This window comes from Pseudomonas sp. B8(2017), assembly GCF_002113575.1.
GTDB classification, from domain to species: domain Bacteria; phylum Pseudomonadota; class Gammaproteobacteria; order Pseudomonadales; family Pseudomonadaceae; genus Aquipseudomonas; species Aquipseudomonas putida_Z.
In genome coordinates, this window is the sequence record NZ_NEIO01000018.1 from 1 (window position 1) to 56,189 (window position 56,189).

Below are 56,189 nucleotides of genomic sequence, written 5' to 3' on the forward strand. Positions count from 1 at the left end.
TCGCAAACTCAACGTTAGCCAAGAACCACGATGACCATCCTCTTTCGCCCGCAGGGCGCCTTCGGCTGGTTCAGTTACACCACTTCCCGGGACACGATCCTACCCGTTCGCCTTGCTGACTTGCGTGCCAAGGCAATGCGCTGCAAAGAGATGCCTCGATAATGAAACAAGCCAAGAACTTCGCCGTGCATGCTGGGTGGAAGGTGATCATTGCTGATTTGGGAGTAGCGCCTGGGGACCTGCTGGCCTTGGCCGAGCTACCGGCTGATCTATTCAGCCGCAAGGACTCCGTGCTCTCGCCACCTGAGTATTTTCGACTTTTCGAAAGCCTTGAGCAGCTGGTCGGAGAGTCGCATCTACCACTGCGACTCGGTGGTGCCGTTTCAGTCGAAGCCTTCGATCCGGCTCTTTTTGCTTGCCTGTGCAGCCCGGACTTCAACGTAGCGCTTACCCGACTTGCCGAGTACAAGCGTCTGTGTGGTCCCTTGGCACTGGATGTAGTCTTCCACGACGCTTACACCGAGGTTTTTATCGAGTGCTATGGATACGACCGTCCGCTCCCGCGCAGCCTCCTTGCGATGGAACTGGTTTTCCTTACCCACCTGGCGCGCCTCGCCACAAGGCAAACGATCACCCCGCTGGAGGCAGAGCTGGTTGCGCTGCCCGAACCAGCAAAACCGTGCGAAGAGTTCCTGGGATGTATCTTGCGACAAGGCAACTGCAATCGTATTCGCTTCGCAAAAGAAGATGCTGCGCGCCCTTTCCTTACCGAGAACGTTGCCATGTGGCAATTCTTCGAGCCGGAACTCCGGACGCGGCTTTCAAAGCTCGAAGCCGGCGCCACCACCCAAGAACGAGTACATAGCGCGCTGCTCGATATGCTGCCGAGCGGGCGGAGCAGCATCCATGATGTCTCCAGTCGTCTGGCGATGAGCAAGCGCTCACTCCAGCGTCATCTTGCAGACGAGGCGCTGAACTATCAGGAGATACTCAATGACACGCGTCAGGGCCTGGCTTGCCATTACCTGTCTCGCTCAACCCTGTCCCCCGGGGAAATTGCGTTCCTGATCGGGTTCATGGATGCCAATTCTTTCCTGCGCGCCTTCAAAGCCTGGACAGGCATGACACCGGGCGAGTACCGGAGGCAGCACAGCCACCAAACGTGAGTGCTGAATGGCAGCTTTGGCGTCAGAAGCGCTCATCACCGATCGCCGGCAAGATCAGCTCCCTTACGAACGAAGCCCCGGACAAGCGCAACAGCGCGTCGACCATGGTGACCACATCATGCACCGGTACCTGGCGCCGCTCGCCTCGTGCTGCGGCTTGCGCCAATGGCGTGCTCAGGGAGTCGTCGGTATTCAGGTAACCCAGGTGAAGCACGGTCACCGCCAGGTTGTCATCCCTGAAGCCTTCGCGTAGTGCATCAGCCATGCCGTTGAGGGCGAACTTGGAGGCACCGAACGCCACCTCCGGGCGCCCGCTCTGGCGAAGGGCCGAGGTCGAACCGGTAAGGATCAACTGCGGCCGGGGCGCACCCAGCAACTTCGGCACCAGCCGCTTGAGCAGAAGCAGCGTGGCGGTGATGTTCACCTCGACCAGCCTGGCGATCGATTCGTCGCTGTCGTCGAGGAATGCGTAGTGCTCGCTGAAGGCGTGTTCTTCCCAGATGCCGACGTTGCAGATCAGGACATCCAGATCGGCAGGTGTTCGATCCGCGATCTGTGCGACAGCTGCCGTTGGCTTGGCAAGGTCGGCATCTATCCACTGCAGATCGATGCCCGAGGCAAGGGCCAGGTCGACCGGCTGTTTGCGGGATACGCCGATCAGCGTGTCCCCTGGCTTGCCGAGCCCTTCGAGCAAGGCACGGCCCAACCCCCTGCTTGCGCCTACGATCATCGTCTTCATCTGTTGCTCCTTCCTGGCATCCTGCAAATATCCATCGACCGATCAACCCCACCGGACATTGAGTACGACGAAGTGCAGCAGGACCCAGACCATCAGCAGCAGATGGGTCAGTTGCAACCCTTCCTGACGGATCCAGTAGCCGAACCATATCCCGCCCAGCAGCATGGCGAGCAGGAACCCGAGCGTTGCGCTCAAGGCCAGGTTCAACCAGGGCAGTGAAGCCTCCAGGCCGGCGCCAAGCACCAGTTCATAGCACCCGACCCAGGCCGTGAGGGCGGCGGCTGCCTGTATCAGCACGATGATCGACAAGGCCAGGCGATGGAGGGAGGGAGAGGTCATCGCTCGCCCCAGCAGTGGGAGGCTGATTGCGGGCGGTTGGGCCAGCGGCGCCATCGACATGGTCGCCCCGATCGCCCCAGCCGAACTGGCAAAGGCATGCAGGTTGTTGATCAGGCTGATACTCAGCCACAGGCTCAAGCCGATGCAGCAGGTGATCTGGAAAATCAGCAGTGAGGTCGGAGTGTCCATTCCTGGTCCTTTGTGAGTTCGTTTCCGGAAGCAGCGAGAGTCCGGACGACACTCTAGAACCTAAACTTAACCTGAGGTCAATACCGTCGGGATCCGAATAACCGGTCGAGGTCATCGAGCCACTGAACATTGAACTCACAGACTCGGACCGCCATTCGGACAGTTCCGTCAGCATGACGGGTCAGTCCGTAAAGAAGTACTTGCCTTTGACTTTCCTGGGGGTGACGAAGGCGAAGTCCGGAAAGATTTTTCCTCGGACGTACCAGACAAAAGCCAACATAACAATACTGATAACCAATGAGACAGTGGTTGTTGCCGGATTGGATGCAAACCCAGCAAGTGTCTTTGGGAATTGGGGTAGCGCAAGGAGTATGTACGCGTTGTAGGCAACGACGCGATGGTTGTAGAAACCCCAGACCCACAGCAAGGGGATCAAGATCATTGAGATACTCACAATCCATTTGGCCGCTGGCCCGATCCCGGCGCCTTGAGTCATTCCCAGAATAAATCCAATCAAAGCCTGAACAAGCATGATTGTAATGAGAATATTGACCTTGCGATCATGCTCGTCACAGCGAACTGGATCTGCATACGAGGCGATAAAGTAGGCAAGTTGACTGTCTTTCACACCTTGCCCTGAGAGTTGTGAAAACACTTCCGACTTTGCAATGTTGGCGTCGAGTAATTCGCGAACTTTTTCCTGAACCTCTTTCTTGCTCAAGGCTGATTGTGAAACGCTTTCTGATTGAGTCAACCTGACCGGTTTCCTGGCAGGTTTCCTGACAGAGCTCCTGACAGAAGACCTCAGAATAGCGACAGCCCCAATAGAGGCTAGCGCGCCCAAGACGGTGACAAGGTAGAAGGCTCCACCTAGTGAGAGAGACCCAGGCTTGACCCTGCCCGGCTTTGCTGGATCGACAAGAACCTCGATCACTTTTCCCTCCCTGAATGTTGCAATTGATCTTTCAACCGACTCCAGGCTGCTCCTGCAGGGCCGATTTGATGTTTCGAGAGGATACGTATATTGCTGTCCGTCCAACTCGAAGGTCACATTTACCAGAGCGCAATAGGTCGTACCCTTACTGTGCACCTCCTCGGAAATGGAGGCAGTAGCGACAGTGGCGTTCAATTTCCACCAAGTCTTCGTCTCATCTACTTCCTTGTACAAATTAAGAGACGCGAGCAGGCAGAGCAAGGCAAAGATAAATAAAACAACGAACAGGACCGCCCTTAGCAAAAAGGTCTTCATAAGGCTCCTTGACCAACGTCAAATGGCGGCCGGTCGGAAGATGACACCTTGGCAGCAAGTCCCCCTGAGGTTAGTCCATGAATACTCGTATGCAATGCTACTTCCCGCACTTCCGCTCTTGGCCAAGCTCTGCCGCTTACCACCGCGACTTTGATTCGATAACCTCGACAAACCCCTCTGACCTGCAAGGCGGCTCGAACGCAGCCGCAACTGCCTCGATGCTCTCCCGCGGCACTTGATGATCCGCGCGACGCAACGCATTGCGTGCCAGCGCCTGCTCCACCGAGGCACGAACCCAGACCGCCGAGACCGGCACGCCAATGCGCGCGGCCAACGCCAGGATTGGCGCACGATGCACCCGCCGCGGCAGTGCTGCATCGAAATACAGGCAACCGTTATCATCCCCTGCCCCACGATGCTGCTCGATCCAGGTGGTTTTCCCCGCAGCTTGCATGCCGACGACCAACAGCAATCGCGCTTTCGGGCCACTGCGCGTTAGCGCAGCCTCCAGCGCCAGCAGGGTGAGCCGCCAAGCGTCGGCGTTGCGCGATTGGCTGAACACGCGCCCACCGAGCGTTTCAAGGTAATGGTCTGGATTGAACACTCGGGTATCGGCTGGAGGGGCAGACGACCAACGATAGCCAGTCAGCGGCCACGATTGCCCTGCCAGTTCAATGGACCGTACAGACGCCTCCCGGCCACCGCAGCGTCGGTAGAAGTGCCGATTCGGGTTATCCGTCAGCACCCAGGCGAGCAAACCTTGCCGGCCCGGCGCTTGAAGCTGCATCGCCACGGCCAGCAGCAGCTGCCGCCCAACGCCCTGCCCTTGCCAATGCGGCAGCAGATAAAGACCATAGAGCTCGTTAGCCTCCCCGAACGCCGGGCTTCGGTTCGGCCCCCCCGAGCAGAAGCCGACGATCTCGCCCGCTACCTTGGCCACGTGGTAGCTCACGCCACTGACAGCGAACAGGGCCTGATGCCGTTGTTGCTGAGCCTCGATGGTCAATCCGGCCAGAAATGCATCCGGCAGGATGCCCTGAAACGTTGTCTGCCAGGCCTTCACCGTCACGGCCGCAATGCCTGCCAGGTCCTCAGGGGCTGCCGGAGCAATGAGCAAGTCCATGTGCGCTCTCCTTTGATTCGCCATTTGTTCGTGCCATTTGGCCTGAAGCACGCAGAGCGAAAAAGCCTCGTCAGGGTTCGAGCATCAAGCCAAAGCGGGTTATCGCAAGTGGCTCACTGTTCTCTTCAAAGACGCGCTGGCTTGCAGCCTGCGCAGTGAAACCATGCTTGAGGTAAAAGCGTGTGGCGCGCTCGTTGCCATTGAGTACCCATGCGCAGACCTGCTGATACCCATTACTCCTTATCGCATGCAAGGCCTCTGCCCAAAGCGCCGTACCTATGCCACGCGCCCAGAAGGCCGGGGCCAGGTAGATCGCCATCAGTTCGGCAGTGCACTGCGCAGCGTCCAGATCGCGGCTAGGGCCGAAGGAAACCCAGCCAACCACCTGCCTATTCAATACGGCTACGCGAATGGAAGGATTGCCAGACTCGATTGCCTGCCTCAGGAAACCCACACGGCGTTCCACACTGCTGTCCAGGGCGCTCAGGTAACGGCTCGACAACAGACCTCCATAGGCGCTCTGCCAACTGCGGATGTGAAGGACGGCAATGGCAGCGGCATCAGCGCTGACGGGCTTGCGAACAAGGAGCTTGGGTAGCAGGCTGACGGGTTCCAAGTGATCAGACCTCAAAAGTATTCAACACAGTTACTGCACCTGCCATGCCACCAGGCATGCAACGATCAACTGCCGCTTTCAGCGGGTAGCCCTCAGGCTTGACCTGTACAGCAGCAACGCAAACTGTCTGAACACTGTCCCCAAGCCGACAGCATTCGCACTGAGCGCTATTTGCCCAATATAGATAGTCCGCTCCACCTTCCTCATCCCTGGTAGAGCGAAACATGTAAATGACCACGGGGCTCGATACCGGCCCGGTGATTGTTCAGCACCTTACCAATTGTGCGTATAGCTGGCAGTCAACACAGTGCCGGGTGCCGGCAAGTGGCTGGTGTTGTTGTTATTGCGCAGCAATTGGCTGTAGAGCGGGTAGTAGTCGCGGTTGAACAGGTTCTGGATGCCGACGCTCACCTTGTCGTCAGTGGAGATCTGGTACTGGCTGACCAGGTCGACTGTCGTATAGCTGCTCACCTGATGTCGACCAAAGCTGTCCACGCCATCGAGCCTGTAGTCCTTGGCGTCGAAGAACGTGGCTTGCAAGCGGTTGCTCCAATCCAGGGTCGGCTTGTATTGCACGTAGGCGGTCAGCTTCAGCGGCGGAACGCGATAGCCGGTCATGTCTTGCCAGCCTTTGCCGTCCGGTTTTTCTCGCCCGCGCATCCAGGTCGCACTCCCCCCTGCGCCCCACACCGCATCGTCCGATAGCCAATCGGCACTGGCTTCAGCGCCGTAGATGCGCTCCTTGGTGCGGGTCAGAATCAGGCCATTGTTGAAACTTTGCACATCCCCCAGCTTGGAGGTGGTGTAGAACAGCGCCAAGGTGCCGAGGGTGTTGCTGCCCAGCTCTCCTCGCCAGCCAAGCTCATAGTTGTTGGTCTTGACCGGCTCCAGGTTCGATGCGTCGATGTCGAAACCACGGCGCGCATTGCGCAGCTGAATGCCCACATCGGGCAATTGGAAGCCTTGGCTGAAGGAGGCGTAGATTTCCTGGCCGAGTACCGGTGAGTAGACGATGCCCAGGTTCGACAGAACCGCATCGTAATGAATGTCGCCACCCTTCACCGCCACCGGGGAGGCAGCCGTGGATTCAGACAACGGAACGAAGTCATCGAACTCGGCGGTGGAGTATTCGTAGCGCAGGCCGCCGTCGATAGACCAATGCTCGTCGAAGCGATGCTGCAGCTGGGCGAACGCTCCGGCGCTTCGCGTCCTCAGCGGGGGCATGTAGGTGAGCTTGCCGGTCTTGTCGAATACCAGGCCGCCACTGGCGTCATAAGCCGCCGGGTCGAAGACGTCGAGCGGCATGTCGCTGCGCTCCTGGTTATAGTCGCCACCCCACACCAGCTCGGTACTGCCGCTGTCGCCAAGTGGCGTGCGCAGGGTCAGGCGGCTGCCGAAGACTTCACTGTTCTGCATGATCTGGTCGATGTTGCCGCCGCGGGTGGCAACGGCCCGGGCGTCGAACGGGGTGAAGCGGGTGAAGTAGTCCCGGTAGTACATCTGGGCAGAAAGCCGGCTTCCGAGAATGTCGAGATTCTCGTACTCCAGGTTCACCAGGGTGTTGCGAATACGGTTCTGCTCGTCGAGGTCCAGGCCCTTGATCGCATTGGCCGGCACAGAGCCTGCGGGGAGTTTCGCGACGCTTGGGTCTGTAGCGTAGTCTGTGTCCTGGCGGGCGTCGTAGTGGCTGACTGCAAGCTGGATTCGCTGGTTCTCGTCGATGTGCAGCCCCAGCTTGCCGCCAATGTTGTAGATGTTCGAATCGAACAGGTCGCCTTGACTGGGCTCCGGGGCGATCCGGTCGCCATGCGCATCGTACGAGGCACCAATGTGGCGGGTACCGAAGTCGAACGAGTAGTCCACCGCGCCCTGAGAGCCTGCGAAATACTGCTGGAACTGGCCCCCCAGGCCATCGCTGCCCAGGCGGGTGAGCGGCGAGGTGGCGCTCAGGCTGGTTTCGGCACGGTTTTCGCCACCTGCAGGCCGTGTGGTGATGGAGATGATGCCCCCCGTGGCGCCGCTGCCGTAGATGGCGCTGCTGCCACGGATGACTTCGACCCGTTCGATCAGTGCCGGGTCGATGTTGGCCAGGTTGCGCGAAGAGTCGCGGTTGGTATTGAGCGGCACCCCGTCGACCATGACCAGCATGCTGCGCCCGCGCAGGGTCTGGCCATACTCGGTGACAGTGCGGCTGGAGTCGGACATGCCCGGAATCGCCTTGGCGAGTACCGTGGCCAGGCTCTCTGAACCCTGGCGCAGCTCCTGCAGTTGTTCATGCTCCAGAACGGTGGATTGCCGCGTTGCGGAAACCAGGCTGCTGCTGGTGCGCGAGGCGGTGATTTCCATCTGCGCCATTTCCACGGGCACGCTGTGGGGTGCGGGGCTGGATGCAGGGGCACCCTGCGCGACGATGACGAACGTGCGCTCATCCTTGGCCTGTACCTGCAAGCCACTGTCCTTGAGCAGCGTTCGAAGTGCTTCCTCAGGTGTGAACCGCCCTTTCACCGCAGGCACGTTTCGGCCTGCACCGAGATCGCTGGCAAAGATGATCTGCACCGAAGACTGCTGTGCGAGCGCGTTGATGGCCTCGCCCAGCGGCGCGGCGGGGAGATCGACGTTCACCTTTTCCCGGCCCTGGGCCGACATTGCGATGAGCAGGCTACTGGCGAGCAATGACAGGCGTAGTTGGCGACTGCGGAGGGGAAAATGCACTTCTCGAGTTCCTTTTTATGGTTGGGCTTTTCCAGTAGCCGCCATGGGGATCGAGAAACCCTACCTGCGCCTGAGAATTATTTTCTTGTCGATTTGGGTTGAATCCGGACGCTGCCACCCCCTTCTCGCAGCACGGCGACGGGCAGGATGCTTGGCAGCAGATCCAGTAGCAGGTCGACATTGTGCGCCTCGAACACCCCTGTCACCTTGAGTGCGGCCAGGCTTGGGTCGCTCAGCTCGATGGGGGCCTTGCGATAGAGGCGCAGCAACGACACCGCTTCATCCAGCGGCGTCTGCTCGAACACGATGCGATCATCTTTCCATGCCATCGCCCTTGAGGCGTCGGCCTTCGCAACCGGCATCAGTTGCCCGCCAATCGAGTCGACCTGTTGCCCTGGCCTGAGGGTGACAGGCGCTTGTGCTGCAACCGCCGCGGTGACGTCCACGCGCCCACGGGCCAAGGACACACGCACCGCGTCGTTATCCAGGCGGCGAACATTGAACAGCGTACCGAGCACCTCGACTTTCGCCAGGCCAGCGGACACCACGAAGGGGCGGTACACGGCCGAGGACACATCGAAAAGCGCCTGCCCTGCGCGCAGGTCGACTTCGCGGCTGAGCAGACGCCAACTGATATCGACATGCGTGCCACTGTCGAGCAGCAGCTTGCTTCCATCGCTCAGCAGCACAGCGCGCCGCTCACCAATGGCGGTAGCGAAACGCTCGCTCTTGTAGGCGGGGTTAAGCCAGGCCAGGGCTGCAAAGGCGATCGCAAGCGCCAGCGTGATACCTGCCGACTTTACCGCTTTCGAGGGCGCAGGCCTGGACGGCGGCATGGGGAACAGCTGCTTGAGCTCTTCACGATGTCGCCCCAGAGCCTCGTCCAGTGGCGCCTGTTCGGGCTGCTTGGTCATGGATTCACCTCATCGCGCCCAAGCCGTTGCCTGCACGCCGCCAACCCCAGGCGCAGGTGCTTTTCCACTGTCTTGATGGAAATACCGAGGCGAGCGGCTACTTCTGCCTGGGGGATTTCGTGAATCTTGTGCATGACGAAAACAGCCTGACAGCGAGGTGGGAGGTCTGTGATAGCGTCGACGAGCAGTTGAAACTCGCGCTCGCTGTCATACCTGGTCATCGGGGTGGCTGCCGGGCAGGCCACCTCAGGCAGCTCGGAGATAGCCTCTACCCAGGCGCCTCGGCGGCGATCGCTACGATAGCGACTCACAGCGGTGTCATGGGAGATTTTTCGTAGCAAGGCCAGTGGGGTTCGGACGTCGTCTTTCTCACCGCGCTCAAGCAACTGCACGCACACGTCATGCACTACATCGCGCGCCATGCTTCTGTCGCCGAAGCGTCGGCGAATGTGGTCCACCAGATCGTCATAGTGACGTACCAATGTAGACAGCAGCGTCGGTTTGGCGGGATCGAACGACACGATGCATCCTGGATAAGAGGTAGGCCCCGAAACAAGACACAAGTGTAAATGAGAAATAATTGCGAATAAACAAGCTACGGCGTCGAGCCATGCTAAATCGCAGGAAGGTGAGGAATGGTCAGCCCGTTGGCAATGGCACTGGCTTCAAGCTTTGCACGCTCCGCGTCCAGAAGAACATAGGCGGCTTGCAGCGTGGTGATCTTCGCTTGAATGTCGGCCATCTTGCTGGTTACCAACATCGCGCCCTGCGCGCAATCGATCGTATTACCCCGCTTGGCCGCAAGGATGTCGCCGATCTCGGCGAGCGAAAAACCGCCGCTCTGGGCACTTTGAATAAAGGCCAGATCAACAACGGTCTGGTCGCTGTAGCTGCGGTAGTTGTTGGCTTGGCGGTGGGCCACGATAAGCCCGAGTTGCTCGTAATAACGCAATGTATGGCGGCCGACGCCACTCCGGCGCTCCAACTCTCCAACATTCACAGTAAAAATTCCTTGACTGTAGAGTACGCTCTACACCTTAGCCTGCGCCAATCATCCAGACAAGGATTCAGATATGAGCGTGGAATGCTTCGTTACCGGCGGCAGTGGGTTTGTCGGCCAACACCTACTGGCCCGCCTTACTGCGACAGGGCACAAGACCTGGGTGCTCATGCGCAACCCTGAAAATATCGAACGCCTCAAAGCGCAAGTAAGCCAACTGGGAGGTAACCCTGCATATATAAATGCAGTTGAAGGAGACATCAGCAGGGATGGACTTGGACTCAGCGAAACAGACAGGCAATGCGTAGCTTCAGTCGCTGTGGTCTTCCACCTCGCGGCGCAGTTTACCTGGGGCCTGACAATGGAGCAGGCCCGCGCAGTCAATGTACAAGGTGCGCTGAGAGTCGCCAGGCTCGCGGCGAGCCAGCGTATCCGCTTGCTGATGGTGGGCGGCTATATGCTGCAGAACCTTACTCATCTTTCAAGTATCGGGGTTGATCACGAGCGCCCTGAAAACACCAATTGGCCCGCAGTCTACGGTCGTGTGGGTGGCTACGAAGGCAGCAAGCTGGAGTCCCATTTTGCAGTCATCCGCTACATGCAGGAGGCAGGCGCGGATTACACGATCGTTCATCCTGCTACGGTGTGTGGCCATAGCGAGAGCGGGCATATCCCTCAAGGGCAACCTCTGGCCGACCTCATTCGAAACCTGGCACTGGGCCGGTTCAAGGCTGTCCCTGGTTCCGCCAGGCACTGGTTGCCATTGGTCAGCGTCGATTACCTGGTAAATATGATGACCTGCGTGGCGTTCGACCCGTCGATGGCCAACCGGCAGGTCCTTGCGCTGTATGAGCACACCCCGAACCTGCAGGGTATGCTCGAGCAATTGGCACAAACGCTGGATATCAAGGCACCCCGCCGCCATGTACCCATAGGGTTGCTGAAGTGGCTATTGGCGATTCCCGGCCTGGCCGCCCGATTCTCGATCAGCGCCGAGTCATTGAACTTCATCCAGACGCAGCGCTTCGACATGAGTGACAGCCAGAAACTGGAACGAAAGTATCATTTGGCACATCCCGACATGGCGCGAACTTTGGAAAAGACCGTGCGCTACGTCCAGGGTTACTTGCCCTCTCGTCATGTTCACACTTCTGCAAAACCTGGCGGAAGATAACAAACGGGTTCTGACAGAGCGCGTAATTCTGTCGAACACTCCAGCAACTTCGGTGTTATATTATTGCGCATGAACCGGATGGTTACTTCCTGACCGTCTGGTTAGTTAAAGCGTGTCGACGCTCAACTTGGTCTTTAGGGAAAAAGGCGTGTGAATTGACGTGAAGCGTGACATCCACCTCGTTGTGCTACTGCTATCGGTCATCGGTTGCTCTCTCGCATCGTTAACGCTGTGGAAGGTCATGGCTTCTCGCGAGCGCGCCCTGGAAGACGTCAATGTCCATGGCCTGAACCTGACCCAGGCACTGTCCACCTATTCGGAGGGTATCGTCCGGCAGAGCTCGATGCTGCTGCTCGGGCTGGTCGAGCGCCTGGAAACCGAGGGCGCCGGGCCTGCGCAGATCGAACGTCTGGATCAACTGGTCAAGCGCCAGCAACCATTGATGCCGCCGATGAGCGGCATCATGATCTACGCCAGGGACGGACGCTGGCTGATGTCGTCCAACCAGCCGACACCCGTCGGTGCCAACAGCAGCGATCGGGCCTTTTTCATCCACCACCGTGACGACCCATCCCGCGACCCCTTCATCGGCCTGCCAATCCGTAGCCGCGTCAACCAGGAATGGGTGATCACCATCAGCCGGCGGTTCAACGATGACCACGGCGAGTTCGCCGGCGTTGTCGCCATGACGCTTGGCGTGGAGAACTTCCTGCAGCTTTTCGGCAAACTGGATGTCGGCCATGACGGTGCCATCGGGCTGGCCTACACCGACGGTTCCATGCTGGTGCGCTACCCGTTTCGGGAACAGGACATGGGTCGCAACTTTTCGAAGTCGCCCATCTTTACCAAGTATCTCGTCGACCAGTCAGCAGGCACTGCATCGTTCACCTCCAGCCTGGACGGCGTGGAGCGCCTCTATGCGTTTCGCAAGAGCGACAAGCTACCTTTGGTGACAACGGTCGCGCTGGGCAAGCAGGAGGCACTCTCGGCCTGGCGGCTCGAAGCGCTGCTGTCAACGCTGGTGGTCGCTGTGCTGCTGGCACTGACCGGGGCCATTGGCTGGCTGTTGATTCGCGCCATGAGCCGGCGAAATGCGGTCGAAAGCGAGCTTCGACTGACCCAGCAACGGCTACTCGACAGCAACCAGCAGCTCGAGAGCCTGGCGATGCACGATGCGCTTACGGGGCTTGCCAACCGGCGCTGCTTTGACGAAGCGCTGACTCAGGAAATCCGCACGGCCCATCGCAATGGCACCACGCTGGCTTTGCTGATGATCGACATCGATCATTTCAAACCCTACAACGACACCTACGGGCATCCGGCGGGCGATGCCTGCCTGCAGCAGATAGCCTCCTTGCTCTCCTCCTGCATTCGACGCCCTCGCGACCTGCTGGCACGCTACGGGGGTGAGGAAATGGCGGTAATCCTGCCCGAGACCGACAACGATGGAGCGGCCGTCGTCGGCAGGCTGATGCTCGAGCGCCTGGCCTTGCAAGCCATCCCTCACAACGGCAGCCCATTCGGACACATAACCGCCAGTATCGGCATCGCCTGCTCCGATGGTACGGCCCTGGACAGCGCGCCATCACTGATTGAGCGCGCCGACCGGGCGCTCTATATCGCCAAGCAGGCCGGCCGCAATCGCCTGCATGTCGACCGGGCGAAGACATAAAGCCAAATAACAAGGAATGTATAAATGCAATCTCATTTCAGCAAAGGCTTGCTCTTTGCACTCTGCGCCGCTGCACTGAATGCAACGATCGGTGTACTCAGCAAGGTATTGATGAACAGTGGATTCAGCTCCAGCAGCATCGCCCTGATAAAAACAGTCCTCGGCTGCCTGTTGCTGTCAGCACTGCTACTGTTCCTCAAGCGGCCACTGCATACGGCCAAATGGTTCCATGCCGCCGTTTGCGCCTTTCTCGGCATTTTTGTGCTGTTCCACTTTGAGACTTCGGCCTATAGCCATTACGCCGCGGCAGGCGTCGTGGTGATCCTGATGGCAAGCGCCTCCATTTCTTCGATATTACTGGGACGGATAGTCCTCAAGGATCCAATCACCGCCAATGCGACAGTAGGCGCCGGTTTGACCATAGCTGGTATTGCCGTGATTTTTGGAGCCGACCTGGAACAAGGCTTCACGCTGCAAGGCGCAATGCTCGCTGCGACTGGGGGCTGCGGCTACGGTGCATTTTCAGTTGCCATGAAGCGCATGGGCGTTTCCGGGGGGCTGCATTTCACTCGGCAACTATTGTTTTTCGGCAGTCTCTACCTGCTGATGCCAGCTGCAACCGATGGGTTCATCATTGGTGAACTGTCGCCGGGAGCGGTCCTGGCATTGCTGGCGCTGGCTGCGTTGCCGACTATCCTCGGCTTCTTCTGTACCACCAAGGCCATCGAGTACCTGAAACCCTCGCAAGTCCAGGCGCTGGAGCTGACCGAGCCGCTGTTTGCCGCACTGCTGGCGTTCGTGGTGCTCAATGAAGTACCGCGGGACACGTTGTACCTGGGGGCCGGGCTGATTCTCTTCGGCCTGTGCTTCTCCAATGAGCTGATCCGACTGGGCAAGAAAGCGCCACAGCCGTCCAAAGCATGAAACGCGTGCGAGCAAGCACCTCGAGGCATGCATGCTCGCACGGCCGCATTACCAGATCGCAATATCGTAGGTCAGGTAGATCCGGTTGCTGTCGCGCCCTCGGGAAAAGTCAGAGCGGTAGACGTAGTTGCGAAGTTTCACACCCAGACCTTTCACAGGCCCGGATTGCACCACATAGGCAAGCTCCACGTCACGCTCCCACTCGCTGAGCCCGGCATCAGCCGAGCGACCGTTGTCCCCGCTCAGGTAGCGCGCCATGAAGGTCAGCCCGGGGACACTGGCCGCAGCAAAGTTGTAGGCATAGCTGGCCATCCAGGTTTTCTCTTCCTCCTCGATGAACTTGCCGATGCCAACGTTACTGAACGAGTAGACCGTCGCGCCGCTGATGTATGGCAGCCCTGCCTCGCCGTCGAGCACCTGGTAACCGGCACCGACAGTGTGCCCGGAGTGGGTATAGGACAGCTGCCCACTGAACATGTCATTGTCTATCTGACCACCATGAGCGGCCCCGCTGTCGCGGCTCTTGAAATAGCGCAAGTCGGTGGTCAATACACCGCCGGCCAACGGCAGGTCGTGGACCAGACCTAGGTAGTCCTGGCGATAGAAGTGTTCGAGCTGGCCGTGGAAATAGCTCAAGCGCAGCTGCTTGCTGGCGGCATATTCGGCCCCGGCAAAGCTGAAATCGCCAGACTCGCTGCCACCATAACCATCCAGGAACAGACCGGTGCTGTCCGAGGAGTCCCGCTGCTTGAAGCGGTCCAGGTGGCCGGCGGTCAGGGTCAGGCCATCGACATCGGTACTGGTCAGCTGCGTACCCTGGTAGGTCTGCGGCAACAATCGCGCATCGTTGTACACCAGCACCGGTGTCTTGGGCAGCAAGGTGCCATGCTTGACGATGGTCTGCCCCAGTCGCGCCTTGGCCGTCACACCGGCACTGGCGAACTCGTCCGCGGCACGGCCATCGTCATGCACCGGCAGCAAGCCGGTACCGCTGCGCCCGCGGCCCGAATCGAGCCGTACGCCTACAAGCCCCAGGGCATCGAGCCCCAGCCCCAGCGGGCCTTGGGTGAACCCTGATTGGTAGTCGAGCAGAAAACCCTGTGCCCATTCCACACGCTCGCTCTTTGCAGTTGCAGCAGCGCGGGCGCTCATGCCTTGTTCGTCGCGGAAGTTTTCGTTGAAGTAAACGTTGCGCAGCTGCAGCTTGAGCTTGCCGTCGTCGATGAATCCGGCGGCGCCGGCCACAGGCAGCCAGCCGCAGAGCAGGCCACAGGTGGCCCCACGGAAAACAGTTCGGGACATTTTCGATACTCTGTTGTTGTTCTTGGATGAGGTGGGCGCCAGCAGCGCCCGAGGCAGATCAGACGAAGAAGGACAAGGCACCCGTGACCAAGGCCAGTGCGGTGATGACCAGTGATGTCAGCACCGCCCATTTCACGGTGGCCTTCTGGAAGTCGCCGATGTCGCGATCGACCATGCCCACCAGCAGCAAGGTCGAGGCCACCAGCGGGCTCATCAGGTGCACCGGCTGCCCCAGCACCGAGGCGCGGGCGATTTCAACCGGGTCGATGCCGTAGGCGGCCGCAGCGTTGGCAAGGATCGGCACCACGCCAAAGTAGTAAGCGTCGTTGGACAGTACGAAGGTCAGCGGCATGCTGGTCAGCGCCACCACCAGCGGGAACCAGTGGCTCCAAGCCTCGGGAATCCAGTCGACCAGGGTCTGCGCCAGTGCATCGACCATCTTGGTGCCCGAGAAGATCCCCGCGAAGATGCCTGCGGCGAATACCAGCAGTACCACTGTCATGGCATTGCCAGAATGGGCGAGGATGCGCTCTTTCTGCAGATCCAGCTGCGGGTAGTTGATCATCAGCGCCGCGACGAAACCGATCATGAACAACAGTGCGGAATGCATCACACCCATCACCAGCGCTGCCATGACGGCAATCACCAGCATCAGGTTCACATACGCCAGGCGTGGGCGCTTATGTGGGCTCTCGCCGAGGATTTCCTTGATGTAGCAGTTGCCGCCACCCGACTCCAGGGCGATGTTGCCGATGCGTCGGCGCTCGGCACGGCCCAGCAGGAAGGCGGTGAACACCACCCAGGCCGCACCGCCGATCACGGTCGGCAGCATCGGGATGAAGTACTCGGTCGCATCCAGCCCGAGCGCGGCAATGGCCCGGGTGGCCGGCCCACCCCAAGGGCTCATGCCACTCATGATGCTCAGCGACAGCATGGATACCGTGGCCAGGATCATCGGGTTCATGCCGATGCGCTTGTACAGCGGCAGCATGGCCGCGCAGGTAATCATGTAGGTGGTGGTGCCGTCACCGTCGAGCGCCACCAGCAGCGACAGCAGCGCGGTACCGATGGCGATCTTGACCGGGTCGCCATTGACGCGCTTGAGGATCTTGCGGATCAGCGGGTCGAACAGGCCGGCATCGATCATCAGGCCGAAGAACAGGATGGCGAACAGCAACAGCGCTGCCGAGGGCGCCACCATTTTCAAGCCATCGAGCATCATCTTGCCCAGTTCGGGGGCGAAGCCACCGATCACAGCGAAGACAATGGGTACCACGGTGAGCGCAACGATTGGCGACAGGCGTTTGCTCATGATCAGGTAGGTGAAGGTCACCACCATGATCAGGCCCAGGAGTGCGAGCATGGTCTTTTCTCTTGTTTTTATTCTATTGCGGCCATCGGCAAGGCAGACGGCCCCCTACCCCACTCGGCATCGCCGGGATGCTGAGTGGGATTTTAAGTCAACAATGGGAGATGGAAGAGGATTTCAGCTGTGATGCCGAGGCTCGGCAGACCAGTCGGCCTGCGCAATATCCGCCTCGTCCGGTGCAGCCGGAATGCCGTTCAGGCGGCGCAGCAAGGTTTCCCGTTCACAGGCATTCTCCGACAGCGAGATGACCACGGTGGCCACGGCGTTGCTGGCCAGGCTGGTCAGGGCACGCGCCTCGGACATGAAGCGATCGATGCCGATCAGCAAGGCAAGCCCTGCCAACGGGATGTCGTGAATGACGGTCAAGGTCGAAGCGAGTGCAACGAAGCCACTACCGGTCACACCCGCTGCGCCTTTTGACGACAACAGCATGATCGCCAGCATCGTCACCGTCTGGCCCAGGCTCAGGTCGATGTTGCAGGCTTGAGCGATGAAGACTGCCGCCAACGACAGGTAGATGGCTGTACCGTCGAGGTTGAAGGAGTAACCGGTTGGCAATACCAACCCGACCACGCCTTTCTTGCAGCCCAATTTCTCCAGTTTCTCCAGCATGCGTGGCAGCACGGGCTCGGTGGACGAGGTGCCGAGCACCACCAGAAACTCCTCGCGGAAATAGCGCAGCAGCTTCCACAGGCTGAAGCCGTGAGCACGGCAGATACCACCGAGCACCACCAGCACGAAGAACGCACAGGCGATGTAGAGCGTACCGACCAGCTTGGCCAGTGCCCCCAGGGACGTCACGCCGTACTGCCCGACGGTAAAGGCCAGCGCACCGAAGGCGCCGACCGGGGCGAAGCGCATCAGGTAGCCAAAGATGCGAAACACCATGGTCGAGGCAGATTCCAGCACATCGAGTACCGGCTTGCCCTTCTCGCCCATGGACGACAGGGCAAAACCGCTGAGCACCGCGATGAACAGCACCGGCAACACTTCGCCCTTGTTGAACGCCCCGATGAAGGTGTCGGGAATGATGTGCATGAAGAAGTCGACCACGCTGAGCTTTGCGGCAGACGCGGCGTACTGGCCGAGCCCCGCGGTGCTTAGCGTGGCAGGGTCGATGTTCATGCCGACACCTGGGCGGAACAGGTAAACCGCTGCCAGGCCGATCATCAGGCTGATGACGGTCAATACCAGGAACAGCAGCAAGGTCTTGCTCATCAAACGCCCGAGGGAGCGCTTGTCGGTCATCCCGGCGATACCGGTGACGATGGTGCAGAAGACCACCGGCGCGATCATCATCTTGATCAGCTTGATGAACGCATCACCCAGGGGCTTGAGCGCAACGGCCTGTTGCGCCCAGAAGTGACCGACCACCACGCCCAGCAGGACGGCGCAGAGGATCTGGAAGTACAGCGATTTGGCGAGTCTCATGAGGCATCACCCATTGTTGAAATTGTGCGGATGCGCTTGTTGCGAATGTACAGGTCTGGACTACCGCCTGGGCCTACCCCGCCAACCTGCGGAATGTAGGCGCGTAAACGAAGCCTGAGAACAGCCGCCGGGCGGTTCGCACCACAGAGGCCTGAATCGTCTTGCCATCCGCGCCGCTGCGTGACAGCGCGACATCGATACCGCCGCTTGGGTGTTCCAGGCGTACCTCGGCCAGTTGCTCGGCGCCCTCGCCCAGCAGTTCGCCGATCACCGTACCCGGGCTGACGCAGGCAGTCGCCAGCCCTATCGCTCCGGTGATGGCCAAGGCGCGGTGGCAGTTGTGCGGCATGAAGTAGCGGACCTGCAACGTGCCGTCATAACGGGGCTTGGACACCAGAACAGGCTTGGGAATGACCATACCGCTGACATCACCCAGGCCCATGGCCTTGCCGGCCTTCAGGCGCAACGCCTCGAGGCGCTCGAGCAGTTCGCCGTTGGCGTCGAGTTCGGCCGGGGATTCCGAGCCGGTGACGCCCAGCTGGCTGGCCTCCACCACCATCATCGGCATGGCCATGTCGATGCAGGTGACCGCAACGCCGTCGATCACATCCTTGGCCTTGCCGGTCGGGAACAGCTTGCCGGTCTTGCTGCCGACCGCGTCGAGGAAGGTCAGGTGCACCGGAGCGGCAGTGCCCGGTACGCCATCGATCGCCGTGCGGCCTTCATAGCGCACGATGCCGCCGGGGGTTTCCACCAGCGAATTGACGAAAGTGCCGGTGTTGAGGTTGCGAATACGCACCAGCGTCTTGCCGTCCTGACCTTTGACAAGACCTTGCTCGATGGCGAACGGGCCAACGGCGCACAGCATGTTGCCGCAGTTGGGCGCGGTATCGACCCGGCGCTGGGCGACCATGACCTGCACGAACAGGTAGTCGACGTCGGCGTCGGCATGCAGCGAGGGGCTGACAATCGCTACCTTGCTGGTCTGCGGGCTACCGCCACCGATGCCGTCGATTTCCAGTTCATGCCCGGCACCCATCAGGTTGATCAGCAATTCGTCGCGTTCGACCACATTGGCAGGAAGGTCCCATGCATGGAAAAAGGGGCCCTTGGAGGTGCCACCGCGCATGAGTACGCAAGGAATTCGTTGCATGATTTCGCACTCTTGTTGATCAATGGACATCATTGATGCTGTGGACAAAAGATTGACAGGGATGGATAAATCAATCAAATGCAAATATCGTAGCTATTATTGCGATCCAAGCATCAATTCAGAACTGACTGCCAAGAGCGATCCGAGATGGAATATGAGCTGCAAGACATACGATCTTTCGTGAAAATCGCCGAACTCGGCAGCTTCCACGAAGCCGCAGAAGCGTTGCACCTGTCGCAGCCCGCCTTGAGCCGGCGGATCAAGAAGCTCGAGGAAGGCTTGGGCACTTCGTTGCTGGAACGCACTACTCGTCGCGTCAGCCTGACCAGCGTCGGGCGTGACTTCCTGCCCAAGGCCAGGCGCCTGCTGGATGACTTCGAAGACTCGATCCTGAGCATTCGCGAACTCGCAGAACGACAGACCGGTCAGGTAACCCTCGCCTGTATTCCGACTGCAGCGTTCTATTTCCTGCCGTCGGTGATCCGTGACTACAACGAGCAATACCCCAAGATCCGCATTCGTCTGCTGGATCTCAGTGCCAACGACGGGCTCGAAGCCGTGCTGCGGGGTGAAGCCGATTTCGGCATCAACATGATGAGCGGCCAGCACCCGGACATCGAGTTCGTCTCCCTGGTACAGGAACATTTCGTCCTGGCCTGCCGCAGGGACCACAAGCTGGCGAACCGTGAGGCCGTCACCTGGACAGAACTGGCCGACTACCGCCTGATCGGCGTAGGCCGGCTTAGCGGTAACCGGATGCTGCTGGACCATGCCCTGTCCGGGCTCAACCTGCGGCCCAAGTGGTTCTACGAGGTTCAGCACCTGTCCACCTCGCTGGGCATGGTCGAGGCCGGGCTGGGCGTATCGGCCATGCCTAGCCTGGCCATGCCCAGCGCCGACCACCCGACGCTGGTCAGCGTGCCGCTGATCGAACCCCAGGTAACCCGTACCCTTGGTTTGGTCTACCGCAGAGGGGCGTCGCTGTCGCCGGCAGCGGAGAAGTTCGTGTCGATCCTGCTGGACAAGTGGCCCAACCGTTGAACGAAATGCCTTGCTTCCGGCTCGGCACGGCGCAGGGGAAATACAGGCTGAGTTCATGGTTCACTCCCCGCCCAGGCCCAGCTTGTTGGGCCGGCGCTTCTCGATTGCAAACTTGAGCAGTGCCGCGCTGCGGAACAGGCCATGGGCAAACTTGCCATAGGGCAGCGTGATGAACAGCGCCATCACCGTCCCCAGGTGAAGCGCCAGCACGATCGCCATCGCTGCGGTATCACGCAGGCCCAGCAAGGCAAGGCCTGTGGCGCTGACCAACAGCAGAAGCAGAATGAAGGCCCGGTCCATGGGGCGCTGGGCCACATCGCCCTGCTCCGGCGCCCTGCGCAGGTTCAGCGCCAGCAACCCGGCAGGCCCGACAATCAAGCCAATTCCGCCCAGGGTTCCGAGCAACACCGGTGCACTCAGCAGCGGGTACGGCGCCTGCTGGCCCAGCAGATAGTGATACCCGGTGGCGACCACCGTGGCGGCAAAGCACAGCATGAAGCCGTAGAAGGTGAAGTGATGGAAGCGACGGCGCCAGAGCGTGTAGCGATCATCGGCGTTGTTGCAACCTTGGCCGTGCCCGCCGTCCAGGTATTTCAGGGTCAACGCCGCGCTTGATGCCTCAAGCACAGCCCCTTTTGCCGGTTGCGCCAGCGCCTCGGCAGGCGAGACCGAACGCCAGAAGCGACGTACCGCCACCGCCAGAGCCAAGCCTGCAGCGACAAAGACGCTACCGAACATCAGCGCCAGGGTGTTGTGCGGGAAGACCGCATAGAAATTCCCAGCCAACCGCCCGGGCAGCAGCGTGCCGTTGACGAACAAGGTCAGCAGCAGGAACAGCGACAAGGCTGCGGCCAATGCACTGGCGACATAGGTGCCGTTGTGCCTGTACAGCCGCCCGAAGAGGGCCGGCCAGGCGTACTCGGCGTATGTCTGCCCGCGCACCTTGGCCATCGCCTGGGGCACGTTCACCGCGAATTCGTGGGGCTGCGCGTACTGGCAGGCATGCAGGCAGGCGCCGCAGTTGTGGCACAGGTTGGCCAGGTAATGGATATCTGCCTTGCCGAACTCCAGCCTGCGGGTCATCGCCGGGAAAACGGCGCAAAAGCCCTCGCAGTAACGGCAGGCATTGCAGATCCGCATTTGCCGGTCCACTTCCTGCTCCTCGACGTTCAACACCGGGATCAGTTCGAGGGCCGGCCCGGCGGTGTCAGGCTGGCGTGGCTCAGGCAGTTGCGCAGTCATGGCTCTTCTCTTTTTCTGGATGTTCGTAACCCGCCGCCGCAGCAGCGCTGGTTCCGGCGATACGGCCGAAGGCGGTGCCGATGGACATGCCGACGCCTGCGGTGTAGCCCTTGCCCAGTACATTGCCCGCCATCATTTCACCGGCAACGAACAGGTTCGGGCTGGGACGCCCGTCGAAATGGACGGCGGCGGTTTCATCGGTGCGCAGCCCCAGGTAGGTGAAAGTCACGCCAGGGCGCAGCGGGTAGCCGTAGTAGGGGGGCGTATCGATCGGGCGCGCCCAGTGGCTTTTCACCGGTTCCAGGCCAACGGTGTGACAGTCGTCCAGCCGGGTGTGGTCGAAAGTGCCCACCTGGCAGGCTCGGTTGTAGGCATGCACGGTTTCGAGGAAGGCCTGCACAGGCAAACCGAGCAGGCCGGCCAACGCCTCCAGGCTATCGGCGGTGGCGCCCGGGAAAACCGGTGGCATGAAGCGCCCGAGGGCTTTCTGGTCGATGATAGAGAACCCCACCTGCCCAGGCTGATGCGCCACCAGGCGCCCCCAGATGGCATAGCGCTTGGGCCAGAAATCCTCGCCTTCATCGTAGAAGCGCTGGCCATCGCGGTTGACCACCACGCCCAGCGACACACAATCGATGCGCGTGCAGATGCCGCCGTCGTACAACGGCGCACGAGCATCGATCGCCACCATGTGCGCCTGGGTCGGGTCGCCAATCGTGTCGGCGCCCTGTTCGATCATGCGGCGCAACAGCACACCGTCATTGAAACGCGTACCACGGATAAGGAAGTTGTCCGAAGGCCACTCCCCTCGCTCGTTCTGCCCCCACGCCTCGCGCAACCATTGGCGGTTGGACTCGAAACCACCGGCGGCAAGCACACAGGTACGCGCCTCGATGCGCTCGGCAGGCAGGTGCCGCCCCTGAACCTCGCGCGCAGGCACATGGGCCGCAACGAAGCGTCCGTCCTGCAGTTCTATGTCGGCTACGGGGGTGTCGTAGCGTATCTGTACGCCAAGGTTTTCGGCGCTGCGAAAATAGGCATTGACCAGCGCCTTGCCGCCGCCCATGAAGAAGGCGTTGGTCCGTGCGGTGTGCAGCGCACCTGACAATGAGGGCTGGAAATGCACGCCATGCCGGCGCATCCACCCACGGCAGCTGGAGGATGCGCGAATCACCAGGCGCGCAAGCTTTTCGTTGGTCTGGCCACCTGTGACCTTCAGCAGGTCCTGCCAGAACTCCTCTTCCGGGTACGCCTCGAGCAGTACGTCCTGGGGGCCATCATGCATGCACCGCAGGTTACGCGTGTGTTGTGAGTTGCCACCACGCCAGGCGCGGGGTGCGGCCTCGAGCAGCAGCACGCTGGCTCCGGCCTCTCGCGCCATCAGCGCGGCACAGAGGGCGGCATTGCCCCCTCCGATGACTAGCACATCGATCATTTCGCCTCCAGATCACGAAGAGCCGAATGTTCGGCTGCTCCTCGTGACCGGGGACTTTAATGAGCGCCCGCAGACCGCGAAACGCGATGGTCGGGGGGAGGCATTCAGTTTTTCTAAAGGGGCTGGATGAGCGTACCCAGAATCCGGGTCAAAGCAGCCGGGCCCCAGGCCATCGGCCCTGTTCCACCAGATCCCGAGCGACTTCCTGCAGTACGATCCGCGTTGCCAACGCTGCCGGCGAGAGCTCGTCATCGGTCAGGCTGACAATGACATTGCGACGCTGCGCCTGTGCTTCATCGATGGCAAACACGCGCAAGCCCGCCTGATGCGCCCGGGCCACCGTCGCGCCGGGCTGGATGGTGGCGGCATGGCCCGCACACACGCAATCCATCAACAGCGACAAACCATCGACTTCCATGACGATGCTGGCCTCCAGCCCTGCCCGCTCGAAAATCGAGCGCAACGTCGTTCGCAGACCGTGTTGCGTGCTTGGCATAACCAACGGCAGCGTCGCGATCTGTTGCAACGTGAGCGACTCGCCCCAGCCGTCCTTGACCAGTGGCGCGGGAACCAGCACGAACAGCCGCTCCGTCAGAAGCGCCCGTACCTCCAGCCGCGGCCCCGTCTCTGCCTGGAACAGCACCGCCAGGTCGAGGTGCCGGGCATTGAGTTGGTTCATCAGATAGCCAGACAGCATTTCCACCAGGTGCAACCGGATGTCGGGATAGCGTTCGCGCATCCTGTCGATCAACGCCAAGCCAAGGATCGATGCAGTGGTCGGTGCCAGCCCCACGCTGGCATAGCCGCTCATGCGACCACTTTGTGCCGCCAGGACAGCATGCTCCGCCTGACGAAGCGCCAGGCGCGCATGGTATTCGAAGGCCAGTCCGGCCGCGGTCGGCGCTACGCCGGTGCTCGAACGCGTCAAAAGCCGGGTACTCACCTCGCTCTCCAGCTTCGACAGTTGCTGGCTCAGTGCGGAGGCGCCGACCCCGAGCTCGACCGCCGCCCGGCCAAGACTGCCGTACTCCAGAACACTCAGGAAATAGCGAAGCTGACGTAACTCCATACAGATCTCTTCAACGATGGGGGCAGGCCTGGAGCATGTTAAACGTATTTGCACAGCGTGGGCGGTCAAGCCTTGATCGACAGGACGCTACGGTGGAACGGACTGGCCCGCCCTCATGGAACTGCATATAGCTGGATGATTGAGCAGGGACTCTGTGGGAGCGGGCGTGCCCGCGAACACCGGCGCAGCCGGTGCCAACCACCGCGTTGAATTCTTCGCGGGCACGCCCGCTCCCACAGAGGCCACGTCGCGCTTGCGAATTGAGTTCTCTGCGCGACAGCGCAGCCCAAAGGGCTGGGCGATCTCCTGCAAGGCCTTCTTTTCGTCTGCAGGAATCAATCTGACAGGCCTTGCAATACATGCGAAAAATCGTATATTTGAAAAACCATATATATCAAGCATGAAAAGCAAACACCGAGAACTGCCATGACTGACTCGCTGACCCCGACCCAGGTCTTCAAATGCCTCGCCGACGAGAACCGCATTCGGATGATGCTGCTGATCGCTCGCGAGGAAGAGCTGTGCGTCTGTGAACTGATCTGCGCCCTGGAAGAAAGCCAACCCAAGGTTTCTCGCCACCTCGCACAACTGCGCACCTGCGGCCTGCTTGAAGACCGCAGGCAGGGCCAATGGGTTTACTACCGCCTGCATCCAGAGCTGCCCGCCTGGGTACGCGATGTCCTGGTAACCACGCTGGAAGCCAATCGCGAATGGTTGAGCACCAGCGCCAAACGACTGGACACCATGGGTGACCGCCCACAGCGTGTCGCTACCTGCTGCTGACCACTGCCAAGTTGCGCGACCGCGCCGACTACCTCGTCGACCGCTACTCCGAGCGCCAGGAGTCGGCCGAGGAACTGTCCAGGCGTGTCAATCAACGATCCATCTGAAGTCACAATTCGGGAACAAGACCATGGCAATCAAAGTAGGCATCAATGGGTTTGGCCGTATCGGTCGCCTGGCGCTGCGCGCGTCCTGGGGCTGGCCGGAATTCGAATTCGTCCAGATCAATGACCCGGCCGGCGACGCCGAGACCCACGCCCACCTGATCAACTTCGATTCGGTCCACGGCCGCTGGCAGCGTGAAGCCGGGGCAGAAGGCGACTCGGTGGTGATCGAGGGCAAGCGCATCAAGGTCACCGCGAACAAGACGATCGCGGACACCGACTGGTCGGGCTGCGACCTGGTCATCGAGGCCAGCGGCAAGATGAAGTCGGTAGCGGTGCTCCAGGCCTATCTGGATCAGGGCGTCAAACGCGTGGTGGTCTGCGCTCCGGTGAAGGAGAAAGGCGCGCTGAACGTGGTGATGGGCGTCAACCAGCACCTGTTCGACCCGGCGCAACACCGTATCGTCACCGCCGCTTCCTGCACCACCAATTGCCTGGCCCCGGTGGTCAAGGTAATTCACGAGCACCTGGGCATCCGTCACGGCTCGATCACCACCATCCACGACCTGACCAATACCCAGAGCATCCTCGATACACCACACAAGGACCTGCGTCGTGCCCGTGCCTCAGGCATGAGCCTGATCCCGACCACCACAGGCTCGGCCACCGCAATCGCCGAGATCTTCCCTGAGCTGCGCGGCAAGCTGAATGGTCACGCTGTGCGTGTACCGCTGGCCAACGCCTCGCTCACCGACTGCGTGTTCGAGGTGGAGCGCGAGACGACGGTTGACGAGGTCAATGCGCTGCTGAAAGCCGCTGCCGAAGGGCCGCTCAAGGACATCCTGGGCTACGAAGAACGCCCTCTGGTGTCCATCGACTACCGCACCGATCCACGGTCTTCGATCATCGACGCGCTGTCCACCATGGTGGTCAATGGCACCCAGGTGAAGATCTACGCCTGGTACGACAACGAGTGGGGCTACGCCAACCGTGCAGCTGAACTGGCACGCTTGGTCGGCGCAGCGGAGTAACCGGCGATCATGAAGGCGTTGTCAGCCCTGCCTGCACAAGTGCGTCAGTACCTGCTGGTTACCGGCAACTACTGGGCCTTCACTCTCACCGACGGCGCATTGCGCATGTTGGTGGTACTGCACTTCCATTCACTGGGCTACACGCCGCTGCAGATTGCGGCGCTGTTCCTGTTCTACGAAGTGTTCGGCGTGATCACCAACCTGGTGGGCGGCTACCTCGGCGCCCGTCTGGGGCTCAACCGCACCATGAACATCGGCGTGGGCATGCAGGTGCTGGCCTTGCTGATGCTCACGGTGCCGGCAGCCTGGCTGACAGTGCCTTGGGTGATGGCGGCACAGGCGCTGTCCGGCATCGCCAAGGACCTGAACAAGATGAGCGCCAAGAGCTCCATCAAGCTTCTGGTGCCGGACAGCCAGCAAGGCACCCTGTACAAGTGGGTAGCCATTCTCACCGGTTCGAAAAACGCGCTAAAGGGCGTGGGCTTCTTCCTTGGCGGTGCCCTGCTCGCCCTGCTCGGCTTCACCCTGGCGGTGCTGGCCATGGCGGCGGTACTGGCATTGATCTGGATCGGCAGCCTGATCCTGCTGAAGAAAGACCTGGGCAAGGCCAAGGCCAAACCGAAGTTCCGCGACATGCTGTCCAAGAGCCGGGCCATCAACATTCTCTCGGCCGCACGGCTGTTTCTCTTTGGCGCCCGCGACGTCTGGTTCGTCGTGGCTTTGCCGGTATATCTGAGCACGGCTTTTGGCTGGGACTTCTGGCTGGTCGGCGGCTTCCTGGCTGCCTGGATAATCGGCTACGGCATCGTCCAGTCGCTTGCGCCCCACATCACTGGCAAGAAACGCGGCCATGTGCCCGACGGTCGCGCAGCCTTCATCTGGGCGATTGCCCTTGCCGGGCTGCCGGCGCTTATCGCCCTTGGCCTGTCGGCAGGCTGGTCGGCGCAGGTGGTGCTACTGGGCGGGCTGATGCTGTTCGGCGTGCTGTTCGCCGTGAATTCGTCGCTGCACAGCTACCTGATCGTCAGCTATGCCAAGGAAGACGGGGTATCGCTGGATGTGGGCTTCTATTACATGTCCAACGCGCTAGGGCGGCTGGTCGGTACGCTGCTTTCCGGTTGGGTATTCCAGGCTTACGGGCTTGGAGCCTGCCTGTGGATCTCCACAGTATTTGTTCTGCTGGCTGCCCTGATTTCTATCGCATTGCCAAGGCATGCTGCCGGGGTGCTCCAGGCTAGCGAAGAGAAAAGGTAAAGGGTGATCCACAGCTGCCCACAATCGATCCTTGGCTGTCGTTCTGCCCAACAGAAATCATTGTGGGAGCGGGTTCACCCGCGAACACCGGCACAGCCGGTGCCATCCACCGCGGCGCCTGCTTCGCGGGTAAACCCGCTCCCACAGAGTACGCGTCGCGCTTACAAAATCAGTTAGACCCAGCGCGGACACTGATCCACGCTCTGTTGCTTGTACCGGCCTCTTCGCAGCACAAGGCTGCTCCTACAAAGTACGTGTCAGACGAGCGATATTTGTTCTCTGCGCGACAGCGCAGCCCAAAGGAGCTGGGCAATCTTCCTCGGGAATATCACCAGCCTTCATGCATGCGCTGTACCTGTGGGAGCCGCGCTTGCCGGCGATGGGCCGCGAAGCGGCCCCGGTTACAGATGCCGGCATGCCTCTGCGCATGGGACAGCGTCGCACACCGTGCTGACGGTGTTCGCCCACAGCATGATGGGCACCGTTCAACCCGCCTACCCTGCCTCCCTGCCAAAGGCGTAATCCTTGAAAACTGACCACCCGGTCCCATGGGAGCACTGTACATGCCTATCGACTTCAGGCCCGCTCAAGCCTCGGACGCGCACGATATTGCGCGCTTCTTTCAACTGACATCGGAGGGCATGGCCGATTATATATGGAGCAAGCTTGCTGCACCTGGGGAAGCATTGCTGAGCGTCGGTGCGTCTCGCTATGCCAGGGAACAGGGCGACTTTTCCTACAAGAACTGCCTGATGGCCACCTCCGAGGGGCGCGTCATCGGCATGATGCATAGCTATGCCTTGCGCGAGACCCCTGACAGGCCTGTCGAGACAGACCCGGTCCTCGCGCCTTATTCCGACATGGAAATACCCGACACCTTGTACATATCCAGCCTGGCCCTGGATGAGGCCTGGCGCAGCCAGGGGCTGGGCGTCCAGTTTCTTCGCCACGCCCAGCAGCGCGCCGAGGAGTCTGGCCTGAATGGGCTATGCCTGATCGATTATGCAGAAAACCACGGTGCACGCCGCTTCTACGAACGTCACGGTTTTCAAATTGTTAAAACTTGCCAGATCGTTCCGCACCCGATGCTGGGCGTAACCGGTGAAGCCTATTTGATGTATCGCCCTAACCAAAACGTGCTCGAGAAAAAGCCATGAACAAGAAACTGACCGTGTTCCGCGAACTGGATATCCAACCGATACGCGACCTTCCCTTTTTTGAAGAGGTGGTGGAAGGCACCCCTCATACGCTGACGTCCAAGTACTATCACGATGAACAGCAAGGTCGCATTTCCGGAGAATGGGAAGCCAGCACCGGAGCGTGGCGCATCGACTACAAGGTTTGGGAGTTCTGCCATGTCCTGAGTGGATGCTGCGTCATCGAGCTTGAGGGTTGCGCCCCCATCAAACTGGCCGCTGGCGACACGTTCATCATCGAACCGGGCGCCAAGGGTAAATGGACCGTGCTGGAAGACATGAAAAAGAACTTCGTGATCCTCTTGCCCGCGAACTAGGCACGGCAGGCCACAACAGCCCTCTGCCTCACGGCTGCGCTGTCGCGCATGGAACAGAGCCTTTGTGGGAGCGGCCTTGTGTCGCGAAAGGGCCGCAATGCGGCCCCAAGCAGGTAAAGAAAACAGCGTAACCGCCTCGGCGGGATCAGTCGTCGTGGCGGTGTTTGTTGCGCCAGCCGTAGTGATGGCCACGGTCGTGGCGGTGGCGACGCCAGCCCCGATCATCGTCATCGTCGTCATAATCACGATAGCGATGCCCGCTCTCGTCATCGTATTCCCGGCCCATGTGGTTGCCCAAGGCACCACCCACACCGCCACCGGCTGCTGCGCCGATCATGCTGCCAGTGGTGCCGCCCATCTGGCGACCCACCACGTTACCGCCAGCTGCACCCAGTGCGCCGCCGATGGCCGCCTCGCCACGGCTGTGCTTGTCGGCACCCACCGCACCACCGGCCGCGCCACCCAGGCCCGCGCCGATTGCCGAGCCGGTGCTGCCGCCGATCGACTGGCCGACGACCGAGCCCAATACTCCACCCAATGCGCCACCTATACCTGCTCCGGTATTGCCGCCTGCCGACGCAACGCCGCTCAGCAGACCAAGTGACAACAAGAGAATCGAGGAGTACTTCATATGTGAAAGCCTCAGAGGGATACGGAGGCGATCCTGAGGCTCTGCACAGGGCCTTACAATGGAAATCCGACGAGTGACACGACTTGGAGAAATTCTCCAAGTTACTGTTTTCCCAACGGAAACTTTAGGGATTTTCGCTGGTCACAGGCTGATTGCGAAAGGCCTTTCCAGTGATGGAGAGGCCTTTTGAAGTTCTGATCGCGCTGGATACTGCCTGCTGGCCTTGTAGGAGCGGCCTTGTGTCGCGAAAGGGCTGCGAAGCAGCCCCAGCAACTTATGCGTCTGCGCCGAAACCCTGGGGCTGCTTCGCAGCCCTTTCGCGACACAAGGCCGCTTCTACACAGCGATAAGTCCTGCCCCGTCAGCCGTGCCCGTCCTCCAGACACACTACCCTTCTGCCCCAAAGCTTGCGTGACCCAAACCACTGGATCAACAAGGTGAAAAGTGCGCCGAGCAAAGCCAAGGCCATGTCCTTTTGCGCATCCCAAGGGTCTTGCTGGGTCGCGACAAAGGCTTGTGCCTGGTCATCACCCAGGTATTGGCCACCTATCCACTCCAGCAGCTCGTACAGCGCCGATGTGGCGAGGACGAAGGAAACAGTACACAACGCCAACCAGCCGCCTCGCAACCGGGCCTGGCGCTGGAGCAGCTCCCTGATCGGCAGGACGAACAAAAGGCCGTAACTCAGATGCACCAGACGATCGAACTGGTTGCGCTGCCAGCCCATCCAGGCATTCAGAGAGTGGTCGGTAAGCGCACGCAGCCAAGCGTCATAGGGGACTTTGGCATAGGTAAAATGCGCTCCTAGCTCGTGAATCGCCAGCATCACCATGATTGCCAGGTAGGCATGCCAAGAAAAGCGCCAATAGCGGCTGGTTGCAGCCAAGGTGAGCAGGAGTGCCAGCGGCAAAACGTTTTCCAGCCACCAATCTGCACGGTCATGCGGCGCAACCCCCGAGGCAAGCACCATCAACGTGGCCGATGCCAGCACACCCGCAACCTGCCTTGGCGTGGCCGACGGGGCAAAGCTTGTTTGCGACGCTGGATTATTGTTCATGGCTTTACGCTCGGCTTGAGCACGGTTGAGCCTGACAGGGCAGCTAAAGTTTCCTCCGGTAGCTGTTTTCAGCTGATGCCATGTCACCCCCAGCGACTTCGTTACGTTGGCTGGGGCCGGTTGCACTGAAACTTGCCAGTGGATGATTCCAGCTGAACTTTACCTCCCCCCTTGGCTTCCCCTGCATAGACCACCCGGACCCGCCTCTGCAGGAGATGAACCAATGAGAGCACTGACATACCACGGAACCCAGGACGTCAGGGTCGAAAATGTCCCCGACCCGATCATCCAGGACGAGGACGACATCATCCTCCGAGTCACCGCTACCGCCATCTGCGGCTCCGACCTGCACCTCTACCATGGCAAGATTCCACAGACCGAGCCGGGTGATATCTTCGGCCACGAGTTCATGGGCATCGTCGAAGATACCGGCCGCGGGGTCACCAACCTGCAGGTCGGTGACCGCGTGGTGATTCCCTTCGTGATCGCCTGCGGCAGCTGCTTCTTTTGCCAACTCGACCAGTTTGCCGCTTGCGAAACCACCAACACCGGCCGCGGTGCAATCATCAACAAGAAAGGCATCCCGCCCGGGGCCGCACTGTTCGGCTACAGCCATCTGTATGGCGGCGTGCCCGGCGGCCAGGCGGATTTCGTGCGGGTGCCCAAGGCCAACGTCGGCCCGTTCAAGGTGCCTACCGCCCTGCCGGACGACAAGGTGCTGTTCCTCTCGGATATCCTGCCAACAGCCTGGCAGGCCGTTACCAATGCGCAGGTCGGCCCCGGCTCGACAGTAGCCATTTATGGCGCCGGGCCAGTCGGCCTGCTGAGCGCAGCCTGCGCGCGCATGCTGGGCGCCCAGACCATTTTCATGGTCGACGACAATGACTACCGCCTGGCGTTCGCTCGCGATGCCTACGGTGTGGTGCCGATCAACTTCGAGCAGGATGATGACCCGGCCGACAGCATCATCCGCCTGACCCCAGGCATGCGCGGCGTGGACGCCGTCATCGACGCGGTCGGTTTCGAGGCCAAGGGCAGTACCACCGAAACGGTACTGACCACGCTGAAGATCGAGGGCAGCAGCGGCAAGGCGCTGCGCCAGAGCATCGCCGCGGTGCGCCGGGGCGGCGTGGTCAGCGTGCCTGGAGTCTATGCGGGCTTTATCCACGCCTTCATGTTCGGTGATGCCTTCGACAAGGGCCTGACATTCAAGATGGGCCAGACCCACGTGCAGAAATTCCTTCCTGAACTGCTCGAACATATCGAGGCCGGGCGCCTGGAACCGGAACTGATCGTCACCCACCGTCTGGCCCTGGAAGAAGCGGCGTTGGGTTACAAGTTGTTCGACCAGAAGCAGGACGACTGCCGCAAGGTCATCCTCGTGCCGGGCGCTGCCGCCGGTACATTGGGACCTGACCATGCATTCGGGGGGATACAGCGATGATCGAACTGCCCATGACTCATTGAATTAGCAGGGAACCTGTGGGAGCGGCTTTAGCCGCGAACACCGGCGCAGCCGGTGCCATGCACCGCGGTGAATTCTTCGCGGCTAAAGCCGCTCCCACAGGTTACGCGGACCGCTTGCGTTGCGTTTCATCACGAGCTGTTTTCTGCGCAGTGGAATCATGGGACGTGCCAGTTGACCCATCAGGACGCTGCGCATCATTGTCCCGTTCCTCTTCACCTTGGGTTCCGCTGCGAGGTGTCTCCGATCCTTTCTTCATTTCCCCTCCTACCCCTTGCTATGTTCAGGCGACGACGGCCCGGTACCGCGTTTGATTCCACGCGGTCCAAGCACGCCCCAGATGGCAAGGCCGACAATGGGCAGCGCCAACAGCAACAGTGCCCACATCGCCTTCGTCACATCGCTCTTGTCACTGCGGAAAACACTGACGATGGCCCACAGATCGAGCAACACAATGATCGCCGCCACCGCGATCCAGAAATACGTCACAGGCTCGGTCATGATCGCTTCTCCTCTGTTGTTCCGGCAGCAGCGCGAGGTCCGCACCGCCGCCCTCCTACCTAGAGGAAGCCGGCGAACGGAACAAAGTTCAGGAAGCTTTCCCCACCATTGATGGGTGGTACACAAGCAATGAACCAATCCCGCAGGAAACACGTCCACCAAAAAACAACGCACGAGTGACCGGCCATGACGACCGACCCCGTACTCGAGGCCCTTGATTACCTCAAGGCCCACAAGCTGGTACTGACCACCGCAGAATCCTGCACGGCCGGTGCCATGGTTGCGCTGCTGGCAGCAGTGCCGGGGACCGGTGAGGTACTGGAAAGCGGCTACGTGGTGTACTCGCCAAGTGCCAAGAAACGCCTGCTCGGCGTCAGCCCGCAGACTATCGAACGCTACGGCCTGACCAGCGAGGCGGTAGCCTGGGAGATGGCGCTCGGCGCTTTGAAAGACAGCGACGCCACCGTCGCCATCGCCAGCACGGGTGTTGCCGGGCCGGAGCCGCAGGGTGCCATCGCCCCGGGCACGGTGTGCTTTGCCTGGGCCTTTGCCGGCGAGCCCTTGGCCGTGTTCACTCGCAGCCAGCGCTTTTTTGGCGAGCGCGCGGAGGTAATCCGCCAAGGCGCGCTTTACGGGTTGTCGCACCTGGCCCATTACCACCAACGCTGGCTGCGCGGTGAGCGCGCCTGAGGGGCTACGTGAGGGGCTACGAGCATGGACGAAGACGAGCTGGCTTCAAGGCACCACCCCGTCGAAGAAGACATGCGAATGCAGCAGCGGGTCTGGCGTTTCGAACGGGTGGGATGGTACGCGCTGGTGCTGGTCGTGCTGCTGGGCCTGGCCGGGTTGTTCGGCAACGGTCCGCTCAGTGACGCCCAGCTCATGAGTGAGGACGGCCGGGTGCATGTGGAGTATCAGCGCCTCAGCCGCAGCGGCACCACCGACAACCTGCGCATCACGGTTCGCGGTACTGCCAGGGAGCCTGTGATGTTGTTGCTCGGGGGGACCCTGCTACGCGAAGCCAGCATCGAAACGCTGCAGCCAGAGCCGCAAGTGTCGCGTTCCCATGGCAGGTCGCTTCTGCTCCAGCTCGGCACCAGCAAGGAGGGTATCGCCACCCTTTACCTGACCCTGCGCAGCGAATACGTCGGTACTCTCGAAGGTGTTGTCAGCGCGGGCCCGGACAGCACAGTGCATTTCTCGACCTTTCTTTACCCGTAGGAGCGCGCCATGGACTCCATTCTCCGTGCGACAGGCATGTACATCGCGCTGATGCTGCTGTTTCGCGTGGCTGGCAGGCGCTCGCTGGCAGACTTGACCACCTTCGACTTCGTCCTGCTGCTGATCATCGGCGAAGCAACCCAGCAGGCATTGCTCGGCGAGGACTTCTCGTTCACCAACGCCATGCTGGTGATCGCCACACTGATCGTCCTGGATGTCGGCCTTTCGCTGGCCAAGCTCAACTCCAGGCGCCTGGCCCGGCTGGTCGACGGCCACGCGACACTGGTCGTGGATCATGGGCGCTTTCTCCACCACCGAATGCGGCGGGCGCGGCTGACCGAAGACGACATTCTCGAATCGGCGCGGGACAGCCAGGGCATCGAAAGCGTCGGGCAGATCAAGTTCGCCATCGTCGAGCGCAACGGCAAGATCTCGATCATCCCGCAGGAGTGACCCTGCCGGGCCGGTGCAACCTGCGTGGTTCCTTGCGGGTGCAGCCTTCGCGAAACCAGTACGTTGATCATCCGCTTTGAACCTTGGCGCGCGGGCCCTACTCCATCGAAGGCAATCGTGATTTTTCCAGCCCCTAAGAGGTGTTGCATGAACGCTATCGATTTGTTGATCCAGGACCATGAGCTGGTGAAGAAGCTGCTGGAGGAACTGTCCTCCACCACTGAGCGCGCAGTGAAGAAGCGCGCCGAGTTGCTCGAACGCATCAAGCAGGAAGTGAGCATCCACACCGCCCTGGAAGAAGAGCTCCTGTACCCGGCCATCAAGCAGGCCGGCGGCAAGGAAGAAGCGAAGATGTATTACGAAGCCAAGGAAGAGCACCGCACCGTCGACTCGCTGGTGCTGCCGGACCTGCTGCAAACCGAGACCGGTACCGTCGAGTTCGCCGGGCGGGTCAAGGTGATGAAGGAACTGTTGGAACACCATATCGAGGAGGAAGAAAGCGAGCTGTTCCCGACCGCCCGCAAGCTGCTGGGCAAGCAGGAGCTGGATGAGCTCGGCCAGGCCATGGAAGCGCAGAAGAAACTGCTCAAGGGCGAACAGCGTGCCGCGTGATGGAGGCCTGGATCGACTTTCTTGAATGGCCCGCCATGGTCCTGACGGTACTTGCCGCCTGGTGCATCGGCTCACGGCGCCCAGGCCGGCGCAAGCTGGGTTTCTGCTGCTTCATTGCCAGCAACGTGCTGTGGGCCGCCTGGGGGTGGCAGGCGCAAGCCTGGGCGCTGATCCTCCTCCAGGGCTGCCTGTGCGCCATGAACCTGCGAGGCTGGAAGAAAAACACTGCCGTGGAGTCGGGTTGAAAGCCCGGTTCCATGCCTGAAAGCCCAACGGCGAGGAGCCAGACCATGATCGAACCCAACACACCCGACCCGTACGTGGACGAAGTACCCCACAACCCAGGCGAGCCTGTGCCTGAACAGGAACAGGAGCAGCAAGCGCCCGACTGGCCCGAAGGCCAGGTGCCGCCAGAGGAGCAGTCCGACGGCTGAGGCTCACCTAACGAGTGGCGTTGCCTGCTTCGCCGGCAATGCCGCTCCCCCAGTCACCCAATCCTGCGCAAGGAGGCAAGTGTCCCATGAGTGATCGCATCATCGCCTTGTTCACCGATACCACACTGTTCGGAGTTTCCGTTCTCAATTTGTTGCTGGCACTGACGGTAGCGCTGCTGACATTCCTCGTGGCGCGGGCGACCATCAGTTTCATGCTGCATCGGGTCAGGCGCTGGTCCGAGCATGACGGCGCGTTCAGCCAGGTGCTGGCCAAGGTGCTCGCCGGAACCAGCAATTTTCTGCTGTTCCTTGCCTCGCTGCTGGTGGGCCTGAGCATGCTCGACCTGCCCGAGCGCTGGCTGACCCGGGTCGGTAGCCTGTGGTTCGTGGTGGCGGCATTGCAGATCGGGCTGTGGGCCAACCGCGCCATCGGCCTGGGCCTGAGTCGCTACTTCGCCCGGCATCGCACCGACGGTTTGAACCAGGGCAGCGCGCTGGCCACGCTGTCGGCATGGGGCGCGCGGGTGCTGTTGTGGTCAGTGGTGCTGCTGGCAATGCTGTCCAACCTGGGCGTGAACATCACCGCCTTCGTCGCCAGCCTGGGGGTAGGCGGTATCGCTGTTGCACTGGCCGTGCAGAACATCCTCGGCGACCTGTTCGCCTCGTTGTCCATAGCCGTCGACAAGCCGTTCGAGGTGGGCGACTTCATCGTCATCGGCCCGCTGGCCGGCACGGTGGAGCACGTAGGGCTGAAGACTACACGCATCCGCAGCCTGGGCGGCGAGCAGATCGTCATGGCCAATGCCAGCATGATCAGCAGCACCATCCAGAACTACAAGCGCCTGCAGGAACGACGGATCGTGTTCGAGTTCGGCCTGTCCTACGACACGCCAACCGAGGCCGTGAAGAAAGCACCCGCCATTGTCGAGGAAGCGATCAGGGCACAGCAGCAGGTGCGCTTCGACCGTGCCCACCTGCGCGGCTTCGGCAAGGAGGCGCTGGAATTCGAGTGCGTGTATATCGTCAAGGACCCCGGCTACAACCTGTACATGGACATCCAGCAAGCGATCAATTTCCACCTGCTCGAGCGCTTCTCGAAGGTGGGTGCAAAATTCGCCGTACCGGTACGCGCGATCAAGGTCACGGCCTTGCCAGAGGAATCGAAGCGCGGGTCTCAAAGTATTCACGTGGGGTAACCCGCCCCCGTGCATGTCAGCGCTCCATGCATTCCGTCGATTTCACGGCACGCCCGTGGGTGATGCAGGCCGAACAGAAGGTGACCAACCCGCAACGGAGTATCGCCATGAAGATCATGAAGCCTCATTCGTTACTGCTCGCGCTGTGCCTGGGGCTCAGCGCACCTGTGGTGCTGGCAGCCACCGACCTGAACGATCAGCGTGCTCCTGGGACGCAGCCGCATGACAGCGGGCACATGAACAACCAAGGCGGAGCGACCGGCTCCGGCACGCCTGCGGATGCCATGGGGACAGGTTCCGGCGGAACCGATGGCAATGACACTGACAATACCGGTGGCGATGGCACCACCGACCGATCCGGTAGTGACCGCAGTGGATCGGAACGCGGCACCGGGACGGGTAGCGGGACCGGAGGCTCTGGTGGTTCGGGCTCCAGCGGTGGTTCCGGTAGTTGAAGGTTCGCTCGAATTGCCCTATGGCCGGCGACGCGTGCCCAGCTCGATCCAGACGGGCGCATGGTCGCTGGCCTTGGGTTCGTTACGCACCCAGGCATCGACACCTGCCCGTTTCAGGTAAGGCGCGAGCTCGGGGTTGAGCAGCAGGTGGTCGATACGCAACCCGGCGTTGCGGACCCAGTGGTTGCGGAAATAATCCCAGAAGGTGTAAATGCGTTCGTCCGGATACAAATGGCGAATGGCATCGACCCAGCCTTGCTGCAGCAGTTTCTGGTAGCACGCACGTGATTCGGGCTGCAGCAGCGCGTCCTTCATCCAGGAGCGCGTGTCGTAGATATCCATATCGGTTGGCACCACATTGAAATCGCCCGCCAGCACCGCGGGATGGCCACCGTCATGCAACCCTTTGACATGCTCGATCAGGCTCTCGAACCAGCGGAGCTTGTAATCGAATTTCGGCCCCGGTTGCGGGTTGCCGTTCGGCAGGTACAGGCAAGCCACCAGCACCCCGTGCACCGCGGCTTCGAGGTAGCGGCTCTGGTTGTCGTCCTCCATGCCAGGCAGGCCACGCCGTACTTCCAGTGGTTCGCTGCCTCGCGACAGAATGGCCACACCGTTCCACGAAGGCTGCCCTTGATAGAGGCTGCCGTACCCCGCCGCTTCCAGCGCTTGGTGAGGAAACTGCTGATCCGCCGCCTTGAGTTCCTGCAGGCAGGCGATGTCGGGCTTTTCCCGATCCAGCCAAGCCAGCAGTGCCGGCAGCCGGCTACGAATGCCGTTGATGTTGAACGTGGCAATCTTCAGCGCTTTCATGCGTCGGGGTCGCTGACATGGGCCTGCACGGCATCTTCCAGGGCGCGCACATGGGCGTCATCGGCCAATGCCTTGAGTGCCAGCCAGTCGTCCCAATCGATGGCGCCATCGTCACGCAGCGCCTCGGCGGTGCGCAGCAGTTCATGGTGGTAGGCATCCGGCGACTCACGGCGGTAACTGATGTCGTCGTATTGGGCGTACCAGGCTTCGAGCTCAGGGATGCTGCGTTCAATGCTCATAAGGGAGCCCTCACGGTGTCCTTTGCATTAAGAACCTCAACCATGCAGCGACGTTCAGATCCAACGCTGATCGCTACGTTCAATGATCAAGCGGATCGATATCCTGGATCACTGAGCATCGTTTTTCATTGAATCACCGCACCGTCACCATTAGCTCCACAAGCAACATCTGGAGCGGGTACATGGCCTCCCCCATTTTCAACTCAATGAGACAAGGCGCTGATGTAGCGGACCTTGGCGATAGCGTTTCCATCGTTTCGTGCGCAGCCATCGACGCCCTGGGGCTTGCACCATGAACTGCGGCCCATTCTGGGTGATCGTTTTCTTCGTGCTCATCAACAACGGCTGCTCGCTGCTGGGCTTCGGTGAAGGCTCGGTGGGAGGTGTGGCGCGGAGTATCGAGTCGCGAACGGAAATCACCATCGCCACCACGCTGCAACGAGCGCAAAAAACCAATGCAGGCGGCCTGCCGCCTGACAATGGGCAGCTGCTACCGGCGATATTTCAATTGGTTCGCGCCTGACCCGTCAGCGGATGGGGCTGGTTCGCAATCTTGGTAGAAGTGAAAGTCCTGAAATTTCTCGACTGCCTGTTCCGGCCCTTTCGCGGGCACGCCCGCTCTCATAGAACTGCACATAACTCATTGAATTAGCAGGGACTCTGTGGGAGCGGCTTTAGCCGCGAATACCGGCGCAGCCGGTGCCATGCACCGCGTTGGATTCTTCGCGGCTAAAGCCGCTCCCACAGGGTACACGTACTGTTTGCGGATTCAGTTCTCTACGCGACAGCGCAGCCCAAAGGACTGGGCGATATCCCACAGAACTGCGCGGGACCTTGTGGGAGCGGGCGCGCCCGCGAAGAGGCCGGATCAGGTGACACATCACTTCGGGCCTTTACCAACCGCCAGCCGAACCGCCCAGAGGCTGCGCATGAAACGAGCTCGCCGCGAACCAGGTTTCCCGGTTCGCGGCGTAATTGAAGCGTTACTCAGGCAATCAGGTAGGAATGCCTGCCAGTCGCCAGACAGGCGCCGGAACCGGTTCAGCCTGGCTGCGGTTGCGTGCCCACTGGGTCAGGGCAGCCATCATGGCGAAGCCAAGCAGGATCAGTACCGGATAAGCCAGCAGCAACTCGGTCAGCGAGTATTTCCAAGCCAGTGGCCGGCCAACGCCCAGCATCGCCGCATACAACCAGGACACACCTGACAGTGCGCCGGAGAACAGTGCGAACATCCGCACGCCAAAATTAAGGTCCAGCAAGTTGCCCGCTTTGAGCAGGGCAGGCAATACATAACGATGCAACAGCATGCCATTGAAGGTCAGCAACATGACAATAATGACCTTCGCTTGAAGTTTCGGATTGGCAAAATAGTTCATACCTTTATCGAGGTAGTCAATTCCAATCACTGCGGCGCCCGTGAGCCACAAGAATATCAGGGCATTGGCCACGGACTTCTGCAAGCTCGTCATATGCTTACTGTCATGCCCGGCCTCTTTTTGACCTTTCAACAAGTTCCTGACCATCTCGGCGTCACTGGCGAATACCAGGCCGATGGCAATGCAACAGGCCAGTAAATGAACGTAAATCACCGACAACCGCACCAGCTCCATGGATTCTTTCTGCCCGAACAGGCTAATAATTGTATTAATCTCCACGACGTTTTCTCCACGTAATGCGTTAGCGCTAGATGACCTTGCAATAGGCGTGCGAACGATTTAATCGCAGCGGCAAAGCCAAATTCGAATCGTTAAATGAAAAAAGCAGATCATTATTCAATACACACGGCGGCTCACCCGAAGAGCCTCGGTTGGGCATGGCATTGCTCCACTATTCAGGAAAAAAAAAGCCCCATGAGCATCCCTGCGATGCCGATGAGGTTGAACGTCCATAAGTTCTGGGGGAAAGGCGCGAGGTGCAATCACATTGAAGGCACCTACTGGCAAATAGGAGTCAGCGTCGCCCAAATCGTTCATTTCTCGAGCAAAACGACCGACAGGCGGTACACTAAATCAAGTTAGTTAGTTTGCTAAGTTGTTGTAATTTGACCGAGTGGAAAGTTTTATCGACAACTGGATCCAAACTTAGCAAGTGACTTTGAATGCTCTATTCCGCTGTTTCGCAGTTCTCGTTTTGCGGGTGGCCGTGACTGAAGTGCCATCAGTCAGGCCAAGACCAGACCCATTCCGATCGCCTCGCGCGGCCAGCAGCCCGTCTGTCGCCTTCAGCCTGCCAACACCCTCAAATTTGTCCTGGGTGATGGCAGGCAGCGCAAATACCCTCAATGACTGCCCAATGCCGCAGACGCCACGCGCCCCGGCGCCTCCTCATCTATCTGCGCCATGCTCAACCGCGATGTCTCGCGCAGCATGAGCGAACACACCGCAACCAATGCCAGAGCCCCCGCGCCATACAGCGCCACGCCCAACGGGTCATGGTTGGTGAGGATCAGGATTGCCGTGGCGATGCTCGATGCAGTGCCGCCGCCCAGCGCGGCGCCGATCTGGTAGCTGGCCGAGATACCCGAGTAGCGCATGCTGCGCGGGAACTGCTCGCCGAGGAAGGCCGGGATAGGCCCTTGGGTCGCGCCCATCAGCAGGCCGGTCAGGCTGTAGGCGCACAAGGCGATGGCGAAGCTCTTCATGCCCACCAGGGAAAAGAACACGAACAGCCCCACGGCCATTGCCACTGCGCCAAAGCACATCACCGTGCGCCGCCCCAAACGGTCCGACAGGTAGCCGAACAACGGCGCCGACAGCACGATGGCGACCGACATCGCCAGGTCGAACATCAACGCCTCGGTACTGCCGAAGCCCACCTGTGTGGCGTAAGTCAGGAAGAAGGTACTGCCGATGTAGGCGATGGTGCAGTAACCGAAGGCAATCCCGGTGCACAGCAACAGCTGCCGCGGACGTTGGCGCAGGGCCGCGGCCAACGGTGCATGTTCAGGTCTGGTCACGGGCGTGGTGGCCGCTGCCGGTGCCTTCAGGCGCGCGTACAGGCCGATCAGCACCAAGGTACCGCCCAGCCAGAACGGGATGCGCCAGGCGAAATCGACCAGGTTGTCGTCAAAGGCCGCGCTGACGATGGCGAACACCCCAGCCCCGAGGATGCCACCCACGCCAATCCCCATGCTTGTGAAGCTACCCCACAGCCCGCGCCGCCCCGGTGGCGCAGACTCGATGCCGAACAGCGCGGCACCGCCCCACTCCCCGCCAGCCGCAAAGCCCTGGACCAGGCGCAGCAGCACCAGCAGGATCGGCGCGGCCACGCCGACGCTGGCATGGCCGGGCAGGCAGCCGATGAGGAAGGTGCTCATGCCCATCAGCGGCAAGGTGGCAACCAGTACCTTCTGCCGGCCGATGCGGTCACCGAAGTGGCCGAACACCAGGCCACCCAACGGTCGGGCAAGAAAGCCCGCACCGAAAGCGCTGAAGGCCACCAACGTGGCTGTCAGGTGGTCCATCTGCGGGAAGAACACCTGGGGAAACACCAGTGCGGCGGCGGTGCCGTAGATGATGAAGTCATAGAACTCCAGCGCCGTCCCCAGTCCGGAGACGCAGAAGGTTCGCAAGGCGGAACGGGATGACGCAGGGCGGGAATGTTGCGCATGCATTGTTGTTGTTCTCGTTCAGCGGCGCCGCCTTGAGCTGGCGGCACCGGGTTGGCTCAGAAAGTGTCGAAGCCGGCCTTGGCCAGTTGCACAGGCGTGCCGGCCACGTACTGCAGGGCACAGCGTTCGGTGTCGATGCCGACGCTGAGCAAGGTTTCCCAGCGCTCGGTATCGGGCATGGCCATGTCCGGGTGGAAGCAGATTGGCGCCCTGTCGCCCTCGGCGCCGCACATGGCCTCGGCCCGGGCACGCAGGTCAGCGCTGGCCATCTGGCCGACCACCTGCTCGAGGTGGCCCAGACGGCATTGGGTATCGGCACGGTCGGCGACCTGCTCGCCCAGGCTCAGCTGTGGGTCGAGGAAGTGATTGGTGTGCAGCAGCCAGCCGTCTTCCCGTGGCAAAACCAAGGCGGTGCGCGCGGGGCTCAATTCGATGCTGGCCGCGCGCGGGCTGCGGTCCTGGCGGGAGAACACTGTCAGCACGGTGGAGGCACTGACCCGCGCCGAACGAGCAAGCTCGATGGCCTCCTCGACACTGCTGGCCTCCTCCAGCAGACGCCGGGCGATGGCGTGTACCGGCACACCACCACTGTCGTTGTCACTGGTGTGGTGGAGGATATTGAAGTGCAGGCCGAGGCCCGCGCTGTTCACACCAAGCTTGGCGAGCATGCCGAACTCGCAGAACAGCTTGACGTTCATGCCGCGCTCGGTGTGCAGCGCCAGCATCAGGCCATGGGGGCACAGGCTGTCATGCCAATCCCAGGTCTGCAGGGTCTGCGGCGCACGTGCGCCACGGGGTGCATGCACGGTGGTGGAGCATTCGCTGTGGCGGGTTCGGGCCGCCAGTACTTCAGTGCGGGCGTTCAGGCTCGCCAGCTGCCACAGCGGCAGCTCGGCACCGCTGGCCAGGCCGACCACTTCAGCGGCCAGGCCCGGGCTCCAGGCTTCCAGGGCTGCCAAGCTGTTTTCGCCGATGCGCTGCGCCTCACTCAAGGGCACGCCAACCCGCGGGAAAAAGCCCAGGTACAGTGCAGTGGTGGTACGGATCTGCTCGGCGAAGCGCGCACCAATCTGGCGGCCTCGCTCGAGGGGGTTGCGGATGTCGCTGACATGGGTGTGGATCTTCAAGGCGGGAAACTCCTGATACAGGCCGCGGTGGTCAGGCAAGCACCGCTAGCCTAACGAGGCCCCCCCAATCGATCATCGCCACAACCCGCACAACTTTTGTGCCCCGATGGAAAAACTCAGCCCCGTGCCAGCGCCTGCGCGCCCTGCCCGTGCAGGTGCTCATGCAGCAAGGCAATGAACGCCTGCACCTTGCGGGTATTGCGCCGGTGCGGCAGGTAAAGCACGTGCACCCAGGGGCCGAACGCACTCAGCGCCCGCCAGTAGTCGGGCATCACCTCCACCAGCTGCCCGTTGGCCAGGTAGGGGGCGGCACACCAGGTGGGTACGAACTGCAAGCCCTGCCCATCGAGCAGGCAGGCCAGCAGGAAGTCGAAGTTGTCGCTCACCAGTCGAGGGGTGGGCTGACGCACACGCAGCGTCTGGCCGCCGTGTTCGATCCACCAGAAGCTGCGATTGAGCAGCGGGTGGCGCAACAGCAGCCAGTCGTGTTGGGCATAGTTCTCCAGAGTGATCGCCTCGCCGTGTCGGGCCAGGTAGGCAGGGCTGGCGCAAAGGATCACGCGGTTCTCGATCAGCGGCTGGGCGATCAGCTCCGGCTGGTCGGTGGGGCCGTCGCGCAGCGACAGGTCGTAGCCGCCATCGATCAGGTCTTCGTTGGCATCGTTGAGGTTGACCTCCAGGCGCACCTGCGGGTGCTCGCGCATGAAGCGGCAACACACCTGGTTGAGAAACGCGGGGCCGAACGACGGTGGCGCGGTAATGCGCAGGGTACCGCGCAGCGCGTGCTGCAACTGCTCCACTTCCTCGGTCACCCGTTGCAGGTGCATCAACGCCTGGCGCGCGCCTTCCAGGTACAAGGTACCGGCCTCGGTCAGCGCCATGCGCCGGGTGGTGCGTTCGAACAGGCGCACGCCCAGTTCGCTCTCCAGGTGCGCAACAGCCTTGGTGATGGCAGACGGCGTCTTGCCCAGTTGCTCGGCCGCACGGCTGAAGCTGCCGTGTTCGGCGGCAGCGACGAAGATGGTCAGGGCCATCATCTTGTCCATGGTTTCTTCCTGTTCGGCACAAACGGTGGGAGTGATGCGAGGGTGGCGAGTATCTGCCCCTCCTATCAAACCCGCAAATGCCGGCGATTTGAATAGGCACGGCAAGGTCCGCTGCTTGCAGCCTGGCAAATACGGGCTCGGGATTCTTTCCCCATCACGAAAAAAGTTGTGCCTGCCCTCGCCTTTATCCGCCCTGGCCCCCTGGCTAGGCTGCGGCGCCATCACGACAACAACGAGGCACAGCATGAAGCAGCTCCTGAAGATGGCAATCAGCGCCGGCCTGGCCTGCACCTGCATGCCGGGTTTCGCGGCAGTGGACCTGATCCTGCACAACGCCAAGGTCTACACCGCCGAGCCCGGCCAGCCCTTGCAGCAGGCCGTGGCCGTCGAAGGCGAGAAAATCGTCGCGGTAGGTTCCGACCAGGCCGTGCTACGCCTGAAGGCCAAAGGCACCCGGGTCATCGACCTGGGTGGCAAGGTGCTGATGCCGGGCATGCTCGACGCCCACTCGCATGCCATCAAGGGTGGCCTGCAACTGGTGCTGGCCGACCTCGCCGGCGAGCAGGTTGCCCTGGACGAACTGGAACGGCGCCTGCGCCAGTGGCGCAGCGACGGCAAGGCCGTGCGCGGCGAGTTCCTTGTCATCGGTGGTGTACCGGGCACCTACTGGAATGACATTCCGGCGCTGGAACAGCGCTTCAACCACGGCGAATGGGCCGAGCAACCGATCCTGTTCGCCGCCAACGACATGCACACCGGCTGGGCCAACCAGGCCATGCTCAAGCGCACCGCAATCGATGCCGACACCATCGCTGCCCTGCCTGCCGAGGCACGCAACACCATCGGCCAACACCCGGACGGAACCCCAAACGGTTTCCTCGCCGATGCCAGCTACTACCCGGTGACCGACCTGCTGCCCGCGCTGCCCCACGCCACCCTGCTGAGCGCAGGGCGCATGGCCCTTGACCATTACAAGCAGCTGGGCATCACCGGCTGGATGGACCCGCTGGCCAACGAGCTGCCGGGGGCTGATGTGAACAACCATTCGCTGGGCGTACTGCCGGTGTACAAGGACCTCTCCGCGCGCGGCGAGCTGACCGCCCACGTCGCCGCCCTGCTGATGGCCGATTCCAGGGCCCGCCCTGCCGAGCTGGACGAACTGGACAAGGTACGCCGGCAATTTCTCGGCGTGCACAACCTCACCCTGCCGGGCATCAAGGTGTTTGCCGACGGCGTTGCCGAAGCGCCAGCGCAAACGGCGGCGATGCTCGAGCCCTACAGCAACTCCGGCAAGCACGGCGAACTGCTGCTGGACCCGAAGCACTTTGGCGAGCTGGTCAGTGCCGCCGACGCCCGTGGCTGGCTGGTGCACGTGCATGCCATCGGCGACCGCGCCGTGCGCGAGGCGCTCAACGGCATCGAGCAGGCACGGCGTGATCGCCACAGCGGCATCCCCCATTCCATCACCCACTTGCAGATGGTCAACCCCACGGAATACGCCCGCTTCAAGCAGCTCGACGTGATTGCAGCAATGCAGCTGTACTGGGCCAGCGCCGACCAATCGAACATGGAGCTGGTCAAGCCGTACGTGAACGCCATGGCCTTCATGCACACCTTCCCGGCCCGTTCGCTGCTCAAGCATGGCGCCACCCTTGCCGGCGCCAGCGACTGGCCGATCACCACCCCGGACCCTTGGCAGGCGATCTACCAGGCCATCAGCCGCAAGGGGCCCAAAGGTGTGCTCAACGCCGCTGAAGCCATCGACCGCCAGGTGATGTTCCAGGCCTATACACTCAACGCCGCCCGCACCATGCGCCTGGAGCAGCAGATCGGTTCGCTCAAGGTCGGCAAGCAGGCCGACATGATCGTGGTCGACCGCGACGTACTCGACGTCGATGCCGAAACGCTGCGCGATACCCAAGTGCTGCAGACCTGGTTTGCCGGGAAGCTGATCTACGCGCGCTGACCTGCGGGCCTCATCGACGCGGTCTATCAGCTCATCCATTCCATCGATTTGACCGCGTCAAATTGCCTCATGTAGCTTGCCGCCCTCTTCGCCGCTGGCCCAAAGGTGGGCGCTACACCTTTGCGCCAGCTGCGCAGCCTACCCCGTACTGATCAAGCCCCACCACGGCGTGCCTGCCAGTTGCGTCGCCGTCACTGTGTTCGAGTTTGCGAAATGTCCGTCAACAGCCCCACCCGTATCACCGAGCTCGTCATCGAGAGCGGCGTCAAAAAAGCCCATCTATCCACCCATGCGACACTGGTCCTGGGGTTTCTCGCAGGTGCATTTATTTCGCTGGGGTTTCTCCTGGCTATCCACGTCAGCACCATGATCCCGGTACAGTGGGCCTCGTTCGGCACACTGCTGGGCGCCGCGGTATTTCCCATCGGCCTGATCCTGGTGATCCTGGCCGGTGGCGAACTGCTCACCGGCAACATGATGAGCCTGCCCTTGGCGATGTTCGCCCGGCGTATCGGCCCAGGCGCCGTGGCGCGCAACTGGCTGCTGGTGACCGTCGCCAACCTGTTCGGTGCACTGTTCGTTGCCGGGTGCTTCGGTCACCTGCTCGGCCTGACCGAAGGGGCCTACCTGAACAAGATGTTGGCGGCTGCGACCAGCAAGACCAACGCCGACTTCCTCCACGCCTTCGTGTCCGGAATCGGCTGCAACTGGCTGGTGTGCCTGGCAGTGTGGCTGTCGTATGCCAGCCGTGAAATGAGCGGCAAGATTCTCGGCATCTGGTTCCCGATCATGGCGTTCGTCGCCATCGGTTTCCAGCACGTGGTTGCCAACATGTTCCTGATTCCCGCAGCGATCTTTGCCGGCTACCTGAGCTGGGGGCAGTTGGCGGAGAACCTGGTGGCCGTGTTCCTGGGGAATGCGGTGGGTGGGGCGATCTTCGTGGGGTTGGCGTACTACGTGTCCTACGGTGTGCCTTCGCAGGAAGCGTGCGAGGTGCAGTGAGGCTAAGCAAATTGGGGCCGCTTTGCGGCCCTTCGCGGCAGTTCGAACAGCATGCCTGGCCGTACGACCCCATCCAGGAAGCTGGTGTTGCCCAGCGGCAACGGCGGCAGCTCTCACGCTGCATGCGGTAGAGCTGATAGATTGGTCACAGAGTTCCATCTGGTGAACCATCGAACATGGAAGACCTGAACGACCTGTATTACTTCGCCCAAGTCGTCGAGCACGGCGGTTTCGCACCGGCCGGGCGGGCACTGAACATTCCGAAATCCACACTCAGCCGGCGCGTCCTGCAGCTGGCGGAGCGCCTGGGCGTACGCCTGCTCCAGCGTTCCACCCGACACTTTTCGGTGACCGAGACGGGCCAGGAGTTCTTCCAGCATTGCAGGGCCATGCTGGTGGAAGCGGAAGCGGCCCGATGGGTGGTCGAACGCACCCGCGCCGAGCCCCAGGGCACCGTCCGCATGAGCTGCCCGACAACCCTGCTGCATTACCGCGTTGGCGGGCTGGTCAGTCGATTCATGGCCGAAAACCCGAAAGTGAAGGTGCACCTGGAACCCACCAACCGCCGTGTGGATGTATTGGGCGAAGGCCTCGACCTGGCGCTGCGGGTGCGCTTCCCGCCGCTGGAGGACAGCGACCTGGTCATGCGCACACTGGCCAGGAGCCCGCAGCGGCTGGTCGCGAGCCCCTCGCTGGTGGAGCGGCTGGCGCTGCAACTGCCCGTCGAACCAGAGCACCTGGGTGAGCAGCCGAGCCTGGATTGGGGGCCACCCAGGGACCACATCTGGCAACTTGAAGGGCCCGACGGCGCGCATGCCGAAATCCGCCACACGCCGCGCTACATCACCGATGACATGAGCGCACTGCGGCAGGCGGCGCTTGACGGTGTAGGCATCGTGCAATTGCCGTTCATGGTGGTTGACCAGGACCTGGAAAACGGCCGCTTGGTGGAGCTCAACCCGCAATGGGAACCGCGCTGCGGCATCGTCCATGCGGTGTTCCCTTCCCGCCGCGGCCTGTTGCCCTCAGTGCGCAGCCTGATCGACTTTCTGGCCGAACATATCTGGGAATGACCGGCGCTATGCCGGCGCCGGGCCGATGTCAGGCCGGGGCCGCCTTGCGGCCCTTCGCGGGCACGCCCGCTCCCACAAGTACGGCCGCGCTGTCGCGTAGAGAACTGAATTCGCAAGCAATCCGCGTCACCCTGTGGGAGCGGCTTTAGCCGCGAAGAATCCAACGCGGTGCATGGCACCGGCTACGCCGGTGTTCGCGGCTAAAGCCGCTCCCACAGGGGCCCTGCTAATTCAACGAGTTATGTGCAGTTCTAGGAGAGCGGGCTTGCATGACCAAGCATCATCCCTTCAGCGGACCTGTGCGTCGTGGCCGACGCACATCACGCGATCAGAACAGGCTGATCGGGTAATCGACGATCAGGCGGTACTCATCGGCACTGGAGTTGCCGCGGGTATTGCCGGGCGCGGTATAGCCATCACCCTCGCGGTGCGTTGCCCAGCGTAGGGTCAGCGACAGGTCCTTCGCCGGGCCGGCTGGCACCTGGTACTTGAGGGCAAGGTCGCGTTCCCAGTGCTTGGCGTGCTTGCCGTCCGGGTTGTAGATATAGCCATAACCGACGCTTGCTGGATCGACACGGGTGAGGTCGGCCTCGCCACGGGTGTAGGCCGCGATGAACTGCAGCGAGGGCGCCCCCAGCGGCGCCAGGCTGGTTTCGTACTGAAGGCGCCAGGACTTTTCACCGGGGCCGTTGAAATCGGCAAATTGCTGGGAGTTGCTCAGGTAAAGGAAGACACGGTCGTTCTGCGTGATGTAGTCGAACGGCGTTCGGCCGTCGACCTTCTGCAAGCCCAGGGTCAGGGTCTGGCCATAGGCTATCGCGGAGATACCGGCGCTGTAGGTGTCGTTATCGATGTCACCCAGCTGGCTGCGCCCTTGGTCCCGGGTCTTGAAGTAGTGCAGGTAGGGTTTGAGCAGCAGCGCATCGTTGACCCGAAACACCTGCGAAACCCCCAGGTAATACTGATTCCAGATGTCTTCCAGCTGGCCGCCATAAACGGTCAGCTGCAACCCTTTCGGCCGGCCATACACCGCGCCAAGCCAGCCGATATGAGGGCTTTCGCGGTCCGCCGCCACACCCGCGCTGTTGCGCGCGCCATAGGCGGTGACCAGGTGGGAGTGGCCGCTCTGGTTGCGCAGCCGGGTAGATTCCACGAACCCGGCATCCAGCCACAGGTCGTCGATGCCATGGTTCTTCAGGGTGACGCCACGATACGTCTGCGGGAACAGGCGGCTTGTGCCGCTCGCCACCACCGGGTTCTCGACCAATTGGTCGCCGGCCTTCACCAAGGTGTCGAGGTACCTCAGCTTGAGCGCTGCGCCGGCACTGGAAAACGTGTCACCCGGCTTGAGCGATGAGTCCAGCGGGAGCAAGCCAGCGCCGCCACTTCCACCGCCGCCATCGAGCTTGATGCCGAGGAAGGCGTGCGCATCCACGCCCAACCCGACAGGCGTATCGGTGAAGCCCGAGCGGAACGAAAACAGAAAACCCTGGGCCCATTCGGTCGGGTCGCGGGGTACCAGCTCAGAGTGGTTATCGCGCTGGAAATAGTAGTTCCTCACCAGCGCATCCAGGCGCGCGCCTTCGACCAGACCGGGCGGGATGCCCAGTTCCACGGCCTGCCGGTCATTGACACCGGTGAAGATGTTGTCCTTCTGCCCCAGGGCGTTGTCGGCCTGGGCAGGCGCCGCAAGCACCAGGCCGAGCCCCAACGGGCAAAGCAGCAGGCGCCGATTTGCGTCGAGGGTCGCCATCGTCGTGCACCTCATGCCCGCCAAGGGATAGTTGGCGCATGTACTCATGTGCTGCTCCTCTACCGGCAGCCGGCAGGCGCAACGCTGCGCCTGGCCTCATCCAACCAGCTTGCTGGCGATGATGATTTCGCCGCTCAACACCTTGTGAATGGGGCAGGCATTGGCAACTTCCAGCAAGCGCGTGCGTTGCTCTTCGCTCAGCGGCCCGCTCAAGCGAATGTCACGAGCGATCTGGATCCGAGGTTCGCGCCCCAGTTGTTCCTGCTCGATGCGGATATCCACATCGATGGCTTGCAGCGGCATTTCCTTGCGCTGTGCGTACATGGCAACCGTGATGGAAGTGCAGGCGCCAAGGGATGACAGCAACAGCCCATGGGGTGACGGCCCGACATCCCCGCCGCCTGCCGCCGCATCAACATCGCTGGCCCACTGGTGCTGGCCATCTGTCACGTTCACCTGGTACGCCACGCCTGCAAACGAAGCGCGGATTGCTCGCTCTGACATTGAAACTCCTGATTGACGATTGCCTGTGGCCACCCTGCTGCACAGGCTGCAAAGCTTGAATGATAGGTGCACGACGCAACGGACGGTAGGTGATGAAATGCGCCGCAGCGTTCTGCCTGATGAACGCTGCGCCCGGTCAAAGGCGCTACGCCGACCGCTCGAACGCCACCGCAAGAAAGTCGATCAACTCCCGCACCGCTGGCGTCAGCCCCCGCCGCGAAGGAAACAGGGCGATTACCTCGCCCATCCTGGGCACCCAGCTCTCCAGCACGTTCAGCAAACGCCCGGCGGCCAGGTCATCCTTCACCATATCCGCTGGCAGCAGCACCACGCCCACGCCAGCGAGCGCGCCCTGGTACAGCACCGCGATATCGTCGGAGACCAACCGTGGGCGGAAGCGAATGGACGCCACCCCGCCTTCGGGGCCGTACTCCTGAACATTCGCCCCCCAGCCAAGGCTGGGCAGTTCAAACAGGTCGGCAGGCTGCAGAGGGCGGTCGTACTGCGCCAGCAAGCCGGGCGAAGCCACCAGGCACTGGCGGCTCTGCGCCAGTTTGCGCATCACCAGCTCGCTGCTTTCCAGCGGTTGATGGCGCACGCTCAGGACCAGGTCGAAGCCCTCGCCGATCACATCGACCCGCCGGTTGTAGCTCTTCACCAGCAACTCCACCGCCGGGCATTGCACCATGAACTGCCCAAGCATCGGCGCCAGGCGTGCATCCAGCAGCGAGGTGCTGCAGGCCAGCCGGACAATGCCGCTGGGCACGGCGCGACTGCGCTGGATCGCGTCCTCGGCAGCAAATGCCCGATCGACCATCGACATACAGTGATGGTAGTACTCCAGCCCCACTTCGGTGACCGCGAACTGCCGGGTGGAGCGCTGGATCAGGCGCACCCCCAGGCGGTCCTCCAGATTGGCGACTCGCCGGCTCAGCCGCGACTTGGGCAGGCCGAGCGCGCGCCCGGCCGATGCGAAACCGCCACACTCGACCACCTTGGTATACAGGTACAGCTCATTCAAATCGAACATCATGCTCATCGCCCACCCCCAGCTATTCGAGAATGGTCACGGTGGCAGTGGTCCCCGCACGCAAGGGTGGCGCATCGGCACTGCGCTCCAGGCGCAGCCGTACAGGGATCCGCTGGGCAAGCTTGACCCAGGTGTAGCTTGGGTTGACGTTGGCCAGCAAGCGGTTGCCCGGCTGGTTCTCGCGGTCGGTAATGGCATAGGCGATGCTCTCTACCGTGCCCTCCAGCACCTCGCCACTCATCAGGGCGATGCGCGCACGGCTGCCCACCTTGATTTTCGGCAACTTGGTTTCCTCGAAATAGCCACTGACGTGGAACGACGAACTGTCGACCAGCGCCAGCAGCGGCATGCCCGGCTGGGCATAGTCGCCCTGGCGGGTCAGCAGGTTGGTCACGTAACCGCTGACCGGGGCGCTGACCCGGGTGCGTTCGAGGTCGAGCCGGGCCTGCTGCAGCGTGGCCTCGGCGAGTTGCACGTTGGCCTGTGCCAGGCCGAGGTTGGACTGTTCGCGCAGCAGGTCGGCCTGGGCCACGGCCACGTCGGTGCCGGCCTTTTCCCACTCTTCGGCAGAGATTGCCGACATCGATTGCAGCTTGCGTCGGCGTTGCTCTTCGCTGCGCCGCTGCTTGAGCTGCGCCTCGTTGGCGACGATGGCGGCCTGCGACTGCCCCAGCGCCGCACGCGCGACTTCGACGGCTCGCACGGCATGCAGCACGGCCAGCTCGTAGCGCGCCGGGTCGATCTGCAGCAGCAGGTCGCCCTGCCTGACGAACTGGTTGTCCTGCACCGGCAGCTCGATGATGCGCCCTGCCACCTCGGCCGACAGGGTCACCACATCGGCCCGCACACGGGCATCACGGGTCCAGGGCGCACGGGTGTAGTAGTCCCAGGCAAACCAGCCCAGCACCACTGCAAGCGCCAGCACTGCCAGGGTCAGAGCCTTGGCAAGAACAGGTTTCAACACAGGCATATTCAGGCACTCGCTCCCATCAACAACACCAGCGCCGCGCAGATCGCGGCATACAAGGCGCCCTGCAACAGCGCCGGGTGCCACACACGCGCCAGCACGCCACTGCGCCGCAACAGGGCGTCCAGCACCAGAAACAACGGCAACCCCAGCAACAACGCCTGGGCAATCGGCGGCAGGTAGACCCCGCCAAACTCGAAATCAACGGGCATAGGCGCCCTCCTCCTCAGGCAACGTCTGCGCTGCCAGCACCGGTCGATAGCGCTGCAACAACTGGCCGACAACCGATAGCGCGACCCGCAGGATGAACAACTGCCGCAGCGTCTCGCGGCCCGCCTCGGCGTGTGCCTGGTGCAGCGCATCCAGGGTTTCGGCAAGCTCGGCCAGCTCGCGCAACAGCCCGTCCACATCCACCCGCCGGCGTGCACCGATCAGATCCGCCATCTCCTGCAACCCTAGGCGCAAACGCGCCCTCGTGCCTTCAGGCAGCACCGTGAGGTTGACGCACTGGGCATGCGCCTGGCCCAGCGCAATGGCCAGCGCCGGGCACACCAGGCTGCAATCGAACAGCTCCCGGGAGCGCGCATCAGTGGCGGCGGGCAACAGGCCGATCATCGCCGACAGGCGGTCCAGCATACGGCTCTCGAAATCGAACTGACGCGCCACGCTGGCAGGTGCCGTCACGTACTCATGCACATCCTCGCGGGTCTGGCGGAACAGCCGGGCCATGCGCTTTTGCGGGTTGAACGGGAACACCAGGGCGAACACCACCATCGCCAGCCCGCCAGCCGCCGCATAGCCACCGGCAAACTCGAACCACTGCATGGCACTGTTGTGGTAGGCGCCGACATTCTGCGGCCCGATCATCAACAGGCTGATCAACCCGATGCCCATGCCGATGCCCGCTGTCATGGGGCTGGCCAGGCCGACGGCCGCCAGGTACAGCAACGGCACCAGGCACACGGCAAGCATTTCGAAATCGGTGAACATCGGCAGCAGGGCAAACTGGTACACGGCGGACAACAGCAGCGCGACCAGCAGGCCACGGTTGTAGTTTTGGCTGGCCAGCAACGGCCGCGGCAGCGTCGCCATCAGCGAGCACATGACACCGATCAGGATCACCCCGGAACGCGCGCCGTCCCAGGCCGTTTCGATCCACAACCAACCGGCGAGAAACAGCGCCAGGAAGGCCCGCACGGCGTTCATGCCGGCCAGGCGGAAGTCCAGATGCAGCGCGCTGGCTTGCCCTTGGGCGTGGGGACAACTGGCGCCCCTGCGCTGCTGGATCGCCTCGTTGAGCTCGATCAGTTCGTTCAGCTGCTGCAGCAGGCGCGCCTGCTCCCAGCGCAGGGCCCAGGCCAGCGAGCGCATGCGCGGGGGCAAGGGCTCGTCGAGAAACTCGACCCGGTCAGCGGCGGCGTCGAAGCGCTGGTACAGGTGGTGGATCGCTTCGCGGCGCTGCGCCGACAACTTCACGCCGTCACGGGCCAGTGCCTCCAGGTTGTCCAGCTCGTCCTGGCGCAACAGCTGGATTTCTTCTGGCAACGGCCCTTGCCAGTGCTGCTTGATCAACTCGCGCTGTTGGCGCAATACCAGCAGGCGCGACACCAGCAGCACCAGTTGGTTGGCCAGCAGCTGCACCAGCCCATCGGCGTTGCGCAGGTGCGGCGCATCGAAATAGAGATGGCGGCGCAGGCCTTCCAGCACACTGATCTCGCTGATCAGTTGCGCCTGCCGCTGGTGCAGCGCGGCTTCATCCTCTTCGCTGCGCACCACCTCGGCGGCGTGCCGGGCGATCAGCTTGACCAGGCTATCGACCTTGCTGAAGTAGCCCTGCGCCACTGCCTGTGGGCGCGCGCTCAACAAACTGACCACGGCCACGCAGGCCACCGCCAGCAGGGTTTCGGTCAACCGCGTGATGGCCAGCAGGAGGATGCCGTCCGGTTCCGGCACGGCCAGCATCGCGACCACCACGGCGGTAAACCCGCTGAGGACGAAGGCATGCGAGTCGGTATAGCGCAGCAGCGTGCCGCCCGCCGTGCAGAACGCCAGCCACAGGGCCAGGCAGACGATGAAAGGCATTGGCGCCTGAGGGAACAAGGCCATGATCACCACAGCCATGGCCGCCCCCGCTGCGGTGCCCAGTACCTGGGCGAAACTGCGCTTGAGGGTCATGCCGGCCAACGGCAGGCTGATGATGATCACGGTCATCAGCGCCCACTTCGGTTGTTCCAGGTCGAAGATGAACGCCAGGTAGAGGCACAACAGGCCTGCAACGATGGTACGCAGCGCGAAGAACAGCACCCCACGGCCAGGGTTCAAGGCCATCTTGAAATAGGAAATCAGTGGAGCCATCCGGCACCTCGGGACACGGCCAGGAAGCCGCGCATGGGCGCATGGCATTCCGGGCCGGGTTGATTCATGAGCTGGAGGCGTCTCTACGCATCCGCGAGCACACTCACATTACCGTTCAAGTGCGCGAGTCGAGCAACCGTAAGACATATAAGCAGATTAACTGACGACAGGTTGGGTACCGCCCTGCTCGAGGCGCAGGCACCGGCGGCACAAAACTGACGTGTGACACAAGCGATCGGGGAGCCATGCACGCGCATGGCGCCCCGGCCGGATTACTTCGACAGCTTGCTGAAGCTGGTCATCAGGTTGCGGTAGTCCGGGATGTGGTTGGAGAACAGCGTGCCCAGGCCTTCGATGTCGTTGCGCCAGTCGCGGTGCAGCTCGCAGGCCACGCCGAACCAGGTCATCAGCTGCGCGCCGGCGGCTTCCATCCGGCGCCAGGCCGAATCACGGGTCAGTTCGTTGAAGGTACCGGAGGCATCGGTGACCACGAACACATCGAAGCCTTCTTCCAGGGCCGACAGTGCCGGGAAGGCCACGCAAACCTCGGTCACCACACCGGCGATGATCAGTTGCTTCTTGCCGGTGGCCTTGACCGCCTTGACGAAGTCTTCGTTGTCCCAGGCATTGATGTTGCCCGGGCGCGCGATGTACGGCGCGTCAGGGAACTGCTCCTTGAGTTCGGGCACCAGCGGGCCATTTGGGCCGTTCTCGAAGCTGGTGGTGAGGATGGTCGGCAACTTGAAGTACTTGGCCAGGTCCGACAGGGCCAGCACATTGTTCTTGAAACGGTCGGGTTCGATATCCCTTACCAAAGAGAGCAAACCCGTCTGGTGATCCACCAGCAGTACGGCGGCGTTATTCTTGTCCAGTCGCTTGTATTGAAAGGCCATGATGTTTTCCTTACTCGGGTTGGATGCGTTTGGTATGACTTCGCCCAAACAATGGCGCCCCGGTAAGATAACCAGCCAGGCAGAGCCGTGACAGGCTGACATCCGCAACACAGAGTCCCATTTCAGGAACAGCCACCTGGCACTGCGCGCCCCCTGTAGGAGCGGCCTTGTGTCGCGATAGGGCTGCGAAGCAGCCCCAGGATTTCAGCGCAAATGCATAAATTGCCGGGGCTGCTTCGCAGCCCTATCGCGACACAAGGCCGCTCCTACAAGGGGCCGCGCAAGGCCATGGGGTTGAGGCTTCAGCCCAGCAACTGGCTCAACACCGCACGCAACTTCCCCGGTTTGACAGGCTTGTTCAGCAACGGCGCACCGAGCTTGTTCAAGGAGCGTCGGCACTGATCGCTGCGGTCGGCGGTGATGATCACCGCAGGAATGGCGGCGCCGAAATGTTCACGCAAGTGCCTGACCACCTCGCAGCCGACAACACCGTGGTCCAAGTGAAAGTCCGCCAGGATCAATTCCGGTGCCCGCCCCTGCAAGGCCAGCAAGGCCCCGGCCTGGTCGGTCGCGGTAACCACTTCGCAGCCCCACTGCCCGAGCAGCGCGCCCATGCTCTCGAGGATGCTCACTTCGTTGTCCAGTACCAGCAGGCGGCGGCCCGGCAACGGGTTGCCGGCGCCCGGCTGCGGCGCGGCCTGGTGGATAGGCAACGGCATGGCTTCGCCGATCGGCACGTCGATGCTGAACATCGAGCCACGCCCCGGCCACGAGCGCACCTCGATGCGGTAGCCGAGAATCTTGGCGATCCGCTCGACGATCGCCAGCCCCAGGCCCACGCCCTTGCGGTCGGCGGCGCGGCCAACGTCCAGTTGATTGAACTCGAGGAAGATGGCCTGCAGCCGATCCGCCGCGATGCCCCGCCCGGTATCCCACACCTCCAGGCGCAAGTGATCGCCGCGGCGCCTGGCCCCCAGCAGGATCCTGCCCTCGTCGGTATAACGGCAGGCGTTGCTGAGAAAGTTGCGCAGGATACGCGTCATCAGCCGCAGGTCGGTACTGATGGCGTAGTCGCCAATGCGCGCGCGCAGCTTCAGGCCTGCCGCATCGGCCACCGTGCGAAACTCCGAGACCAGTGGCCCGAACAGTTCGTCGAGGCGGTACAGCGCCACGTCCGGCTTGACCGCCGCCTGGTCGAGCCGGGAAATGTCCAGTAGGTCGGTCAGCAGGTCTTCGGCGCCC

General features: G+C 61.7%; 56 protein-coding genes and 2 pseudogenes (1 of these 58 running past the window's edge). 24 read left to right on the top strand and 34 right to left on the bottom strand.

Features of this window, described 5'->3' with window-relative positions; all coding sequences use genetic code 11:
* The first annotated feature begins 161 nt into the window (after window positions 1–161).
* On the top strand, window positions 162–1,166 hold the full coding sequence (locus tag CAG22_RS21075) for an AraC family transcriptional regulator (protein ID WP_085706090.1): 1,005 nt from the start codon (window positions 162–164) through the stop codon (window positions 1,164–1,166).
* A 22-nt stretch (window positions 1,167–1,188) separates the two neighbouring features.
* Here the strand turns inward: CAG22_RS21075 and CAG22_RS21080 are convergent, their stop codons facing one another.
* From CAG22_RS21080 to CAG22_RS21120, 9 genes are all read right to left on the bottom strand, one after another.
* Complete coding sequence (locus tag CAG22_RS21080; protein WP_085706091.1) at window positions 1,189–1,905, bottom strand: SDR family oxidoreductase; 717 nt, start codon at window positions 1,903–1,905, stop codon at window positions 1,189–1,191.
* A gap of 42 nt (window positions 1,906–1,947) precedes the next feature.
* Complete coding sequence (locus tag CAG22_RS21085; RefSeq protein ID WP_085706092.1) at window positions 1,948–2,433, bottom strand: DUF2165 domain-containing protein; 486 nt, start codon at window positions 2,431–2,433, stop codon at window positions 1,948–1,950.
* 181 nt (window positions 2,434–2,614) lie between these two features.
* The gene (locus CAG22_RS21090; RefSeq protein WP_085706093.1) at window positions 2,615–3,682 is read right to left on the bottom strand and encodes a DUF3592 domain-containing protein; all 1,068 of its coding nucleotides are present in this window, start codon (window positions 3,680–3,682) and stop codon (window positions 2,615–2,617) included.
* 136 nt (window positions 3,683–3,818) lie between these two features.
* On the bottom strand, window positions 3,819–4,805 hold the full coding sequence (locus CAG22_RS28050; RefSeq protein ID WP_218191946.1) for a GNAT family N-acetyltransferase: 987 nt from the start codon (window positions 4,803–4,805) through the stop codon (window positions 3,819–3,821).
* 70 nt (window positions 4,806–4,875) lie between these two features.
* Entirely contained in the window at window positions 4,876–5,421 is a 546-nt protein-coding gene (locus CAG22_RS21100; RefSeq protein WP_170929326.1) for a GNAT family N-acetyltransferase, read from the bottom strand.
* Between the two features lie 273 nt (window positions 5,422–5,694).
* Window positions 5,695–8,133 carry a TonB-dependent receptor gene (locus CAG22_RS21105; RefSeq protein WP_085706096.1) on the bottom strand — a complete coding sequence of 813 codons (2,439 nt, stop codon included), beginning with the start codon at window positions 8,131–8,133 and terminating at the stop codon, window positions 5,695–5,697.
* Between the two features lie 77 nt (window positions 8,134–8,210).
* Entirely contained in the window at window positions 8,211–9,047 is an 837-nt protein-coding gene (locus CAG22_RS21110; protein WP_085706097.1) for a FecR family protein, read from the bottom strand.
* The gene (locus tag CAG22_RS21115; protein WP_085706098.1) at window positions 9,044–9,568 is read right to left on the bottom strand and encodes an RNA polymerase sigma factor; all 525 of its coding nucleotides are present in this window, start codon (window positions 9,566–9,568) and stop codon (window positions 9,044–9,046) included. The genes CAG22_RS21110 and CAG22_RS21115 overlap by 4 nt, the downstream gene beginning before the upstream one ends.
* A gap of 92 nt (window positions 9,569–9,660) precedes the next feature.
* On the bottom strand, window positions 9,661–10,047 hold the full coding sequence (locus CAG22_RS21120) for a MerR family transcriptional regulator (RefSeq protein WP_085706099.1): 387 nt from the start codon (window positions 10,045–10,047) through the stop codon (window positions 9,661–9,663).
* A 73-nt stretch (window positions 10,048–10,120) separates the two neighbouring features.
* Between CAG22_RS21120 and CAG22_RS21125 the strand changes: the two genes are divergently transcribed.
* From CAG22_RS21125 to CAG22_RS21135, 3 genes are all read left to right on the top strand, one after another.
* Window positions 10,121–11,221, top strand: coding sequence for an SDR family oxidoreductase (locus CAG22_RS21125; RefSeq protein WP_085706100.1), 1,101 nt, complete (start codon window positions 10,121–10,123; stop codon window positions 11,219–11,221).
* A 160-nt stretch (window positions 11,222–11,381) separates the two neighbouring features.
* Complete coding sequence (locus CAG22_RS21130) at window positions 11,382–12,893, top strand: sensor domain-containing diguanylate cyclase (protein WP_085706101.1); 1,512 nt, start codon at window positions 11,382–11,384, stop codon at window positions 12,891–12,893.
* A 24-nt stretch (window positions 12,894–12,917) separates the two neighbouring features.
* The gene (locus CAG22_RS21135) at window positions 12,918–13,817 is read left to right on the top strand and encodes a DMT family transporter (protein WP_013972235.1); all 900 of its coding nucleotides are present in this window, start codon (window positions 12,918–12,920) and stop codon (window positions 13,815–13,817) included.
* A 48-nt stretch (window positions 13,818–13,865) separates the two neighbouring features.
* Here the strand turns inward: CAG22_RS21135 and CAG22_RS21140 are convergent, their stop codons facing one another.
* The 4 genes from CAG22_RS21140 to CAG22_RS21155 all read right to left on the bottom strand — a co-directional run bounded on the left by CAG22_RS21140 (window position 13,866) and on the right by CAG22_RS21155 (window position 19,072).
* Window positions 13,866–15,119 (bottom strand): OprD family porin, encoded by a 1,254-nt coding sequence (locus tag CAG22_RS21140; protein WP_085706102.1) that lies wholly within the window; start codon window positions 15,117–15,119, stop codon window positions 13,866–13,868.
* A 58-nt stretch (window positions 15,120–15,177) separates the two neighbouring features.
* A complete protein-coding gene (locus CAG22_RS21145; RefSeq protein ID WP_085706103.1) occupies window positions 15,178–16,482 on the bottom strand; it encodes a CitMHS family transporter in 1,305 nt (434 codons plus the stop codon).
* 123 nt (window positions 16,483–16,605) lie between these two features.
* Complete coding sequence (gene dctA, locus CAG22_RS21150) at window positions 16,606–17,919, bottom strand: C4-dicarboxylate transporter DctA (RefSeq protein ID WP_025339496.1); 1,314 nt, start codon at window positions 17,917–17,919, stop codon at window positions 16,606–16,608.
* A 73-nt stretch (window positions 17,920–17,992) separates the two neighbouring features.
* Window positions 17,993–19,072: a 4-oxalomesaconate tautomerase gene (locus tag CAG22_RS21155; protein ID WP_025339497.1), complete on the bottom strand. Its 1,080-nt coding sequence runs from the start codon at window positions 19,070–19,072 to the stop codon at window positions 17,993–17,995.
* A 147-nt stretch (window positions 19,073–19,219) separates the two neighbouring features.
* Between CAG22_RS21155 and CAG22_RS21160 the strand changes: the two genes are divergently transcribed.
* The gene (locus CAG22_RS21160; RefSeq protein WP_013972231.1) at window positions 19,220–20,113 is read left to right on the top strand and encodes a LysR family transcriptional regulator; all 894 of its coding nucleotides are present in this window, start codon (window positions 19,220–19,222) and stop codon (window positions 20,111–20,113) included.
* Window positions 20,114–20,173: 60 nt separating this feature from the next.
* Here CAG22_RS21160 and tcuB read toward each other — a convergent pair whose 3' ends face one another.
* The 3 genes from tcuB to CAG22_RS21175 all read right to left on the bottom strand — a co-directional run bounded on the left by tcuB (window position 20,174) and on the right by CAG22_RS21175 (window position 23,859).
* Complete coding sequence (gene tcuB / locus CAG22_RS21165; protein WP_085706104.1) at window positions 20,174–21,355, bottom strand: tricarballylate utilization 4Fe-4S protein TcuB; 1,182 nt, start codon at window positions 21,353–21,355, stop codon at window positions 20,174–20,176.
* The gene (gene tcuA, locus CAG22_RS21170; protein WP_085706105.1) at window positions 21,336–22,790 is read right to left on the bottom strand and encodes an FAD-dependent tricarballylate dehydrogenase TcuA; all 1,455 of its coding nucleotides are present in this window, start codon (window positions 22,788–22,790) and stop codon (window positions 21,336–21,338) included. The genes tcuB and tcuA overlap by 20 nt, the downstream gene beginning before the upstream one ends.
* A gap of 148 nt (window positions 22,791–22,938) precedes the next feature.
* The gene (locus CAG22_RS21175; RefSeq protein ID WP_025339500.1) at window positions 22,939–23,859 is read right to left on the bottom strand and encodes a LysR family transcriptional regulator; all 921 of its coding nucleotides are present in this window, start codon (window positions 23,857–23,859) and stop codon (window positions 22,939–22,941) included.
* 426 nt (window positions 23,860–24,285) lie between these two features.
* Here CAG22_RS21175 and CAG22_RS21185 point away from each other — a divergent pair, with 426 nt between their 5' ends.
* From CAG22_RS21185 to CAG22_RS21205, 6 genes and pseudogenes are all read left to right on the top strand, one after another.
* Window positions 24,286–24,642 carry a metalloregulator ArsR/SmtB family transcription factor gene (locus CAG22_RS21185; RefSeq protein ID WP_085706107.1) on the top strand — a complete coding sequence of 119 codons (357 nt, stop codon included), beginning with the start codon at window positions 24,286–24,288 and terminating at the stop codon, window positions 24,640–24,642.
* A 2-nt stretch (window positions 24,643–24,644) separates the two neighbouring features.
* Window positions 24,645–24,749: pseudogene (locus CAG22_RS28785) on the top strand (arsenical resistance protein ArsH); the annotation flags it as partial.
* Window positions 24,750–24,772: 23 nt separating this feature from the next.
* Window positions 24,773–25,777, top strand: a complete 1,005-nt coding sequence (locus tag CAG22_RS21190) for an ArsJ-associated glyceraldehyde-3-phosphate dehydrogenase (RefSeq protein ID WP_085706108.1) — start codon at window positions 24,773–24,775, stop codon at window positions 25,775–25,777.
* A 9-nt stretch (window positions 25,778–25,786) separates the two neighbouring features.
* Window positions 25,787–27,031: an organoarsenical effux MFS transporter ArsJ gene (arsJ, locus tag CAG22_RS21195; RefSeq protein ID WP_085706109.1), complete on the top strand. Its 1,245-nt coding sequence runs from the start codon at window positions 25,787–25,789 to the stop codon at window positions 27,029–27,031.
* A 563-nt stretch (window positions 27,032–27,594) separates the two neighbouring features.
* Window positions 27,595–28,188 (top strand): GNAT family N-acetyltransferase, encoded by a 594-nt coding sequence (locus tag CAG22_RS21200; RefSeq protein WP_170929327.1) that lies wholly within the window; start codon window positions 27,595–27,597, stop codon window positions 28,186–28,188.
* Window positions 28,185–28,544 carry a cupin domain-containing protein gene (locus tag CAG22_RS21205; protein WP_025339506.1) on the top strand — a complete coding sequence of 120 codons (360 nt, stop codon included), beginning with the start codon at window positions 28,185–28,187 and terminating at the stop codon, window positions 28,542–28,544. Before CAG22_RS21200 ends, CAG22_RS21205 begins: the two co-directional genes overlap by 4 nt.
* A 145-nt stretch (window positions 28,545–28,689) precedes the next feature.
* On the opposite strand, the gene CAG22_RS21210 is transcribed toward CAG22_RS21205, so the two are convergent.
* Window positions 28,690–29,175: a glycine zipper domain-containing protein gene (locus CAG22_RS21210; RefSeq protein ID WP_085692986.1), complete on the bottom strand. Its 486-nt coding sequence runs from the start codon at window positions 29,173–29,175 to the stop codon at window positions 28,690–28,692.
* A gap of 361 nt (window positions 29,176–29,536) precedes the next feature.
* Window positions 29,537–30,232 (bottom strand): DUF2238 domain-containing protein, encoded by a 696-nt coding sequence (locus CAG22_RS21215; protein ID WP_085706110.1) that lies wholly within the window; start codon window positions 30,230–30,232, stop codon window positions 29,537–29,539.
* Window positions 30,233–30,455: 223 nt separating this feature from the next.
* Between CAG22_RS21215 and CAG22_RS21220 the strand changes: the two genes are divergently transcribed.
* Window positions 30,456–31,676, top strand: a complete 1,221-nt coding sequence (locus tag CAG22_RS21220; protein WP_085706111.1) for a zinc-dependent alcohol dehydrogenase — start codon at window positions 30,456–30,458, stop codon at window positions 31,674–31,676.
* Window positions 31,677–31,964: 288 nt separating this feature from the next.
* Here CAG22_RS21220 and CAG22_RS21225 read toward each other — a convergent pair whose 3' ends face one another.
* Window positions 31,965–32,198 (bottom strand): PLDc N-terminal domain-containing protein, encoded by a 234-nt coding sequence (locus CAG22_RS21225; RefSeq protein WP_004376302.1) that lies wholly within the window; start codon window positions 32,196–32,198, stop codon window positions 31,965–31,967.
* A 186-nt stretch (window positions 32,199–32,384) separates the two neighbouring features.
* Here CAG22_RS21225 and CAG22_RS21230 point away from each other — a divergent pair, with 186 nt between their 5' ends.
* From CAG22_RS21230 to CAG22_RS21260, 8 genes are all read left to right on the top strand, one after another.
* On the top strand, window positions 32,385–32,888 hold the full coding sequence (locus tag CAG22_RS21230) for a CinA family protein (protein WP_075045505.1): 504 nt from the start codon (window positions 32,385–32,387) through the stop codon (window positions 32,886–32,888).
* A 24-nt stretch (window positions 32,889–32,912) separates the two neighbouring features.
* Entirely contained in the window at window positions 32,913–33,419 is a 507-nt protein-coding gene (locus CAG22_RS21235) for a hypothetical protein (RefSeq protein WP_085706112.1), read from the top strand.
* Window positions 33,420–33,428: 9 nt separating this feature from the next.
* A complete protein-coding gene (locus CAG22_RS21240) occupies window positions 33,429–33,872 on the top strand; it encodes a DUF421 domain-containing protein (RefSeq protein ID WP_025339511.1) in 444 nt (147 codons plus the stop codon).
* A gap of 147 nt (window positions 33,873–34,019) precedes the next feature.
* Complete coding sequence (locus CAG22_RS21245; RefSeq protein ID WP_025339512.1) at window positions 34,020–34,484, top strand: hemerythrin domain-containing protein; 465 nt, start codon at window positions 34,020–34,022, stop codon at window positions 34,482–34,484.
* The gene (locus tag CAG22_RS21250; protein WP_025339513.1) at window positions 34,484–34,729 is read left to right on the top strand and encodes a hypothetical protein; all 246 of its coding nucleotides are present in this window, start codon (window positions 34,484–34,486) and stop codon (window positions 34,727–34,729) included. The genes CAG22_RS21245 and CAG22_RS21250 overlap by 1 nt, the downstream gene beginning before the upstream one ends.
* Window positions 34,730–34,774: 45 nt before the next feature.
* Window positions 34,775–34,918: a hypothetical protein gene (locus tag CAG22_RS28555; RefSeq protein WP_155951623.1), complete on the top strand. Its 144-nt coding sequence runs from the start codon at window positions 34,775–34,777 to the stop codon at window positions 34,916–34,918.
* 86 nt (window positions 34,919–35,004) lie between these two features.
* Complete coding sequence (locus tag CAG22_RS21255) at window positions 35,005–36,114, top strand: mechanosensitive ion channel family protein (RefSeq protein ID WP_085706113.1); 1,110 nt, start codon at window positions 35,005–35,007, stop codon at window positions 36,112–36,114.
* A gap of 26 nt (window positions 36,115–36,140) precedes the next feature.
* Window positions 36,141–36,569, top strand: coding sequence for a hypothetical protein (locus CAG22_RS21260; RefSeq protein WP_013972202.1), 429 nt, complete (start codon window positions 36,141–36,143; stop codon window positions 36,567–36,569).
* A gap of 18 nt (window positions 36,570–36,587) precedes the next feature.
* Here the strand turns inward: CAG22_RS21260 and xth are convergent, their stop codons facing one another.
* Window positions 36,588–37,382, bottom strand: coding sequence for an exodeoxyribonuclease III (gene xth, locus CAG22_RS21265; RefSeq protein ID WP_085706114.1), 795 nt, complete (start codon window positions 37,380–37,382; stop codon window positions 36,588–36,590).
* On the bottom strand, window positions 37,379–37,621 hold the full coding sequence (locus tag CAG22_RS21270) for a hypothetical protein (RefSeq protein ID WP_003257678.1): 243 nt from the start codon (window positions 37,619–37,621) through the stop codon (window positions 37,379–37,381). The genes xth and CAG22_RS21270 overlap by 4 nt, the downstream gene beginning before the upstream one ends.
* A 292-nt stretch (window positions 37,622–37,913) precedes the next feature.
* On the opposite strand from CAG22_RS21270, the gene CAG22_RS21275 reads away from it, so the two are divergent.
* Window positions 37,914–38,144 (top strand): hypothetical protein, encoded by a 231-nt coding sequence (locus tag CAG22_RS21275; RefSeq protein WP_085706115.1) that lies wholly within the window; start codon window positions 37,914–37,916, stop codon window positions 38,142–38,144.
* Window positions 38,145–38,616: 472 nt separating this feature from the next.
* Here the strand turns inward: CAG22_RS21275 and CAG22_RS21280 are convergent, their stop codons facing one another.
* From CAG22_RS21280 to CAG22_RS21295, 4 genes are all read right to left on the bottom strand, one after another.
* A complete protein-coding gene (locus tag CAG22_RS21280) occupies window positions 38,617–39,231 on the bottom strand; it encodes a hypothetical protein (protein ID WP_085692981.1) in 615 nt (204 codons plus the stop codon).
* 668 nt (window positions 39,232–39,899) lie between these two features.
* Window positions 39,900–41,234, bottom strand: a complete 1,335-nt coding sequence (locus tag CAG22_RS21285; RefSeq protein WP_085706116.1) for an MFS transporter — start codon at window positions 41,232–41,234, stop codon at window positions 39,900–39,902.
* 53 nt (window positions 41,235–41,287) lie between these two features.
* On the bottom strand, window positions 41,288–42,358 hold the full coding sequence (locus CAG22_RS21290; RefSeq protein WP_085706117.1) for a C45 family peptidase: 1,071 nt from the start codon (window positions 42,356–42,358) through the stop codon (window positions 41,288–41,290).
* 116 nt (window positions 42,359–42,474) lie between these two features.
* A complete protein-coding gene (locus tag CAG22_RS21295) occupies window positions 42,475–43,404 on the bottom strand; it encodes a LysR family transcriptional regulator (RefSeq protein ID WP_085588106.1) in 930 nt (309 codons plus the stop codon).
* Between the two features lie 244 nt (window positions 43,405–43,648).
* Between CAG22_RS21295 and CAG22_RS21300 the strand changes: the two genes are divergently transcribed.
* A complete protein-coding gene (locus CAG22_RS21300) occupies window positions 43,649–45,370 on the top strand; it encodes an amidohydrolase (protein ID WP_085692978.1) in 1,722 nt (573 codons plus the stop codon).
* Between the two features lie 213 nt (window positions 45,371–45,583).
* Window positions 45,584–46,372: a formate/nitrite transporter family protein gene (locus CAG22_RS21305; RefSeq protein WP_085663382.1), complete on the top strand. Its 789-nt coding sequence runs from the start codon at window positions 45,584–45,586 to the stop codon at window positions 46,370–46,372.
* Window positions 46,373–46,407: 35 nt separating this feature from the next.
* On the opposite strand, the pseudogene CAG22_RS28790 reads toward CAG22_RS21305, so the two are convergent.
* Window positions 46,408–46,482: pseudogene (locus CAG22_RS28790) on the bottom strand (hypothetical protein); the annotation flags it as partial.
* A 66-nt stretch (window positions 46,483–46,548) separates the two neighbouring features.
* Between CAG22_RS28790 and CAG22_RS21310 the strand changes: the two are divergent.
* Window positions 46,549–47,445, top strand: coding sequence for a LysR family transcriptional regulator (locus tag CAG22_RS21310; protein ID WP_085706118.1), 897 nt, complete (start codon window positions 46,549–46,551; stop codon window positions 47,443–47,445).
* Between the two features lie 328 nt (window positions 47,446–47,773).
* Here CAG22_RS21310 and CAG22_RS21315 read toward each other — a convergent pair whose 3' ends face one another.
* From CAG22_RS21315 to CAG22_RS21350, 8 genes are all read right to left on the bottom strand, one after another.
* Window positions 47,774–49,198 carry an OprD family outer membrane porin gene (locus CAG22_RS21315; protein WP_085706119.1) on the bottom strand — a complete coding sequence of 475 codons (1,425 nt, stop codon included), beginning with the start codon at window positions 49,196–49,198 and terminating at the stop codon, window positions 47,774–47,776.
* A 96-nt stretch (window positions 49,199–49,294) separates the two neighbouring features.
* Window positions 49,295–49,702, bottom strand: coding sequence for an OsmC family protein (locus CAG22_RS21320; protein WP_025339542.1), 408 nt, complete (start codon window positions 49,700–49,702; stop codon window positions 49,295–49,297).
* 145 nt (window positions 49,703–49,847) lie between these two features.
* Window positions 49,848–50,732: a LysR substrate-binding domain-containing protein gene (locus tag CAG22_RS21325; protein ID WP_085706145.1), complete on the bottom strand. Its 885-nt coding sequence runs from the start codon at window positions 50,730–50,732 to the stop codon at window positions 49,848–49,850.
* 22 nt (window positions 50,733–50,754) lie between these two features.
* Complete coding sequence (locus tag CAG22_RS21330; protein WP_085706146.1) at window positions 50,755–51,693, bottom strand: HlyD family secretion protein; 939 nt, start codon at window positions 51,691–51,693, stop codon at window positions 50,755–50,757.
* Window positions 51,694–51,704: 11 nt separating this feature from the next.
* On the bottom strand, window positions 51,705–51,911 hold the full coding sequence (locus CAG22_RS21335; RefSeq protein ID WP_085706120.1) for a DUF1656 domain-containing protein: 207 nt from the start codon (window positions 51,909–51,911) through the stop codon (window positions 51,705–51,707).
* The gene (locus CAG22_RS21340) at window positions 51,901–54,054 is read right to left on the bottom strand and encodes an FUSC family protein (RefSeq protein ID WP_085706121.1); all 2,154 of its coding nucleotides are present in this window, start codon (window positions 54,052–54,054) and stop codon (window positions 51,901–51,903) included. The genes CAG22_RS21335 and CAG22_RS21340 overlap by 11 nt, the downstream gene beginning before the upstream one ends.
* 272 nt (window positions 54,055–54,326) lie before the next feature.
* Window positions 54,327–54,947: an isochorismate family cysteine hydrolase YcaC gene (gene ycaC / locus CAG22_RS21345; protein WP_046613875.1), complete on the bottom strand. Its 621-nt coding sequence runs from the start codon at window positions 54,945–54,947 to the stop codon at window positions 54,327–54,329.
* 302 nt (window positions 54,948–55,249) lie between these two features.
* Window positions 55,250–56,189, bottom strand: partial view of a NahK/ErcS family hybrid sensor histidine kinase/response regulator gene (locus CAG22_RS21350; RefSeq protein ID WP_085706122.1) — the 3' portion only. Its footprint extends 788 nt past the window's final position; only the last 940 of its 1,728 coding nucleotides appear in the window; its start codon lies off the right edge, out of view; the stop codon is at window positions 55,250–55,252.

Coding starts and splice junctions, on each gene's coding strand:
- CAG22_RS21275 (WP_085706115.1), top strand. CDS start 37,914: ATGAACTGCGGCCCATTCTGGGTGATCGTTTTCTTCGTGCTCATCAAC.
- CAG22_RS21260 (WP_013972202.1), top strand. CDS start 36,141: ATGCATTCCGTCGATTTCACGGCACGCCCGTGGGTGATGCAGGCCGAA.
- CAG22_RS21145 (WP_085706103.1), bottom strand. CDS start 16,482: ATGCTCGCACTCCTGGGCCTGATCATGGTGGTGACCTTCACCTACCTG.
- CAG22_RS21335 (WP_085706120.1), bottom strand. CDS start 51,911: ATGCCCGTTGATTTCGAGTTTGGCGGGGTCTACCTGCCGCCGATTGCC.
- CAG22_RS21185 (WP_085706107.1), top strand. CDS start 24,286: ATGACTGACTCGCTGACCCCGACCCAGGTCTTCAAATGCCTCGCCGAC.
- CAG22_RS21080 (WP_085706091.1), bottom strand. CDS start 1,905: ATGAAGACGATGATCGTAGGCGCAAGCAGGGGGTTGGGCCGTGCCTTG.
- CAG22_RS21285 (WP_085706116.1), bottom strand. CDS start 41,234: ATGCATGCGCAACATTCCCGCCCTGCGTCATCCCGTTCCGCCTTGCGA.
- CAG22_RS21200 (WP_170929327.1), top strand. CDS start 27,595: ATGCCTATCGACTTCAGGCCCGCTCAAGCCTCGGACGCGCACGATATT.
- CAG22_RS21230 (WP_075045505.1), top strand. CDS start 32,385: ATGACGACCGACCCCGTACTCGAGGCCCTTGATTACCTCAAGGCCCAC.
- CAG22_RS21255 (WP_085706113.1), top strand. CDS start 35,005: ATGAGTGATCGCATCATCGCCTTGTTCACCGATACCACACTGTTCGGA.
- tcuB (WP_085706104.1), bottom strand. CDS start 21,355: ATGACTGCGCAACTGCCTGAGCCACGCCAGCCTGACACCGCCGGGCCG.
- CAG22_RS21250 (WP_025339513.1), top strand. CDS start 34,484: ATGGAGGCCTGGATCGACTTTCTTGAATGGCCCGCCATGGTCCTGACG.
- arsJ (WP_085706109.1), top strand. CDS start 25,787: ATGAAGGCGTTGTCAGCCCTGCCTGCACAAGTGCGTCAGTACCTGCTG.
- CAG22_RS21210 (WP_085692986.1), bottom strand. CDS start 29,175: ATGAAGTACTCCTCGATTCTCTTGTTGTCACTTGGTCTGCTGAGCGGC.
- CAG22_RS21300 (WP_085692978.1), top strand. CDS start 43,649: ATGAAGCAGCTCCTGAAGATGGCAATCAGCGCCGGCCTGGCCTGCACC.
- CAG22_RS21190 (WP_085706108.1), top strand. CDS start 24,773: ATGGCAATCAAAGTAGGCATCAATGGGTTTGGCCGTATCGGTCGCCTG.
- CAG22_RS21315 (WP_085706119.1), bottom strand. CDS start 49,198: ATGGCGACCCTCGACGCAAATCGGCGCCTGCTGCTTTGCCCGTTGGGG.
- CAG22_RS21215 (WP_085706110.1), bottom strand. CDS start 30,232: ATGAACAATAATCCAGCGTCGCAAACAAGCTTTGCCCCGTCGGCCACG.
- CAG22_RS21135 (WP_013972235.1), top strand. CDS start 12,918: ATGCAATCTCATTTCAGCAAAGGCTTGCTCTTTGCACTCTGCGCCGCT.
- CAG22_RS21155 (WP_025339497.1), bottom strand. CDS start 19,072: ATGCAACGAATTCCTTGCGTACTCATGCGCGGTGGCACCTCCAAGGGC.
- CAG22_RS21085 (WP_085706092.1), bottom strand. CDS start 2,433: ATGGACACTCCGACCTCACTGCTGATTTTCCAGATCACCTGCTGCATC.
- CAG22_RS21295 (WP_085588106.1), bottom strand. CDS start 43,404: ATGGACAAGATGATGGCCCTGACCATCTTCGTCGCTGCCGCCGAACAC.
- CAG22_RS21245 (WP_025339512.1), top strand. CDS start 34,020: ATGAACGCTATCGATTTGTTGATCCAGGACCATGAGCTGGTGAAGAAG.
- dctA (WP_025339496.1), bottom strand. CDS start 17,919: ATGAGACTCGCCAAATCGCTGTACTTCCAGATCCTCTGCGCCGTCCTG.
- CAG22_RS21240 (WP_025339511.1), top strand. CDS start 33,429: ATGGACTCCATTCTCCGTGCGACAGGCATGTACATCGCGCTGATGCTG.
- CAG22_RS21220 (WP_085706111.1), top strand. CDS start 30,456: ATGAGAGCACTGACATACCACGGAACCCAGGACGTCAGGGTCGAAAAT.
- CAG22_RS21125 (WP_085706100.1), top strand. CDS start 10,121: ATGAGCGTGGAATGCTTCGTTACCGGCGGCAGTGGGTTTGTCGGCCAA.
- CAG22_RS21175 (WP_025339500.1), bottom strand. CDS start 23,859: ATGGAGTTACGTCAGCTTCGCTATTTCCTGAGTGTTCTGGAGTACGGC.
- CAG22_RS21270 (WP_003257678.1), bottom strand. CDS start 37,621: ATGAGCATTGAACGCAGCATCCCTGAGCTCGAAGCCTGGTACGCCCAA.
- CAG22_RS21110 (WP_085706097.1), bottom strand. CDS start 9,047: ATGACCAAGCAGCCCGAACAGGCGCCACTGGACGAGGCTCTGGGGCGA.
- tcuA (WP_085706105.1), bottom strand. CDS start 22,790: ATGATCGATGTGCTAGTCATCGGAGGGGGCAATGCCGCCCTCTGTGCC.
- CAG22_RS21225 (WP_004376302.1), bottom strand. CDS start 32,198: ATGACCGAGCCTGTGACGTATTTCTGGATCGCGGTGGCGGCGATCATT.
- CAG22_RS21140 (WP_085706102.1), bottom strand. CDS start 15,119: ATGTCCCGAACTGTTTTCCGTGGGGCCACCTGTGGCCTGCTCTGCGGC.
- CAG22_RS28555 (WP_155951623.1), top strand. CDS start 34,775: ATGATCGAACCCAACACACCCGACCCGTACGTGGACGAAGTACCCCAC.
- CAG22_RS28050 (WP_218191946.1), bottom strand. CDS start 4,805: ATGGACTTGCTCATTGCTCCGGCAGCCCCTGAGGACCTGGCAGGCATT.
- CAG22_RS21320 (WP_025339542.1), bottom strand. CDS start 49,702: ATGTCAGAGCGAGCAATCCGCGCTTCGTTTGCAGGCGTGGCGTACCAG.
- CAG22_RS21160 (WP_013972231.1), top strand. CDS start 19,220: ATGGAATATGAGCTGCAAGACATACGATCTTTCGTGAAAATCGCCGAA.
- CAG22_RS21305 (WP_085663382.1), top strand. CDS start 45,584: ATGTCCGTCAACAGCCCCACCCGTATCACCGAGCTCGTCATCGAGAGC.
- CAG22_RS21235 (WP_085706112.1), top strand. CDS start 32,913: ATGGACGAAGACGAGCTGGCTTCAAGGCACCACCCCGTCGAAGAAGAC.
- CAG22_RS21340 (WP_085706121.1), bottom strand. CDS start 54,054: ATGGCTCCACTGATTTCCTATTTCAAGATGGCCTTGAACCCTGGCCGT.
- CAG22_RS21325 (WP_085706145.1), bottom strand. CDS start 50,732: ATGTTCGATTTGAATGAGCTGTACCTGTATACCAAGGTGGTCGAGTGT.
- CAG22_RS21090 (WP_085706093.1), bottom strand. CDS start 3,682: ATGAAGACCTTTTTGCTAAGGGCGGTCCTGTTCGTTGTTTTATTTATC.
- CAG22_RS21075 (WP_085706090.1), top strand. CDS start 162: ATGAAACAAGCCAAGAACTTCGCCGTGCATGCTGGGTGGAAGGTGATC.
- CAG22_RS21205 (WP_025339506.1), top strand. CDS start 28,185: ATGAACAAGAAACTGACCGTGTTCCGCGAACTGGATATCCAACCGATA.
- ycaC (WP_046613875.1), bottom strand. CDS start 54,947: ATGGCCTTTCAATACAAGCGACTGGACAAGAATAACGCCGCCGTACTG.
- xth (WP_085706114.1), bottom strand. CDS start 37,382: ATGAAAGCGCTGAAGATTGCCACGTTCAACATCAACGGCATTCGTAGC.
- CAG22_RS21310 (WP_085706118.1), top strand. CDS start 46,549: ATGGAAGACCTGAACGACCTGTATTACTTCGCCCAAGTCGTCGAGCAC.
- CAG22_RS21280 (WP_085692981.1), bottom strand. CDS start 39,231: ATGGAGCTGGTGCGGTTGTCGGTGATTTACGTTCATTTACTGGCCTGT.